Source organism: Rhizobium leguminosarum (assembly GCF_004123835.1).
Classification (GTDB): Bacteria; Pseudomonadota; Alphaproteobacteria; order Rhizobiales; family Rhizobiaceae; genus Rhizobium; species Rhizobium leguminosarum_M.
This window is the reverse complement of sequence record NZ_MZMU01000003.1, coordinates 504,948-562,618: the sequence shown is the minus strand read 5'-3', so window position 1 is coordinate 562,618 and position 57,671 is coordinate 504,948. Positions and strand designations below refer to the sequence as shown.

General features: G+C 61.1%; 52 protein-coding genes (2 of these 52 cut by a window edge). 10 read left to right on the top strand and 42 right to left on the bottom strand.

What is annotated here, in order from left to right:
- The 5 genes from B5P46_RS06500 to B5P46_RS06480 form a co-directional block, all read right to left on the bottom strand.
- Positions 1-815 carry the 5' portion of an ABC transporter permease gene (locus B5P46_RS06500; protein ID WP_129417975.1) on the bottom strand. The gene continues 4 nt to the left of window position 1, outside the view, so 815 of the gene's 819 nt are visible here — the first part of the coding sequence; it begins with the start codon at positions 813-815; the stop codon falls past the left edge of the window.
- A 3-nt stretch (positions 816-818) separates the two neighbouring features.
- The gene (locus B5P46_RS06495; RefSeq protein ID WP_129417974.1) at positions 819-1,730 is read right to left on the bottom strand and encodes an ABC transporter permease subunit; all 912 of its coding nucleotides are present in this window, start codon (positions 1,728-1,730) and stop codon (positions 819-821) included.
- A 4-nt stretch (positions 1,731-1,734) separates the two neighbouring features.
- Positions 1,735-2,877 (bottom strand): ABC transporter ATP-binding protein, encoded by a 1,143-nt coding sequence (locus tag B5P46_RS06490; RefSeq protein ID WP_129417973.1) that lies wholly within the window; start codon positions 2,875-2,877, stop codon positions 1,735-1,737.
- A gap of 89 nt (positions 2,878-2,966) precedes the next feature.
- Positions 2,967-4,064: a polyamine ABC transporter substrate-binding protein gene (locus tag B5P46_RS06485; protein WP_129417972.1), complete on the bottom strand. Its 1,098-nt coding sequence runs from the start codon at positions 4,062-4,064 to the stop codon at positions 2,967-2,969.
- Positions 4,065-4,190: 126 nt separating this feature from the next.
- On the bottom strand, positions 4,191-5,600 hold the full coding sequence (locus B5P46_RS06480) for a helix-turn-helix domain-containing protein (RefSeq protein ID WP_129417971.1): 1,410 nt from the start codon (positions 5,598-5,600) through the stop codon (positions 4,191-4,193).
- A gap of 190 nt (positions 5,601-5,790) precedes the next feature.
- On the opposite strand from B5P46_RS06480, the gene aceA reads away from it, so the two are divergent.
- Together aceA and B5P46_RS06470 are read left to right on the top strand one after the other, a co-directional pair.
- The gene (gene aceA / locus B5P46_RS06475; RefSeq protein WP_129417970.1) at positions 5,791-7,080 is read left to right on the top strand and encodes an isocitrate lyase; all 1,290 of its coding nucleotides are present in this window, start codon (positions 5,791-5,793) and stop codon (positions 7,078-7,080) included.
- Between the two features lie 21 nt (positions 7,081-7,101).
- Complete coding sequence (locus B5P46_RS06470; protein ID WP_129417969.1) at positions 7,102-7,338, top strand: SMc00767 family acetate metabolism repressor; 237 nt, start codon at positions 7,102-7,104, stop codon at positions 7,336-7,338.
- Positions 7,339-7,476: 138 nt separating this feature from the next.
- On the opposite strand, the gene B5P46_RS06465 is transcribed toward B5P46_RS06470, so the two are convergent.
- Complete coding sequence (locus B5P46_RS06465; RefSeq protein WP_129417968.1) at positions 7,477-8,346, bottom strand: LysR family transcriptional regulator; 870 nt, start codon at positions 8,344-8,346, stop codon at positions 7,477-7,479.
- Between the two features lie 90 nt (positions 8,347-8,436).
- On the opposite strand from B5P46_RS06465, the gene B5P46_RS06460 reads away from it, so the two are divergent.
- Positions 8,437-8,673, top strand: a complete 237-nt coding sequence (locus tag B5P46_RS06460; RefSeq protein WP_129417967.1) for a hypothetical protein — start codon at positions 8,437-8,439, stop codon at positions 8,671-8,673.
- On the opposite strand, the gene B5P46_RS06455 is transcribed toward B5P46_RS06460, so the two are convergent.
- The 4 genes from B5P46_RS06455 to B5P46_RS06445 all read right to left on the bottom strand — a co-directional run bounded on the left by B5P46_RS06455 (position 8,646) and on the right by B5P46_RS06445 (position 15,161).
- On the bottom strand, positions 8,646-10,493 hold the full coding sequence (locus B5P46_RS06455) for a methyl-accepting chemotaxis protein (RefSeq protein ID WP_129417966.1): 1,848 nt from the start codon (positions 10,491-10,493) through the stop codon (positions 8,646-8,648). The two genes, B5P46_RS06460 and B5P46_RS06455, sit on opposite strands and share 28 nt — an antisense overlap.
- Positions 10,494-10,739: 246 nt before the next feature.
- The gene (locus B5P46_RS06450) at positions 10,740-13,271 is read right to left on the bottom strand and encodes a methyl-accepting chemotaxis protein (RefSeq protein WP_129417965.1); all 2,532 of its coding nucleotides are present in this window, start codon (positions 13,269-13,271) and stop codon (positions 10,740-10,742) included.
- A gap of 312 nt (positions 13,272-13,583) precedes the next feature.
- Positions 13,584-13,727 carry a hypothetical protein gene (locus tag B5P46_RS34295; protein ID WP_164986456.1) on the bottom strand — a complete coding sequence of 48 codons (144 nt, stop codon included), beginning with the start codon at positions 13,725-13,727 and terminating at the stop codon, positions 13,584-13,586.
- 213 nt (positions 13,728-13,940) lie between these two features.
- Positions 13,941-15,161, bottom strand: coding sequence for an NAD(P)/FAD-dependent oxidoreductase (locus B5P46_RS06445; RefSeq protein ID WP_129417964.1), 1,221 nt, complete (start codon positions 15,159-15,161; stop codon positions 13,941-13,943).
- Between the two features lie 88 nt (positions 15,162-15,249).
- On the opposite strand from B5P46_RS06445, the gene B5P46_RS06440 reads away from it, so the two are divergent.
- The 5 genes from B5P46_RS06440 to edd all read left to right on the top strand — a co-directional run bounded on the left by B5P46_RS06440 (position 15,250) and on the right by edd (position 22,215).
- The gene (locus B5P46_RS06440; protein WP_129417963.1) at positions 15,250-16,686 is read left to right on the top strand and encodes a glutamine synthetase family protein; all 1,437 of its coding nucleotides are present in this window, start codon (positions 15,250-15,252) and stop codon (positions 16,684-16,686) included.
- A 10-nt stretch (positions 16,687-16,696) separates the two neighbouring features.
- Positions 16,697-17,995 (top strand): NAD(P)/FAD-dependent oxidoreductase, encoded by a 1,299-nt coding sequence (locus B5P46_RS06435; protein WP_129417962.1) that lies wholly within the window; start codon positions 16,697-16,699, stop codon positions 17,993-17,995.
- A gap of 135 nt (positions 17,996-18,130) precedes the next feature.
- The gene (gene zwf, locus B5P46_RS06430) at positions 18,131-19,606 is read left to right on the top strand and encodes a glucose-6-phosphate dehydrogenase (protein WP_129417961.1); all 1,476 of its coding nucleotides are present in this window, start codon (positions 18,131-18,133) and stop codon (positions 19,604-19,606) included.
- A gap of 10 nt (positions 19,607-19,616) precedes the next feature.
- Positions 19,617-20,315, top strand: a complete 699-nt coding sequence (gene pgl / locus B5P46_RS06425; protein ID WP_129417960.1) for a 6-phosphogluconolactonase — start codon at positions 19,617-19,619, stop codon at positions 20,313-20,315.
- Between the two features lie 76 nt (positions 20,316-20,391).
- Positions 20,392-22,215, top strand: a complete 1,824-nt coding sequence (gene edd / locus B5P46_RS06420; protein ID WP_129417959.1) for a phosphogluconate dehydratase — start codon at positions 20,392-20,394, stop codon at positions 22,213-22,215.
- A gap of 77 nt (positions 22,216-22,292) precedes the next feature.
- Here edd and B5P46_RS06415 read toward each other — a convergent pair whose 3' ends face one another.
- From B5P46_RS06415 to B5P46_RS06390, 6 genes are all read right to left on the bottom strand, one after another.
- Complete coding sequence (locus B5P46_RS06415) at positions 22,293-22,646, bottom strand: hypothetical protein (protein ID WP_129417958.1); 354 nt, start codon at positions 22,644-22,646, stop codon at positions 22,293-22,295.
- 175 nt (positions 22,647-22,821) lie between these two features.
- Positions 22,822-23,910 carry an ABC transporter ATP-binding protein gene (locus B5P46_RS06410; RefSeq protein ID WP_129417957.1) on the bottom strand — a complete coding sequence of 363 codons (1,089 nt, stop codon included), beginning with the start codon at positions 23,908-23,910 and terminating at the stop codon, positions 22,822-22,824.
- A 50-nt stretch (positions 23,911-23,960) separates the two neighbouring features.
- Entirely contained in the window at positions 23,961-25,613 is a 1,653-nt protein-coding gene (locus tag B5P46_RS06405) for an alpha-glucosidase (protein WP_129417956.1), read from the bottom strand.
- Positions 25,614-25,647: 34 nt separating this feature from the next.
- Complete coding sequence (locus B5P46_RS06400; RefSeq protein ID WP_129417955.1) at positions 25,648-26,811, bottom strand: carbohydrate ABC transporter permease; 1,164 nt, start codon at positions 26,809-26,811, stop codon at positions 25,648-25,650.
- 1 nt (position 26,812) lies between these two features.
- On the bottom strand, positions 26,813-27,826 hold the full coding sequence (locus tag B5P46_RS06395; RefSeq protein WP_129417954.1) for a carbohydrate ABC transporter permease: 1,014 nt from the start codon (positions 27,824-27,826) through the stop codon (positions 26,813-26,815).
- A gap of 187 nt (positions 27,827-28,013) precedes the next feature.
- Positions 28,014-29,375, bottom strand: a complete 1,362-nt coding sequence (locus B5P46_RS06390) for an ABC transporter substrate-binding protein (protein ID WP_012756090.1) — start codon at positions 29,373-29,375, stop codon at positions 28,014-28,016.
- 309 nt (positions 29,376-29,684) lie between these two features.
- Here B5P46_RS06390 and B5P46_RS06385 point away from each other — a divergent pair, with 309 nt between their 5' ends.
- Entirely contained in the window at positions 29,685-30,710 is a 1,026-nt protein-coding gene (locus tag B5P46_RS06385) for a LacI family DNA-binding transcriptional regulator (protein ID WP_129417953.1), read from the top strand.
- Here B5P46_RS06385 and folD read toward each other — a convergent pair whose 3' ends face one another.
- The 26 genes from folD to B5P46_RS06255 form a co-directional block, all read right to left on the bottom strand.
- Positions 30,711-31,610: a bifunctional methylenetetrahydrofolate dehydrogenase/methenyltetrahydrofolate cyclohydrolase FolD gene (gene folD / locus B5P46_RS06380; RefSeq protein WP_129417952.1), complete on the bottom strand. Its 900-nt coding sequence runs from the start codon at positions 31,608-31,610 to the stop codon at positions 30,711-30,713.
- Between the two features lie 120 nt (positions 31,611-31,730).
- On the bottom strand, positions 31,731-33,503 hold the full coding sequence (locus B5P46_RS06375; RefSeq protein ID WP_129417951.1) for a succinoglycan biosynthesis protein exop: 1,773 nt from the start codon (positions 33,501-33,503) through the stop codon (positions 31,731-31,733).
- 156 nt (positions 33,504-33,659) lie between these two features.
- Positions 33,660-34,499 carry a WecB/TagA/CpsF family glycosyltransferase gene (locus B5P46_RS06370; RefSeq protein WP_129417950.1) on the bottom strand — a complete coding sequence of 280 codons (840 nt, stop codon included), beginning with the start codon at positions 34,497-34,499 and terminating at the stop codon, positions 33,660-33,662.
- 288 nt (positions 34,500-34,787) lie between these two features.
- Positions 34,788-35,327, bottom strand: coding sequence for a hypothetical protein (locus tag B5P46_RS06365; RefSeq protein ID WP_027666408.1), 540 nt, complete (start codon positions 35,325-35,327; stop codon positions 34,788-34,790).
- Entirely contained in the window at positions 35,327-35,692 is a 366-nt protein-coding gene (locus B5P46_RS06360; protein WP_003545575.1) for a hypothetical protein, read from the bottom strand. Before B5P46_RS06360 ends, B5P46_RS06365 begins: the two co-directional genes overlap by 1 nt.
- A 124-nt stretch (positions 35,693-35,816) precedes the next feature.
- Entirely contained in the window at positions 35,817-36,380 is a 564-nt protein-coding gene (locus B5P46_RS06355; RefSeq protein ID WP_129417949.1) for a rod-binding protein, read from the bottom strand.
- Between the two features lie 32 nt (positions 36,381-36,412).
- Complete coding sequence (locus B5P46_RS06350) at positions 36,413-36,826, bottom strand: hypothetical protein (protein WP_129417948.1); 414 nt, start codon at positions 36,824-36,826, stop codon at positions 36,413-36,415.
- A 7-nt stretch (positions 36,827-36,833) separates the two neighbouring features.
- Positions 36,834-37,586: a flagellar biosynthetic protein FliR gene (locus B5P46_RS06345; RefSeq protein ID WP_129417947.1), complete on the bottom strand. Its 753-nt coding sequence runs from the start codon at positions 37,584-37,586 to the stop codon at positions 36,834-36,836.
- Positions 37,583-39,670: a flagellar biosynthesis protein FlhA gene (flhA, locus tag B5P46_RS06340; RefSeq protein WP_064652575.1), complete on the bottom strand. Its 2,088-nt coding sequence runs from the start codon at positions 39,668-39,670 to the stop codon at positions 37,583-37,585. The genes B5P46_RS06345 and flhA overlap by 4 nt, the downstream gene beginning before the upstream one ends.
- Positions 39,671-39,861: 191 nt before the next feature.
- Complete coding sequence (fliQ, locus tag B5P46_RS06335) at positions 39,862-40,128, bottom strand: flagellar biosynthesis protein FliQ (protein WP_009992823.1); 267 nt, start codon at positions 40,126-40,128, stop codon at positions 39,862-39,864.
- A 99-nt stretch (positions 40,129-40,227) separates the two neighbouring features.
- A complete protein-coding gene (flgD, locus tag B5P46_RS06330; RefSeq protein WP_129417946.1) occupies positions 40,228-40,671 on the bottom strand; it encodes a flagellar hook assembly protein FlgD in 444 nt (147 codons plus the stop codon).
- Positions 40,662-41,111, bottom strand: coding sequence for a flagellar biosynthesis repressor FlbT (flbT, locus tag B5P46_RS06325; RefSeq protein ID WP_003556571.1), 450 nt, complete (start codon positions 41,109-41,111; stop codon positions 40,662-40,664). Before flbT ends, flgD begins: the two co-directional genes overlap by 10 nt.
- On the bottom strand, positions 41,108-41,455 hold the full coding sequence (flaF, locus tag B5P46_RS06320) for a flagellar biosynthesis regulator FlaF (RefSeq protein WP_027666404.1): 348 nt from the start codon (positions 41,453-41,455) through the stop codon (positions 41,108-41,110). Before flaF ends, flbT begins: the two co-directional genes overlap by 4 nt.
- Before the next feature lie 34 nt (positions 41,456-41,489).
- A complete protein-coding gene (locus B5P46_RS06315) occupies positions 41,490-42,542 on the bottom strand; it encodes a flagellar hook-associated family protein (protein ID WP_129417945.1) in 1,053 nt (350 codons plus the stop codon).
- A 3-nt stretch (positions 42,543-42,545) separates the two neighbouring features.
- A complete protein-coding gene (flgK, locus tag B5P46_RS06310) occupies positions 42,546-44,033 on the bottom strand; it encodes a flagellar hook-associated protein FlgK (RefSeq protein WP_129417944.1) in 1,488 nt (495 codons plus the stop codon).
- Between the two features lie 19 nt (positions 44,034-44,052).
- Positions 44,053-45,360, bottom strand: a complete 1,308-nt coding sequence (locus tag B5P46_RS06305) for a flagellar hook protein FlgE (RefSeq protein WP_129417943.1) — start codon at positions 45,358-45,360, stop codon at positions 44,053-44,055.
- Positions 45,361-45,486: 126 nt separating this feature from the next.
- Positions 45,487-46,158, bottom strand: coding sequence for a transcriptional activator Rem (gene rem, locus B5P46_RS06300; protein ID WP_003545558.1), 672 nt, complete (start codon positions 46,156-46,158; stop codon positions 45,487-45,489).
- A gap of 280 nt (positions 46,159-46,438) precedes the next feature.
- Complete coding sequence (locus B5P46_RS06295; protein WP_129417942.1) at positions 46,439-46,996, bottom strand: transglycosylase SLT domain-containing protein; 558 nt, start codon at positions 46,994-46,996, stop codon at positions 46,439-46,441.
- Entirely contained in the window at positions 46,944-48,380 is a 1,437-nt protein-coding gene (locus B5P46_RS06290) for a flagellar hook-length control protein FliK (RefSeq protein ID WP_129417941.1), read from the bottom strand. Before B5P46_RS06290 ends, B5P46_RS06295 begins: the two co-directional genes overlap by 53 nt.
- Positions 48,377-49,672, bottom strand: coding sequence for a chemotaxis protein MotC (gene motC / locus B5P46_RS06285; RefSeq protein ID WP_129417940.1), 1,296 nt, complete (start codon positions 49,670-49,672; stop codon positions 48,377-48,379). Before motC ends, B5P46_RS06290 begins: the two co-directional genes overlap by 4 nt.
- Before the next feature lie 4 nt (positions 49,673-49,676).
- The gene (locus B5P46_RS06280; protein ID WP_129417939.1) at positions 49,677-51,008 is read right to left on the bottom strand and encodes a MotB family protein; all 1,332 of its coding nucleotides are present in this window, start codon (positions 51,006-51,008) and stop codon (positions 49,677-49,679) included.
- The gene (locus B5P46_RS06275; RefSeq protein ID WP_129417938.1) at positions 51,005-51,634 is read right to left on the bottom strand and encodes a hypothetical protein; all 630 of its coding nucleotides are present in this window, start codon (positions 51,632-51,634) and stop codon (positions 51,005-51,007) included. The genes B5P46_RS06280 and B5P46_RS06275 overlap by 4 nt, the downstream gene beginning before the upstream one ends.
- Before the next feature lie 203 nt (positions 51,635-51,837).
- Complete coding sequence (locus B5P46_RS06270; RefSeq protein WP_129417937.1) at positions 51,838-52,800, bottom strand: flagellin; 963 nt, start codon at positions 52,798-52,800, stop codon at positions 51,838-51,840.
- Between the two features lie 300 nt (positions 52,801-53,100).
- Positions 53,101-54,012 carry a flagellin gene (locus B5P46_RS06265; RefSeq protein ID WP_129417936.1) on the bottom strand — a complete coding sequence of 304 codons (912 nt, stop codon included), beginning with the start codon at positions 54,010-54,012 and terminating at the stop codon, positions 53,101-53,103.
- 248 nt (positions 54,013-54,260) lie between these two features.
- Positions 54,261-55,169: a flagellin gene (locus B5P46_RS06260; protein WP_129417935.1), complete on the bottom strand. Its 909-nt coding sequence runs from the start codon at positions 55,167-55,169 to the stop codon at positions 54,261-54,263.
- Positions 55,170-55,451: 282 nt separating this feature from the next.
- A complete protein-coding gene (locus tag B5P46_RS06255; protein WP_129417934.1) occupies positions 55,452-56,360 on the bottom strand; it encodes a flagellin in 909 nt (302 codons plus the stop codon).
- A gap of 446 nt (positions 56,361-56,806) precedes the next feature.
- Between B5P46_RS06255 and B5P46_RS06245 the strand changes: the two genes are divergently transcribed.
- Positions 56,807-57,671, top strand: partial view of a glycosyl transferase gene (locus B5P46_RS06245; RefSeq protein WP_129417933.1) — the 5' end (the start) only. 1,052 nt of this gene lie beyond the right edge of the window; 865 of the gene's 1,917 nt are visible here — the first part of the coding sequence; it begins with the start codon at positions 56,807-56,809; its stop codon lies beyond the right edge, outside the window.

Genomic DNA, 57,671 nt, shown 5'->3' with positions numbered 1-57,671 from the left:
GCGCCGGCGGCTGCCGCACGCTCGTCCCGCTGTCGCTGGATTTCACGGCGCTTGGTGACGACCGAGGCGCAGATGACGCCAACGGTCACGATCGCGATCAGGATCGTGCACACCGCATTGATTTCCGGCGTCACGCCGAGGCGCACCTGGCTGTAGATCCTCATCGGCAGCGTGGTGGCACCCGGCCCCGACGTGAAACTGGCGATCACCAGATCGTCAAGCGACAGGGTGAAGGCAAGGATCCAGCCGGAGAGCACAGCCGGCGCGATGATCGGCAGGGTGATCTCGAAGAAAGTCCGCACCGGCGGCGCGCCGAGATCCTGCGCCGCTTCCTCGATCGATTGATCGAAGCTCAACAGGCGCGACTGCACGACGACGGCGACGAAGCACATGGTCAGCGTCGTATGCGCGAGCGTGATCGTCCAGAAACCGCGGTCGAAGCCAATCGCGACGAAGAGCAACAGCAGTGACAGGCCGGTTATGACGTCAGGCATGACGAGCGGCGCGTAGATCATGCCCGAAAACAGCATGCGGCCGCGAAAGCGCGTGTAGCGCACCAGCGTCAGCGCAGCCATCGTGCCGAGGATGGTTGCGGCCGTTGCCGACAGCAGGCCGACACGGATCGTCACCCAGGCGGCGTCGAGCAGGCCCTGGTTCGAGAGCAGCGAGACATACCACTTGGTGGAGAAGCCGCCCCAGACGGTGACGAGCTTCGATTCGTTGAAGGAGAAGATCACCAGGAGCACGATCGGCAGGTAGAGAAAGGCAAAACCGAGCGTGACGGAGATGATATTGAAACGGGTCCATCTCAGCATGACTTATTTCCCCCGCTCTTCGGCCTTGGCCTGGGCGTTCTGGAAGAAGACGATCGGGATCACCAGGATCATCAGCAGGATCGTTGCTACCGCCGAGGAGACCGGCCAATCGCGGTTGGCATTGAATTCGTTCCAGAGCGTCTTGCCAATCATCAGCGTCTGCGAACCGCCGAGCAGGTCGGGAATGACGAATTCACCGACGGCGGGAATGAAGACCAGCATGCAGCCGGCCACCACGCCAGGGATCGACAGCGGAAAGGTGACGCGCCAGAAGGCCTTGATCGGCGTGCAACCAAGATCCTGCGCCGCTTCGATCAGCGTACCGTCCATCTTTTCCAGAGCCGAATAGAGCGGCAGCACCATGAAGGGCAGATAGGAATAGACGATGCCGATATAGACGGCGGTATTGGTGTTGAGGATGATCAGCGGGCTGTCGATGATGTGCAGCGACAGGAGAAGCTGGTTGAAGAGCCCTTCCGGCTTCAGGATCGCGATCCAGGAATAAACGCGGATCAGGAAGCTTGTCCAGAACGGCAGGATGACCAGCATCACCAGCGTCGGGCGGATGGTGCGCGGCGCCTGTGCCATGCCATAGGCAATCGGATAGGCGATCAGCAGTGTGAGGAAGGTGGAGATTCCGGCAATCACCACGCTCGAGACATAGGCATTGAAATAGAGCGAGTCCTCGGTGAGGTAGCTGTAGTTGTCGAAGGAGAGCTCGCCGATCTTGCTCCAGAGCCCGGCCCAACCGTCGGCAAGCGAGAAGACGGGCTCGTAAGGCGGCATGGCGATTGCCGTCGTCGAGAGCGAAATGCGGAAAACGATGAAGAAGGGAGCCAGGAAGAAGAGCAGCAGCCAAGTATAGGGGATGGCGATAACGAGGCGATTGTAGAGGCCGGACGTGAGCTTGCCCATGATGTCAATCCTTCAGCAGAATGCCGGCATTCTCATCGAAGGAGACCCAGACTTCCTGATCGTAGGTGAAGGGGTCGTCGACGGAACGCTGCGCATTGAGGGACGAGGCCTTGACGACAGTGCCGCTCTGCAATTTTACATGGAAGACGGTCATGTCGCCGAGATAGGCGATGTCCCAGAGTTCGCCCCTGGCGGCGTTGATCGAAGCGTTGGCGGGAGGCGTGCGCCCGACCCGCATCTTTTCCGGCCGGATGGCGAAGCCGACGGCGCTGCCGGCCGAGGGTGTCTCGGAAGAGGCGACGCGCACGCTGAAGCCGCTGTTGATGGCGATCTCGATGGTACCGTTGCCCGATGAGGCGACCTTGCCGTCGAAGATGTTCACGTCGCCGATGAAATCCGCGACGAAGCGGGAATTCGGCGCCTCGTAGATCTCCGCCGGCGTCGCTACCTGCACGACCTTGCCGTGGCTCATGACGGCGATGCGGTCGGCCATGGTCATCGCCTCTTCCTGGTCGTGGGTGACGACGACGAAGGTGAGGCCGAGGTTCTGCTGCAGGTCCATCAGCTCGAACTGGGTTTCCTCGCGCAGCTTCTTGTCGAGCGCGCCGAGCGGTTCGTCGAGCAGCAGCACCTTCGGGCGCTTGGCAAGCGAGCGGGCCAGCGCCACGCGCTGGCGCTGGCCGCCGGAAAGCTGGTTCGGCTTGCGGGAGGCGAACTGCTCAAGCTTAACCAGCTTCAGCATCTGCGAGACACGCTCGGCCATCTCGTCCTTCGACATGCCGTCCTGCCTCAGGCCGAAAGCGATATTCTTCTCGACCGTCATGTGCGGGAAAAGCGCATAGGATTGGAACATCATGTTGACCGGCCGCTTGTAGGGCGGCGTGCCGGCCATGTCGGTGCCGTCGAGCACGATTTCGCCCGAAGTCGGCTGCTCGAAACCGGCCAGCATGCGCAGCAGCGTCGACTTGCCGCAACCCGAGGCGCCGAGCAGCGCGAAGAACTCGCGGTGATAGATTTTCAGCGACAGATCGTCGACGGCGGTAAAATCGCCAAAGCGCTTGGTGACATTCTTGAAAGCAATGAAGGGTTTTGCGGACGGATCGGTCCAAGGCGCAAAAGCGCGGCGGATATTGCCGAGAGACTTCATATTATTCCCCGAAATACAAGGTTCTGCCGGCCTCCACCCCGGCCGGTAATTGAAAGGCCCGGACGTTTCCGTCCGGGCCTAAGGCTGAATTACTGGCCGGTGACGACCTTCGTCCAGAGGCGCGTCCCCAGACGCTGCGTTTTCGGATCCCACGGCTTGACCGTGAAGAGGTTCTTCATCACCTCTTCGGTCGGATAGATCGCCGGGTCTTCCAGAATGTCCTTGCTGACGAACTGCTGCGAAGCCTTGTTGCCGTTGGCATAGAAAGTATGGTCGCTCGCCTTGGCGATGACCTCAGGCTTCATCATGTAGTTCAGGAACTCGTGGGCTTCCGCGACATGGGGCGCATCGGCGGGGATCGCCATCATGTCGAACCACATCTGGGCGCCCTGCGAGGGGATCGAATAATTGACTTCGACGCCGTTCTTGGCTTCGGCCGCACGGTCGCGAGCCTGCAGCATGTCGCCGGAATAGCCGAAGGCGATGCAGATGTCGCCGTTGGCAAGCGCATTGATGTATTCGGACGAGTGGAACTTGCGGATATTGGGGCGCACAGCCGTCAGCAGCTCTTCGGCCTTCTTGAAATCCTCAGCCTTTGTGGAGTTCGGGTCGAGGCCGAGATAACGGAACGCCGTGGAGATGACGTCCTTCGGCGTGTCGAGAACGTAAATGCCGCAATCCTTGAACTTTTCGGCGACCTTCGGATCGAAGATCACTTCGAGGCCGGGCTTGACATCGGGACCGAGGATTTCAGCGACCTTCTTGACGTTGTAGCCGATGCCGTCCGTACCCCACATGTAATCGACCGCGTGTTCGTTACCGGCGTCATATTCGGCGGTGCGCTGCTGGATCACATCCCACATATTGGAAAGATTCGGCAGTTTCGACTTGTCGAGCTTCTGGAAAACGCCGGCCTGGATCTGGCGCTGCAGGAAGTCGGCTGTGGGAACGACGACGTCATAACCCGTACCGCCGGCAAGCAGCTTGGTTTCCACGGTCTCGTTGGAATCAAAGGTGTCGTAGACGACCTTGATGCCGGTTTCCTTGGTGAAGTCGGTCAGAATGGAGTCGTCGATATAATCCGACCAATTGTAGACGTTGACCACGCGCTCCTGCGCATAGGCCGGCGCGGCAGCAAGGAGTGCGGTAACGGCGGCGGCCGTGACGCATAGAATGGATGACCTCATGACTTCTCCTGTTTGTTCAAAGATTCCGCACTCCCGGACATCTTTTCCCTCTGGTTTTCGATGCAGACTAAGAAGGAATTTCACAGCCCACAAGCGTAAAATCCTGCGCCCTCAATGATTTCACAATCACTGGAAATCGAAGGCGCTGAGGCCTGCCACCATCTCGTCGAGCCCGAGCGGTCTCGTCACCGGCGGCTCGGCGCGGGAAAGGCAGCCGCGCCGCTCGCAGAGGCGGCAGGCCGGACCGATCGCGACCGGCTCGAGCGCCGTCGCCTGCCCATAGACCACACCCTCGCCAAGGGCAGCGTCGCAACCGACCAGGATCGCGGTGCGCCTGACCCTTTCGCCGAATTCGACGCTCGGTCCCTCCAGGGTGCGGGCGACCGTCAGGAAGGATGCGCCGTCAGGCATGACGACCGTTTCGGCGAGGATCTGGCCCGGCTGCAGGAAGGCGGCATGGATATTGAGCTTCGGACAGCCGCCGCCGAAACGGGCCTGCGGAAAGCCCTGCGCGCCCGCCCTGCGCAGCCGGTGGCCGGCGGCATCGATCTCGATCAGGAAGAAGGGAATGGCGGCCGCCCCAGGCCGCTGCAGCATGGCAAGCCTCGCGGCGGCTTGGCCGAAGGACACGCCGAAGCGCGCGCGCAGAATATCGATATCGTAGCGCGTCGCCTTCGCCGCCGAAAGAAAGGCCTCGTAGGGCATTGCAAGCGCCAGCGCGGCGATGCGGGCAAGCTCGAAGCGGGCGATACGGCGCGCCTCGGCGGAGGAGAGCGAGAGATCGTCGAGTTCGGCATCGATTGCCGGCAGCAGGACCAGAGTCGCGGCCTCGACGGCGATCTCGTGCGCCCGGTCGGCCTGTGACAGGCGCTCCGAGATGAAGAGCCGCATCGAATGGCGATCGAAACGGCGGCGCAGATCCGGCATGACGTGGACGGGCAGGACACGCACCGCGATGCCGCGCTCGGAACGCAACCAGTCCTTCAGCCCGGCGGCAAGATCGAGGCCGCCGGGGAGCGTTGCGGCAAAGGCTTCCGCCGCCGTCTCGATCCGTCCGAAATATCCGGACCGGCGCTCCAGCGTCTCGCGCACCTCGTCCAGCGGCAAGCGGCCGGCGGCGACCGGCGCATGCCCTTCGGCGGCCATCAGCGCCGTCAGATCGGACAGCCTTGCCGCCTGCTCGCGATAGGCGCGGTAGAGCTTGATCATGCCGCTCGCGGCATTGGGTGCCGCCTCGGCCACCTCCACCAATTCCTGATCACCCGGCAACTCGCCCGACAGCAGCGGATCGGCAAAGACCTCCTTGAGCTGGCCGAGACTGCCGCCGGTCTGCCCCCGCAACTCTTCCAGATCGACCCGGTAGACGCTTGCAAGCTTGAGAAGGAGCTGCACCGTCAACGGCCGCTGGTTGCGCTCGATCAGGTTCAGATAGGACGGCGATATTTCAAGCGCCTCGGCCATGGCGGTCTGCGTCAGCGCCAGCGCATTGCGGATGCGCCTGACTTTCGGGCCTGCGAATATCTTTCGTTCCGCCATGTCACACCCTTTGACAGGAAGGAGCGCTCATATTTACAAAATTTTACAAATTCACAGCGCCGCTCTGTCAATCCTCCTCATCTTAACCTCTTTCCGAGCAAGAAATCAAAGGTTTTTCTGGTCATATCGACTCATATTGTCAATCTTGTCATGCAGCACCTTTGTCGGGTTTTTTAGTGAGGAGAGCAGCATGACGGATTTTTACAAGCTTGTTCCAAACGCATCAGCAGGCCGTTTCGACGGTATCGAAAGACCTTACTCGGCCGATGACGTGCAGCGGCTCAGGGGCTCGGTGGCGCTCAGCCATACGCTGGCCGAAATGGGGGCGGACCGGTTGTGGCGGCTTCTGCATCAGGATGATTTCGTCAATGCGCTCGGCGCACTTTCCGGCAACCAGGCCATGCAGATGGTGCGCGCCGGGCTGAAGGCGATCTATCTCTCCGGCTGGCAGGTGGCGGCCGACGCCAATACGGCATCGGCGATGTATCCCGACCAGTCCCTCTATCCGGCCAATGCCGGTCCGGAACTTGCCAAACGCATCAACCGCACGCTGCAGCGCGCCGATCAGATCGAGACCTCGGAAGCCCAGGGACTTTCCGTCGAGACCTGGTTCGCGCCGATCGTTGCCGATGCGGAAGCAGGCTTCGGCGGACCGCTCAACGCCTTCGAAATCATGAAGGCCTATATCGAGGCGGGTGCCGCGGGCGTTCACTTCGAGGACCAGCTCGCCTCGGAGAAGAAATGCGGCCATCTCGGCGGCAAAGTGCTGATCCCGACGGCCGCCCATATCCGCAATCTCGACGCCGCACGGCTTGCCGCCGATGTCATGGGCGTTGCGACACTGGTCATCGCCCGCACCGACGCGGAGGCGGCAAAGCTCTTGACGTCAGACATCGACGAGCGCGACCAGCCCTTCGTCGACTATGATGCCGGCCGTACGGTCGAAGGTTTCTATCAGGTGCGAAACGGCATCGAGCCGTGCATCGCGCGCGCCGTCGCCTATGCGCCGCACTGCGATCTGATCTGGTGCGAGACCTCGAAGCCGGACCTCGATCAGGCGCGGCGTTTTGCCGAAGGCGTGCACAAGGTCTATCCCGGCAAGCTGCTCGCCTATAATTGCTCGCCTTCGTTCAACTGGAAGAAGAACCTCGACGAGGCGACGATCGCGAAGTTCCAGCGCGAGCTCGGGGCGATGGGCTACAAGTTCCAGTTCATCACGCTCGCCGGCTTCCACCAGCTGAATTACGGCATGTACGAACTGGCGCGCGGCTACAAGCAGCGGCAGATGTCGGCCTATTCCGAGCTGCAGCAGGCGGAATTCGACGCCGAGGTCAACGGCTATACCGCCACCAAACATCAGCGCGAGGTCGGCACCGGCTATTTCGACGCCGTGTCGCTCGCCATCACCGGCGGCCGGTCTTCGACCACGGCGATGCACGATTCAACTGAACATGCGCAGTTCAAGCCGGCTGCGGAATAGCCCGAAGAGGAGGAGAAGATCATGGCATCCACTACACGCGTCCGGGAACGAGCCGAGGAGCAGACGACCAGCATGAGCGAGGATCAGCAGACGACGATCCGCATGCTCGCCAACGACCTGCATCGGCTGAACCAATCGGTCATGAAAGCCGTCGAGGCCGGCGTCTCGGTCGAACTGGTGCGCTCGGCCCGTCATCACGGCGGCGACGGCAACTGGGGCGACCTGCTGATTCCGGTCGTCGTCACCAACCGGCATTGACCAAAGCCGGCCGGCGGGCCGATGACGTCGGCCCGCTTCTTCAATCGCCGTGCGACCTATCGGGCGCGCGGCGCTCGACGTCTCTATTGGATGCATGGCGTAGTGCCAAAACCGCTGCGCAGTTTTGGGCGACATGCTTCAGCCGCGGCTCGGTCGTTTTCCGGCGAAGAGATCGGCATAACTTTTGATGAGCTTGGTCATGCGGTCGGCGACCGTGCGGATCTCCGGGCGGTGGCGGTCCTCGGCATTCATGACGATCCATTGCCGGTGGCGCAATTCCGGCAACTCGCTGCCTTGCCGCTGCAATTCGGGATGGAGATCGCCGACGAAACAGGGAAGCACCGTCTTGCCGGCGCCAGCGCGCACCAGATCCGGCAGCGAACGCGGCCGATTGACCGTGGCGACGATCCCCGTCCCGGCATGGGTATGCGGCCAGCGCAGATAGGCCGATATCGCCTCTTCCTCGGCGACTGCAATCCAGCGCTCGTCGGTCTCGGCGGCGTTGCGCCTGACATAGACGGCATAGGCCACCTCGCCGAGCAGACGTGCGGCAAGATTGGCCTCTTCAGGCTCGAAGGCGCGAATACCGATATCGCTTTCACGATAGGCAAGGCTCGCCCGCGCCTCGCCGATGGTGAGCGAAATGGCGAAGGCATCGCCCGGCATGCGGATTGCGGCGAAATTCTCGGTCAGCAGCCAGGCGAGCCAGGTGCCGGCGGCGACCCTGACGGTGGTGGCGCCCTCGCCGGACTGCCGCCACGCCGCCACCTTGCGGGCGGCGGCCTCCATTTCCTGCAGGTGGTCGAGCAGCGCCTGGCCATCCTGGGTCAGACGGTATCCGGTCTGGCTGCGCGAAAACAATGCACGGCCGATTTCCTGCTCGAGATCAAGCATGCGCCGGCCGACAGTCGCAGGACTGAGCCCGCTTGCGGTGCTTGCCCCCGTCAGCCCGCCAAGCCGGGCCACCTGCAGGAATAGCTGATAGGAATCCCAACTCGCGTTTTTCATCGATGAAAAACATAGCGAGATTTTTCCCGTTTATAAAGAGAAATTCGACGCCTAGATCAGGTGATGTCTTACACAGGAAAGGACATTGTCATGATCGACATGCTCACCATCGCAGGCACCATCGGCTATCGGCACTATCCCCAGCGAAGCGGTGGCAAGGCGGAAGAGGACAGATTCTATGCCGAGTTCGGAAACAATAGCCTTATTGGCTTTACCGCTTGGCTGACGTCGCTCGACCTCCACCTCGGAAGGCGACGCAAAGCCGTAGCGCAATCCCGTAGTGGCTGCGGCTGCGCGGTTCAGGCTACTCTTCTTGCTCCGAGATGAGCCGGTGCCGATTCTGCGACGATGCGGAACCGCTCGATCAGCGCCATCAGCGTATCGGCCTCGCCGGCAAGCAGGCGGCTTGCCTGCGTCGTCTCGGCAACCATCGCCGCGTTCTTCTGGGTCATCTGGTCCATGGCGTTGACCGAACCGTTGACCTCCTGCAGCGCGGCCGACTGATCGCGGCTGGCGGTGGCGATGGTTTCGACATGGCCGCTGATCGCGATGATCTCCTGGCTGATCGAGGCAAGGACGCTGCCGGTCTTCTGGACCAGTTCGGACCCTGCCGTCACTTCGCGACTCGATGTCTCGATGAGCGACTTGATCTCGCGCGCCGCATCGGCCGAGCGCTGGGCGAGTTCGCGCACTTCCTGGGCGACGACGGCAAAACCCTTGCCCGCCTCGCCGGCCCGCGCCGCCTCGATGCCGGCATTCAGCGCCAGAAGATTGGTCTGGAAGGCGATGTCGTCGATCACCTCGATGATCTGCTCGATACGCTGAGAAGCCTGCTCAATGCGATCCATGGCGGCGACGGCATCGCCGACGACGGCGCCGGAATTGTCGGCCGTCTTCTTGGTCGCAGCCACGACATTGTTGGCTTCACGGGCACGCTCGGCGGACGAACGAACCGTCACGGTGATCTCTTCCACCGCGGCCGCAGTCTCCTCAAGGTTGGCCGCCTGCGCCTCGGTGCGTTTCGAAAGCTCGCCGGCAGAGGCGGAGACAGCGCCGCTGTTGCGCTGGATCGTCGCGGCGCTGTCACGGATACCGGACAGCGTATCCTGGAGCCGCAAGAGGGAAGCGTTGAAATCGACGCGCAGCTGCTCCAGCCGGCCAACGAAGGGCGTGCCGATCGTCTGCGAGACATCGCCCTGCGACAGGCGCCCGAGGCCGGCGGCAAGCTGGTTGACGGCAAAGTCGATCTGGCCGTCGAGCGAGCGCTTGTCGGCATCGTTCCTGGCGCGTTCGGCATCGCTCAAGGCGCGCTGTTCGGCAGCCTGGGTTTCCAGGTCGCGCCTTGCGCGGGCGCTATCGCGGAAAAGCGCCAAGGCCCGGCCGATGTCGCCGAACTCGTTCTTCTTGTCGACACAAGGGATCGCCCCTTCGAGATCGCCCGCGGAAATCGAGTGGACGCTCGCGGTCAGCGCCTGCAAAGGCTTCACCGACAGGCGGATCGCATAAAAGGCGACAACACCGACGATCAGCATGACGATGGCGCCGACGCCGAGAACCAGGATCTGCAGCTCATACATGCGCTGATAATAGACCTCCATCGGAATGCCGATGAAGAGAATGCCGACATTGGCGTTCGACGCGTTCTTGATGGGGAAGTAACCAGTGATGAACTGGCGGCCGAAAAGCACCGCCGGGCCGTAATAGGCCTCGCCCCTGGCGAGAACCGGCTGGGCGGGGTGTTCGGCGACGAGCTTGGTACCGACGGCGCGGTCACCGTTTTCCTTCTTGACGTTGGTGGATATGCGGACGTAGTCGCTGCCCTGCTTTTGGAAGATGGTCGCAACACCGGCGATCGACTGCGCCGTGCGGTCGACCAGCGAATGATCGGCAAGGGCCGGAATGGCGTCTTCGGTAACAGCGGAGAGCTGGTTGTCCTTCAGCTCGATTTTTGCCGCCTGATCGGCCGCGCCGTAGAGGACGGCCATGGCGCGGGTGGCTTCCTTCGCGTCGGCGACAGCCCCGTCCATGACATGGTGGCTCAGATTGTAATAGGTCACGCCGACAATGGCGGCCGTGCTGATCGCCAGCAGAAACAGCGTGATCGCAACGATCTGGCGTACGATCGACGTAGAGAAAAGGCGCAGCATCGAGACCCCCGGGAGATAGACCAAGGTTAAATTAGACTAAAAGCGTTAAGGAAGATTCTCCGTAAATCATGACCGCCGGAGATATTCATCGCCTCATTCCCGGGCGTTTTACGATTATCCCGGCCTGATAGACTGCCCGGCATTCGACCTCTCAGATCTTCTCAGTCGCGGCGCTATTTTTGCAGAAATAGGAACGGCCCCGGAAAGTTTCGGGGCCGTTCGCACGAAGACGGGGTGGGTCGATGATCAGGCGGCGCGATAGACCGGCGCACCGGTGGCTTCGCCGTCGATCTTGAACTGCTGGATGAGCCTGCGCAGCGAATCGGCCTCGTCGGCCAGTTCGCGGCTGGCGGCAGTCGTCTCCTCCACCATGGCGGCGTTCTGCTGCGTCATCTGGTCCATCTGGTTGACCGTCGCGTTGACGCTCTGCAGCGCATTGGACTGATCATGGCTGGCGCGGGCGATCATCTCGACATGCTGGCTGATCGTGACGATCTGGGCGCTGATCTTGGCAAGCACCGTGCCGGTCTCCTGCACGAATTGCGAGCCGGAGTTGACCTCGTTGGTCGACTTGTTGATCAGCCCCTTGATCTCCTGCGCCGCAGCGGCGGAGCGCTGGGCCAGTTCGCGGACCTCCATCGCGACCACCGCAAAGCCCTTGCCGGCCTCACCGGCGCGCGCCGCCTCGATGCCGGCGTTGAGCGCCAGGAGGTTGGTCTGGAAGGCGATCTCGTCGATGACGCCGATGATCTGTTCGATCTGGCGCGAGGCACCTTCGATGCGGCTCATCGCGTCGATCGCATTGCTGACGACGACGGCGGAATCGTCGGCGCTGCGCTTGGCCTGACGGACGATCTGGTCAGCATCCTTGGCGCGTTCGGCCGACGAGCGGACCGTGACGGTGATCTGGTCGACAGCGGCCGCTGTCTCTTCGAGCGAGGCAGCCTGCTGTTCGGTGCGCTTGGAGAGGTCCTCGGCCGACTGGGCCATCTGGTTGCCATTGCCCTGGATCAGTTCGACATTGTCGCGGATCTGGCTCATCGTCGCCTGCAGGCGCATCATCGAACCGTTGAAATCCTGGCGCAGCTGTTCGAGACGACCGATGAAGGGCGTTTCGATCGTCGTCGAGATATCGCCCTGCGACATGCGTTCGAGGCCGGCGGCGAGCGCGTTGACCGCGAATTCGATCTGACGATCCATCTCACGCTTTTCGGCGTCATTGCGCTGGCGCTCGTGTTCGGCGGCGGCGCGTTCCTCGTCGCTCTGCTCTTCGATGCGGATCTTCGAGATGGCGTTTTCCTTGAAGATGCCGAGCGCGCGGGCCATGTCGCCGATTTCATCGTGGCGCTGCTCGCCGGAGATACTGGTATCCAGCGCTCCTTCGGCGATGCGGCGCATGGCGGCGGTGATATGGCTGATCGGGCGCTGCAGCGTCAGCACCAGGGCGATGCCACCGAGGATCGACAGGAGGATGCCGAGACCGGTGGTCATGACGGAGATGCTGTTTGCCTGGGTGCGCTCGGTGCCGGCCGTCTGCTTCTGCAGCTCGGCGAAATCGGTCAGCTTTTTCCAGATCTGGTCGAGTTCCTGGCGGGCCGCGGCATAGGCCGCGACGCGCTGGCCGATCGTGTCGACGATCTTCGAGCCGCCGCCGGAGATGATGTCGAGCGCCGGCTGGATCGCGCCGGATATGCCTTCGGCAAAGCCCATGCCCTTAGCGCTGGTGACCAGCACCTGCATGTCCTTGCCGAGCGTGCCGGCCTGCTGCTGCAGGCGGACGAGATTTTCCTTGCTGGAGTCGGCGAGAAAGTCGGAAAGAACGATCTGCAGCGAATAGACGGAATTTTCGAGACGCCTCGTATCCTGCAGGACCGAGTTGGCCTGGGCAATCCGGCCGTCGAGCGCGGCGAATTCCTGGGTCGCGTCACGCATCTTCTGCGTTGCGGTCAGCTGCGTATAGGTCGACGTCTGGCGGAAGCGCGAAATCAGACGGCCGAGTTCGGTGGCGGTCTCGTCGGTCGGATTGGGCGTCTGGACGATCGCCTTGATGCCGTCGATGGTCGCAGCCAGCGCGTCGATGACATTCTTCTGATTGCTTGGCACCGAGATGGCGATCAGACGCTGCGATTTGATGATCTCCGGCATCTGTTCGTTGATGAAGGCGATCTTGTCCTGCGGTGTCTGCGGCTTGCTGAAGCCGCTGGCGACGGTGCCGAGGAAATCCCCGCCCTTCAGCAGGCGGTCGGCCGTGCGAAGGGTGCTGGTGGCGGCGCTCTCGTCGCTCTGGACGGTGCTCTGCAACTGCTCGGCCTGGTAGGACACGGTGAAACGGGTGCTGATCACGCTCTTCTGCGCTGCGTCGATCTGCTCATGCAATGCCTGTTCCTGCTCATGCAGAGCCCAGAGCTTGTCGACGACGCCCGAAATTTCCTTGGTGCGGCGCGATGCTTCCGCAAGGCTGTCGCGACCGGCGGCCTCGTCACCGACCTGGCTCAGCGTCTGGTCGAGCACGCCTTGCTGGGTCTTCAGATCCGCAATCAGCTTGTCGCGCGCCTCAGGGCTGGTGACGCGCAGGAAATCGTCCATCGAGCCATAGAGATCCTTGAAGCCGCTCAGCGACTGCAGCACGCTGTTGGATATTTCCATCCGGCCCTGCAGAAGTCCCGAAGCGTAGAGGCCGGTCAGGCCCACCGCCGAAATGGTGACGACGAAAGGCAGAACGAAGATCAGAACCTTGGTCTTGATCCTGAAGCGGGAAAGAATCTTGTCAATCAACATGGCGTTCCGGGCCTTTCATACACCACTCCTCCCGCAGGCGGCCACATGGCGCCAGCCGGGTGCACATCGAGCTGTTCTTATTTTACATTGGGGAACCCGGAGGCCAGGCGGCAGTCATTGCCAGTTCACGTCCAAACAACTTGGAGATGCCCAAATATTCGCGAGCAATTGTGTCAGATTAGATATTAATTTTCGGATAAGCGATTATGGCGGGTTAAGCCAAGGCAGTGAAATAGTTGCAAATTATGGGCCGCGACGCCGCGGTGCGACAATGAGCATGTCGCAACGTTCGTTCCAGGTCTGCGGACAGGATCAGATGAAGTGTGAGAGCAGCAGCGCGAGGCTGGCGGCGGTGGCGCCGGCTGCAAGCATCAGATAGCGCAGGGTGACCATCCGGGCGTTCGGCTTTGCCTCGGCAATTGCGATGGCGCGGCCGCGTCGTGCGTTTCTGTTCATGGCGAAACCTCACTTCTCTCTGACACAACAACAATCCAACAAATCGGCTTGCCGGTAAAGCTTAATTTAGGAACGACCTTACAAACCGCCAATTGAGACAGGATGGCGCACCTCTATTAAGAAGTCTTGAATCGGTATCTCCGGATATTTCCAAGGCATGTCAAAAAGTGTGCAGCGGATTTGGGGCCACGACATGCATCAAAACAAAGGGCTTTAGACGCATTCGCCGGCGGCAAAACCGGAAGCCCAGGCCCACTGAAAATTATAGCCGCCGAGCCAGCCGGTGACGTCGACGCATTCGCCGATGAAATAGAGGCCGGGCACGGCTTTTGCTTCCATGCTGCGGGAATCGAGCGCTGCCGTGTCGATGCCGCCGAGCGTCACTTCGGCGGTGCGGTAGCCTTCCGAGCCGGACGGTTTGACCGCCCAGTTCTGGACGCCGGCGGCAAGACGCAGCAGCGTCTTGTCGGGCAGGTCGGCCATGTTGCCGGAGATTTTCTCTCGCTCCACGAGAAACTGTGCCAGCCGCTTCGGCAGGATATCGCCGAGGGCCGTCTGCGGCGACTGACGGCCATTGAGCTGCTTTGCCGTCTTCAGATGCGCCGCAATGTCGATATCCGGTTCGATCGAGACCACGACCTCGTCGCCCTCGCGCCAATAGGAAGAGATCTGCAGGATGGCGGGGCCGCTCAGCCCGCGATGGGTAAAAAGCAGCGCTTCGCGGAAGCCGGTCCTGCCGTGGCGAATTTCGGCCGGGGCGGCAATGCCGGCGAGCGGCGCGATGCTTTCCAGCAGGCCGGGATCGAGCGTCAGCGGCACGAGGCCGGGTCGGGTTTCGAGCACGGGCAAGCCGAATTGTTCGGCGAGGCGATAGGCAAAGCCGGTGGCACCCATCTTCGGGATCGATTTGCCGCCGGTGGCGACGATCAGCGACGATGCTTCACAGTGACCTTCGCTCGTCGATACCCGGAAGCCGGCTTCGGTCTTTTCGACGCCTGATATTTCGGTGCCAAGATGCAGCGCCGCACCGGCCATGCGCATCTCCGCCAGCAGCATGCGGATGATATCTTTGGCGCTATCGTCGCAGAAGAGTTGGCCCAGCGTCTTCTCGTGCCAGGCGATACCGTGGCGGTCGACCATGGCGATGAAATCGGCGGGCGTGAAACGGGCAAGCGCCGACTTGCAGAAATGCGGGTTGGCGGAGAGAAAATTCTTCGGCCCGGTATGGATATTGGTGAAATTGCAGCGGCCGCCGCCTGATATGCGGATCTTATCGCCAGGCGCCCTGGCATGGTCGAGGATGACGACCGAACGGCCGCGTTTTCCGGCACGGATGGCCGCCATCATGCCCGCCGCTCCGGCGCCGATGACGATGACGTCGCTTTTGCGCTGCAAACCTGTTTCCCCGCTCAAACCCGCGTCTTCTTTTTCCATCAAAGGGCGAAAGTCAACGTTTGCCACCCCTCGCCAATTGGCAAAGTCTGGTTATGATGGCGCCACGATCAACGCAAACCGGTGTGTCATGTCCCCAAAAAAGACGACGCTGAAGCCTGCCAGAAACGTACCCGCCTCGAAGAAAACTCCCCCGGAGCCCGGATCCCTGCGCGGCGTTGCGAACTGGAAGGAAGCAGCGCGGTGGCTGCGGGACAGGGGCATCGAAGACATCGAATGCATCACGCCCGACCTTGCCGGCGTTGCGCGCGGCAAAATGATGCCGAGCTCGAAGTTCACCTCGAACACCTCGCTGGCGCTGCCTTCGGCAATCTACCGGCACACGATTTCGGGCGAATATCCCGACGAGACGGAGAGCTTCCGCTACGAACCGCGCGACAGCGATCTGAAGCTGATGCCCGACCTTTCGACGCTTTCCGTCGTGCCCTGGGAGACCGACCCGACGGCGCAGGTGATCTGCGACATCGTCGATTCGGACGGCGGCGAAGTGCCCTATACGCCGCGCAACGTGCTGAAGCGGATCATGAGCCTCTATCATGAGCGCGGCTGGAAACCGATCGTGGCGCCGGAGATCGAATTCTATCTCGTCGCCAAGAACGACGATCCCGACTATCCGCTGCACCCGCCGAAAGGTCGGTCCGGTCGCTCGATCCTCGGCGGCCAGGGCTATTCGATCGCCGGCATCAACGAGTTCGACGAGCTGATCGACGACGTCTATCATTTCTCGGAGAAGCAGGGGCTGGAGATCGATACGCTGATCCATGAAGAGGGACCGGCGCAGCTCGAAATCAACCTGCGCCACGGCAATCCGATCGAGCTTGCCGACCAGGTGTTCCTGTTCAAGCGGACGATCCGCGAGGCGGCGCTGAAACACGACATCTACGCGACCTTCATGGCCAAGCCGATGCAGGGCCAGCCGGGTTCGGCGATGCATATCCACCAGTCGGTAGTGAATATCGAGACCGGCAAGAACATCTTCTCCAACCCCGATGGCTCGGCTTCGAAGGAATTCTTCCATTTCATCGGCGGCATGCAGAAATTCGTGCCGAGCGCGATGGCGATGCTGGCGCCCTATGTGAATTCCTACCGCCGCCTGCAGCCCGATATGTCCTGCCCAGTCAACAATGCCTGGGGTTACGACAACCGGACGACCGCCTTCCGTGTCCCGGTCTCCGATCCGCAGGCGCGGCGCGTGGAAAACCGGCTGCCGAGCTCGGACGCCAATCCCTATCTGGCGCTCGCCGCTTCGCTTGCCTCCGGCCTGCTCGGCATCATGAAGGAGATCGAGCCGACGGCGCCGACCGAGGATTCGGCCAATGAGGGTTCGATCGACCTGCCGCGCGGCCTCTTGGAAGCCGTGGCGCTGCTCGAGGACGAACCCGCCTTCGAGGAGATATTCGGCAAGCAGTTCATCGGCCTTTATGCCGGCGTCAAGCGCGGCGAGTTCGAAACCTTCATGCAGGTGATCAGCCCCTGGGAGCGGGAATTCCTTCTGCTCAACGTGTGAGGGAAGCATCATGGCATCGCAGGAGACTTGGCAGAGCCCGATCGCGCCCGGGCTGTCCTGGTATCAGGCAACCGTCGGGGAGCGGCCGACCTATGCCGCTCTCGACGGATCGAGAACAGCAGACGTCGCCATCATCGGCGGCGGCTATACCGGCCTGCAGGCCGCCTATCATCTTGCCAAAGCAGGCGTCTCGGTCGTGCTGATCGAGGCCTGCCGCTTCGGCGACGGGGCATCCGGGCGCAATGGCGGCCAGCTCGGCACCGGCCAGCGCTGGTGGCCGGAAGAACTCGAGGAGAAGATCGGCTACGAACGCTCGAAGGCGCTGTTCGATCTTGCCGAAGCGGCCAAGCGCCATCTCATCGATTTCGCCCGCGAGCATCAGATCGAGATCGACTATGTGCCCGGCCAGCTCAACGTCGCACACAAGGCGAGCTACAAACGCGACTATTATGAAAATGCCGAGATCGCCGCAGAGCGCTACGGCTACCCGCATATCAGCTTCATGGACGAGAAGGAGACGCAAGAGCGGCTCGGCTCGAAGCGTTTCCATTGCGGCGTGCGCGATGTCGGCACCGGCCACATTCATCCGCTGAAGCTGCTGGTGGGGCTGGCGCGGGTCGCCGCCAACGCGGGCGCTGAAGTCTTCGAGATGACCAAGGCAACGGCGATCCGCCAGAGCGGCGGCAAGGTGACGATCGAAACCGAAAGGGGTGTGATCACCGCTGAGCGCGCTCTGATCGCCTGCGACGGCCATATCGACGGGCTCGAACCGGTGACGGCAAGCCATGTCATGCCGATCCGCTCCTTCATCGGCGCCACGGCGCCGCTCGACGGGCATCCCAATGTGCTGCCCGGGGGCGAGGCCGTGGCCGATTCGCGCTTCGTCGTGCGCTACTTCCGCAAATTCGGCGACGGCCGCCTGCTGTTCGGCGGGCGCGAGGCCTATACGTCGGACAATCCGCGGGACATTTCGCAGCACATCCGCCGGCAGATCGCCGAGATCTACCCCGCCCTGAAGGATATCGAGATCACCCATGCCTGGGGCGGCAGCGTCGGCATCACCCTGCCGCGCCAGCCCTTCGTGCGCGAGGTCATGCCCGGCGTCATCTCGATCGGCGGTTATTCCGGCCATGGCGTCATGTTGTCAAACTACTGTGGCAAGCTCTACGCGGAAACGGTGCTTGGAAAATCGCGCGATCTCGACCTCTTCACATCGCTTGATATTCCAGCCTTTCCCGGCGGAGCTCGCATGCGGGCGCCGTTGCTTTTCCTCGCCTTGTCGTGGTTTGCGCTTCGCGACAAGTTTTAGTCCGATTGCGGATTTCCTCTTCCGGAAATTCGCTCTAAAACCGGTGCCTGACAGATTCATTGCACTGCACACTGGCTTTTTTAAATCGATTAGATTAAAAGGGCCGCCAACCAAGCCTGATTGAGAGACAAGCTCATGAGCAGCCAGATCATTCCCGTTGAGCCTTTTGATTACGTCGTTTTCGGCGGCAGCGGCGACCTTGCCGAACGCAAGTTGCTGCCCGCCCTTTATCATCGCCAGATCGAAGGCCAGTTCAGCGAACCGACCCGCGTGATCGGCGCCTCGCGCAGCCCGTTGACCCACGAGGAATACCGCAATTTTGCCCGCGATGCGCTGAAGGAACACCTGAAGAAGGGCGAATATGACGAGGCTGAGGTGGAGAAGTTCTGTGCCCGCCTCTACTACGTCTCGGTCGACGCCCGCACCGACAGCGGCTGGGATCAGCTGAAGAAACTGCTCGATGAGGGCAAGGAGCGTGTGCGCGCCTTCTATCTGGCGGTCGCTCCCGGCATCTTTGGCGACATTTCGCAGAAGATCCACGACCACAAGCTGATCACCAAGTCGACCCGCATTGTCGTCGAGAAGCCGATCGGCCGCGACCTCGCCTCGGCGCTGCAGCTCAACGACACGATCGGCCGCGCCTTCAAGGAAGAGCAGATCTTCCGCATCGACCACTATCTCGGCAAGGAGACGGTGCAGAACCTGATGGCGCTGCGCTTTGCCAACGCGCTCTACGAGCCGCTGTGGAACGCCAACTACATCGACCACGTGCAGATCACCGTGGCTGAATCGGTCGGCCTCGAAGGCCGCGCCGGCTATTACGACACGGCGGGCGCACTGCGCGATATGGTGCAGAACCACATCCTGCAGCTGCTCTGCCTGACGGCGATGGAAGTGCCCTCGTCGATGGATTCGGAAGCCGTGCGTGACGAGAAGCTGAAGGTGCTGCGCGCGCTGAAGCCGCTCAATGCCTCCAACGTCGAGCAGGCGACGGTCCGCGGCCAGTATCGCGCCGGCGCATCGGGCACCGGCCCGGTCAAGGGCTACCTCGAAGAGCTCGAAGGCGGCGTCTCGAACACCGAGACCTTCGTTGCCATCAAGGCCGAGATCAACAACTGGCGCTGGGCCGGCGTTCCCTTCTACATCCGCACCGGCAAGCGCCTGACCGGGCGCATGTCCGAGATCGTCATCACCTTCAAGCCGATCCCGCACGCGATCTTCGACCAGGCGGCCGGACGCATCGTCGCCAACCAGCTGATCATCCGCTTGCAGCCGGACGAGGGCGTCAAGCAGTCGCTGATGATCAAGGATCCGGGTCCAGGCGGCATGCGCCTGCGCAACGTCTCGCTCGACATGAGCTTCGCCCAGGCCTTCAACGTCCGCAATCCCGACGCCTACGAGCGCCTGCTGATGGACGTGATCCGCTCCAACCAGACATTGTTCATGCGCCGCGACGAAGTCGAAGCCGCGTGGAAATGGGTGGATCCGATCCTCAAAGGTTGGGAAACGACCGGCCAGCAGGTGCAGGGCTATACGGCCGGCACCTGGGGGCCGAGCCAGGCCATCGCGCTGATCGAGCGTGACGGCCGCACCTGGCATGACGAAATCTAGGACGACATCGATGGCATCGACCCTGCATTCCTTCGCCAGCGCCGCAGACCTCGCCAGCAGTCTCGCCGACAAGGTCGCGGATACGCTTTCGGCGGCGATTGCCGCCCGCGGAACGGCGTCCATCGCCGTTTCCGGCGGCTCCACGCCGAAGGTCTTCTTCCAGGCGCTTTCGACGCGCGACATCGCTTGGGACAAGGTGACGATCACGCTTGTCGACGAACGTTTCGTGCCGGCCGACAATCCGCGCTCGAACCATCTGCTGGTCGATGCCAATCTGCTGCAGAACAAGGCAAAGGCGGCACGCTTCCTGCCGCTCTATCAGGACGCGGCCTCCGCGGAGGAGGCGGCAAGGCTCGCAACCGAGAAGACCAGGGCGATCAGTTCACCCTTCGACATCGTCATCCTCGGCATGGGTGGCGACGGACACACGGCCTCGTTCTTTCCCGGCGGCAGCAATCTTGCCAAGGCGATCGATGCATCGACGCCGCGCGGCATCATTACCATGGAAGCGGAAGGAGCCGGCGAGCCGCGCCTGACCTTCACCTTCTCCGGTCTTGAGGATGCCGCACTCCTGGTTCTCCATATTGAGGGCGAAGGCAAAAAAGACGTTCTCGCCAAGGCGGAAGGCAGCGGTGACGAGGCAGAAATGCCGATCCGCGCCGTTCTGCGCCGGGCCACTTCCCCGGTCGAGATCTACTGGGCTCCCTGATCGGCCTTAGATCCATTGAGATTTAGGCCAGAGCCGCCGAAACAGATAGAGACAACGAACAAGGCAGGGATATTCCATGTCCGCTCACGCACGCATTTCTGCGATCACCCATCGCATCGTCGAACGCTCGAAACCCACCCGCGAGCGCTATCTGGAACGCCTGCGCGCCGCCGCCTCGCAGGGTGTCGCGCGCTCGGTGCTTGGCTGCGCCAATCTTGCCCACGGCTTCGCGGTCTGTTCCCCCGCCGACAAGGATGCGCTCGCCGGCGACCGCATCCCCAATCTCGGCATCATCACCGCCTATAACGACATGCTCTCGGCCCACCAGCCGTTCGAGACCTATCCGGCGATCATCCGCGAGGCGGCGGCCGAAGCAGGCGGCGTGGCGCAGGTGGCAGGCGGCGTGCCGGCGATGTGCGACGGCGTCACCCAGGGACAGCCGGGCATGGAGCTCTCGCTCTTCTCGCGCGACCTGATCGCCATGTCGGCGGGCGTTGGCCTGTCGCACAACATGTTCGATGCCGCCCTCTTCCTCGGCGTCTGCGACAAGATCGTGCCGGGCCTGGTGATCGCAGCCCTGTCCTTCGGGCACCTGCCGTCGATCTTCGTTCCGGCCGGTCCGATGACCACAGGCCTGCCGAACGACGAGAAGTCGCGCGTGCGCCAGCTCTTCGCCGAAGGCAAGGTTGGACGCGCCGAGCTGCTGGAGGCGGAATCGAAATCCTATCACGGCCCCGGCACCTGCACCTTCTACGGCACCGCCAATTCCAACCAGATGCTGATGGAGATCATGGGCTTCCACATGCCCGGCTCGTCCTTCATCAATCCCGGCACGCCACTGCGCGAAGCGCTGACGCGCGAAGCCGCCAAGCGGGCGCTGGCGATCACCGCGCTCGGCAACGAATTCACGCCGGCCGGCGAGATGATCGACGAGCGCTCGGTCGTCAACGGCGTCGTCGGCCTGCATGCGACCGGCGGCTCGACCAATCATACGCTGCACCTCGTCGCCATGGCGCGGGCAGCCGGCATCCAGCTCACCTGGCAGGACATTGCCGAGCTTTCGGAAATCGTCCCGCTGCTTGCCCGCGTCTATCCGAACGGGTTGGCCGACGTGAACCATTTCCAGGCGGCAGGCGGCATGGGTTTCCTCATCAAGGAACTGTTGAAGCACGGTCTGGTGCACGACGACGTGCGCACCGTCTTCGGCCAGGGTCTCCAAGCCTATACGGTCGATGCCCGTCTCGGCGAAAACGGCGCCGTCGTGCGCGAGGCATCGCCGGAAAAAAGCGTCGATCCCAAAGTGCTCTCCAGCATCGAGACGCCGTTCCAGGCGAATGGCGGGTTGAAGATGCTGCGCGGGAATCTCGGCAAGGCGGTCATCAAAATATCCGCCGTCAAGCCGGAGCGCCACATCATCGAGGCCCCGGCGATCATCTTCCACAGCCAGCAGGCGCTGCAGGATGCGTTCAAGGAAGGCAAGCTCAACCGCGATTTCATCGCCGTCGTGCGCTTCCAGGGTCCGAAGGCGAACGGGATGCCGGAACTGCACAAGCTGACGCCACCGCTCGGTGTGCTGCAGGACCGCGGCTTCCGCGTGGCGCTGCTCACCGACGGGCGCATGTCCGGCGCATCCGGCAAGGTGCCGGCCGCGATCCACGTCACGCCGGAAGCGGTCGACGGCGGCCCGATCGCCCGCATCCGCGAGGGCGACATCATTCGCCTCGACGCGATCAAGGGCACGCTGGAGGTGCTCGTCGATGCGGCCGACATGGCCGAGCGCGAGCCGGTGACCGTCGATCTCTCCGACAATGAATTCGGGATGGGCCGCGAGCTCTTCGCACCGTTCCGCCGCGCCGTCGGACCTTCGGATCAGGGCGCGAGCGTACTCTTCCACCACTGAGCATCGTCGCTCGGACAAACAAAAACCGCGGGGCGCATGCAGCACCCTGCGGGTTTTCGATACCAGTCCGATATCAGTTAGGCGCGGATATCGAGGACGTAATCGCGGTGCGCCGGATGGGTGCTGTAGACGAAGATCTTGTTCAGCTCCTTCTGCGTCAGCAGGCGCAAGAAGCGAACTTCCACCGTGTTGTTGGCGTTGACCTTCATCAGCAGGCATCCGACCTTGGTGATGCGGGCATCCGGAATATCCAGATAGAACTGCTTCGGCAGGCTGAACTGGGTCAGGATCGCGAGCGTCGCGCTGCTCATCGAAATCCGGACAATATCGCAGCGGCGCGAAGCCGCGTGCATGACGCCCTTTTCCGTATATTCGATGCGCGCGGCATTCATGGTGTCCTCCATCTTGAACCGCACCTCGCGGTCATACATGAAGGATTCTTCCTTGCTCAGGAAATGAGATTTTGGCTGTGACGGATTGGAAGCGGCCACGTGCTTATCCCCTCATAAATTGACAGGGAAAAGGTAGCAGCCGATCTTTAACAGAAAGTGAGAATTCGGCCCACCCCGCACAATTCCTGGGGTGATCACCCCAAAAATGGCCGCTTTATTTTCGGTAGGTATGACCGGTTGCGTCAAAGAGATGCAACTTCTGCCTGTCGGCGGCAAACCGCATCCTCTGGCCCTTCTTCACATCGTAGATGCCGGGCAGCTTGACGACGATCGGCTCGCCCGGAACCAGGCCCTCGATATAGAGCAGCGTCACTTCGCCGAGCGCTTCGACGATCGACACTTCACCTTCAAACAGGTAGTCGGCGCCATCGGCAACCCCGAGATCCTCCGGACGAACGCCGAAGCTTGCCTGCTTGCCCATTTCGGACGCATCGGTCGGCACATCGAGCGTCACCGACATGCCGCCGGTGAGCGTCACCGTCGTCTGGCTTCCGGTCCCAGCGATCGTCGCGGGGATGATGTTCATCGCCGGCGAGCCGATGAATTTCGCAACGAAGAGGTTTGCCGGGCGCTCGTAGAGGTCCAGCGGCGCACCGACCTGCTCGATATTGCCGGCGGAGAGAACGACGATGCGATCAGCAAGCGTCATCGCCTCGACCTGGTCGTGGGTGACGTAGATCATCGTCGTATCGGCCATCTGTTCGTTCAGGCGGGCGATCTCGATGCGGGTCGCGACGCGCAGCGCGGCATCGAGGTTGGACAACGGCTCGTCGAACAAAAAGACCTTCGGATCGCGGCAGATGGCGCGGCCGATCGCCACGCGCTGGCGCTGCCCGCCGGAAAGCGCCTTCGGCAGGCGACCGAGATATTGGGTCAGCTGCAGGCTCTCGGCCGCCGCCCGGACGCGGCGATCGATTTCCTGCTTGCTTTCGCCGGCGATCTTCATGCCGAAAGCCATGTTATCGAACACGGTCATATGCGGGTAGAGCGCATAAGACTGGAAGACCATGGCGATGCCGCGCTTGGAGGGCGGCACGTCATTGACGAGATGGCCGTCGATATACATCTCACCGCCGGTGATCGCCTCGAGACCGGCGATCATGCGCAGAAGCGTGGACTTGCCACAGCCGGACGGACCGACGAAGACGATGAATTCGCCCTGCTTGATATCAAGGTCGATACCATGGAGAACATCCACGGAACCGTAGGATTTGCGGATATCCTTCAGCGTCAGTCCAGTCATTTCTCTCTCCCTGTGTTCCCTGGGCCTGTGTTTCCTTAGGCCTATGTTCCTTAGGCAAGGCGGGCGAAATACGCCCCCCAGGCCGGAATATCGATCTTGTCGCCATAGTTGTTGCTGGTAAAGCCATGGCCCGTCAATGCCTGCCATTCTCCCGCAGGCAGAATGACGGCGGCCTCGGCCGGGCTCATGTTGAAGATGCAGAGCAGTTTCTCATTGCCGTATTCACGGGTGAAGACCAGGGTATCGCCCTGTGTTTCCTCGAATTCGATCTCGCCCTTGGCAAAAGCCGGGTGCAGCTTACGGAAGGCGATGAAGCGGCGATAGTGCTCCAGCACGGAAGTCTCGTCGCCCAGCTGAACGCTGACGGCACGCAGGATGTGCTCGACCGGCACCGGCAACCAAGGCTTGACCGTCGAGAAGCCGCCCTGGGCGACCCGGCTGTCCCAGACCATCGGCGTGCGGCAGCCGTCGCGGCCCTTGAATTCCGGCCAGAACTGGATGCCGTAGGGGTCCTGCAGATCCTGATAGGCGAGATCGGCCTCGGTCAGCGCCAGTTCCTCGCCCTGATAGAGGCAGACGGAGCCGCGCATGGTCATCAGCAACGAGGCATAAAGCTTAGCGAAGGCGTCGTGATCGGCGACCAGCCCGCCCCAACGGCTGACATGGCGCATGACGTCGTGATTGGAGAAGGCCCAGCAGGCCCAGCCATCGGGTGCGGCGGCTTCGAAATCCTGCATCACCTCCTCGACGCGCTCCGGCGTCAGCGGATCGGGCGCCAGGAATTCGAAGGCGTAGCACATGTGCATCTTGTCATTGCCGGAGGTGTATTCGCCGACGATTTCGAGGCCGCGCTGGCTGTCGCCGACTTCGCCGACGGCGGCGATCGCCGGGAATTCCTCGAGAACGGCGCGGAAGCGCTTCAGGAAGGCAAGGTTCTCAGGCCGGTTCTTGTCGTAGAGATGTTCCTGAAAATTATAGGGATTGACCGCCGGCGCCGTCGAGGCGTTGCGGCGCTCGGGCGCAAGCGCCGGATTGTCGCGCAGCTGCGTGTCATGGAAATAGAAATTGATGGTGTCGAGGCGGAAGCCGTCGACGCCGCGATTGAGCCAGAAGCGCACGACATCGAGCAGACGGTCCTGCACTTCTGGGTTATGCAGGTTCATGTCCGGCTGCGAGGTCAGGAAGTTGTGCATGTAATATTGCATGCGCGTCGGATCCCACGCCCATGCCGAGCCGCCGAAGATCGACAGCCAGTTGTTCGGCGGCGTGCCATCCGGCTTGGCATCGGCCCAGACATACCAGTCAGCCTTGGCGTTGGTCTTGCTGGAGCGGCTTTGCACAAACCAGGGATGCTGATCCGAGCTGTGGGAGATGACGAGGTCGATCATCACCCGGATGCCGAGGCGATGGGCCTCGGCGATCATCGTGTCGAAATCCACCAGCGTGCCGAAGATCGAATCGACATTCTCGTAGTCGGAAACGTCATAACCGAAATCGCGCATCGGCGAGGTGAAGAAAGGCGAGATCCAGATCGCATCGACGCCAAGGTTTGCCACATGCGGCAGGCGGGCGGTGATGCCCTTCAGGTCGCCGATGCCGTCGCCGTTCGAATCCTGGTAGGAGCGCGGGTAGATCTGATAGATCACCGCGCCGCGCCACCAGTCCTTGTCAGGGGTCGAGATCGATTGGGAAGCCACGTTCATGGAATATCCTGTTTGAAGTCACGTTCGGGAATGGTCATCCTCCCTTGACCGAACCCGCCAGCAGACCGCGCACCAGGTAACGCTGAAGCCCGAAGAAGACGAGCAGCGGCACGATGATGGTGACGAAGGCTGACGCCGTCAAAATCTCCCAATTGCCGCCGCGCGAGCCGAGCAGCGCGTTCAGGCTGCCGGTCAGCACGATGTGGTCCTTGTCGGTGCCGAGGAAGACCATGGCGACGAGCAGGTCGTTCCACACCCACAGGAACTGGAAGATGGCGAAGGAGGCGAGTGCCGGGAAGGACAGAGGTAAAACGATGCGGACGAAGATCTCGAAATCACTCGCGCCGTCGACGCGGGCGGATTCGATGATCTCCTTCGGCAGGCCGGCGATATAGGCCCGCAAGAGATAGATGGCGAGCGGCATGCCGAAAGCGGTATGAGCCAGCCAGATGCCGGGATAGGTCTTCGACGGCTGGCCGAGCATGTTGCCTATCTCGTTGTAGAGACGCAGCAGCGGGATCAGCGACATCTGCAGCGGCACGACGATGAGGCCGACAACGAGCGCGATCAGCAGCGCGCGGCCGGGAAACTCCATCCAACTCAGGGCATAGGCGGCGAAAGCGGCAATCAGGATCGGGATGATCGTCGCCGGGATCGTCACGGTCAGCGAGTTGATGAAGGACTGGCCGATACCCTCGCCGGTCAGAACCGTATTATAGTTCTGCAGCGTGAATTCCGGCGGCGCCGAGACGGATGCATAGATGCGTTTCGGGCGTTGGTCGGGCGAAAAAGCGGCATTCTTCACATAGCGATAACTGCCGTCGCTGTTGATCTGCAGGGTTTCACCGTCGCCGAGATCGGCGGTCTCACCGGCCTTGAAGGCAGCCGGCTGCTGTATGCGGTTGCCGAAGGCCTTCACCGCGCGGCCGGTCTGTCCTTCCAGCACATTGCCCGAGATGACGTAGGTGGCACCCTCCTGTTTTTGCTGGTCGGGTGTACCGAGGCGGACCGCGGCCGTCTGGGTCGAGCCGACGAAGGCCGTCCACCAGCCGGAGACGACGATCTGGTCCTTGTCGCGCAGGGCGCTGACGAAGATGCCGAGTGTCGGGATCAGCCAGATGATGACAATCAGCAGAACGGCTGCGTGAACGAAGAGACGGGCGGGGCCGATCTTGAAGTAGCTTCCGACGGCGGTCATCTCAGTGGCCCTTCAGTTCGCGATTGGCGCGGCGCACGTTCCAGACCATGATCGGCGTGACGGCGAGCATGATGATGATGGCAATGACCGCACTTCGGCCGGAATCACCGCCACCGCGGAACATCCAGTCGAACATCAGGTTCGCCAGCACCATCGTCTGCCACTGGCCATTGGTCATGGTTAGCACGATGTCGAAGACCTTGAGGACGAGGATGGTGATCGTCGTCCAGACGACGGCGATCGAGCCCCAGATCTGGGGCACCATGATACGCCAGAAGATCTGCCAGCCATTGGCGCCGTCGATGACGGCGGCTTCGATCGTCTCTTCCGGAATGCCGCGAAGAGCGGCCGACAGGATGACCATGGCGAAACCGGTCTGGATCCAGATCAGAATGATCATCAAGAAGAAGTTGTTCCAGAAGGGAATGGAGATCCACACCTCCGGCGTGCCGCCGAAGGTCTGGACGATGGCGTTCAGCAGGCCGATCTGGACGTCGTTGCCGCCGCGATATTCATAGATGAATTTCCAAATGACCGAGGCGCCGACGAAGGAGATCGCCATCGGCATGAAGACGATGCTCTTGGCGATATTGCCCCACCAGATGCGATCGGTCATCACGGCGATGACGAGGCCGAAGAAGGTGCAGGCAGCCGGTACGACGGCGAGCCAGAGGATGTTGTTGAAGATCGACTGGCGGAATTCGCGGTCGCCGAGCGCCCATTTGTAGTTGGCGAGGCCGACGAACTGCAGACCGGCACGGTCGTAGAAGGAGAGGATGAAGGTCGCAACGACGGGATAGACGAGATAGACGATGAGCAGGAAGAGCGCCGGGCCGATGAACAACCAAGGCCGGACAAGTGCACGCCGGTTCAGATTGCGCGATGCGGCGCGAATGTCGCCATCCTTCACCGGCAGAGCGAGATCCAGGATCTTGTTCGAAAAATAGAAATAGGCCGAGCACGCGAAAACGGCGACGACCACGACGCCCAAAGCGGACACTATCTGCGACAGCATTTCGTCCCTCCCCTGCTTCCCCTGATCTTATTCCGACCGGTTTTTATGCTGACGGGTCAACGCCGGTCATCATCAATCTATTTGTATTGCCCAATCACAATATATCCTGCGATGGCCGGGCTCTTTGCGAACCCGGCCAGTCATGCAAGCCATGCCGCCGGCAAGCCGGCGGCATAATTTTAAAAGATTACTTGATGCCGTCCCAGGCACTCTGGATTTCGCCTGCAGCCTCTTCAGCGGACTTGCCGCCGACGAAATCGACCATGCCCGTCCAGAAGGCGCCGGCGCCGATCTTGCCCGGCATCAGGTCGGAACCGTCGAAGCGGAAGGTGGTGGCGGAGGTCAGGATATCGCCTTCCTTCTTCATCTGCGGGTTGGCATAGGCCTCGGTGCTGACGCCCTTATACGGCGTCAGGAAGCTCGACTGCGCCATCCAGACCTCATGGGCGATCGGGGTCTTCAGGAAGTCGATGAAGGCGCGGGCCGTCTTCGAGTCCTTGGCGATCGAGACGAGCGTGCCGGCGCCCAGAACCGGCTTGCCGAGTTCGGGATGCGAAGCAAAGGTCGGCATGTAGAAGAAGTCGGCATCCTGGCCGAGCTTCGTGCCTTCAGGGAAGAAGGACGGGATGAACGAGGCCTGATGGTGCATGTAGCACTTCGGCGGAACCGCAAAGAGGCCCTTCGGACTGTCGCGAAAATCGGTCGAGGCCACGGCTGCGACGCCGCCATCGACGTATTTCGCGTTCTTGGCGAACTTGCCGAACTCGTCGATCGCAGCAACGACGGCCGGATCGGTGAACTTCAGCTCGTTGGTCGTCCACTTGTCGTAGGCTTCCGGCGGCTGCATGCGCAGCATGATGTCCTCGACCCAGTCGGTCGCCGGCCAGCCGGTGGCGCCGCCGGAACCGAGACCGATGCACCAGGGAACGCCGCCATCCTTGACGATCTGGTCGGTCAGGGCATGCAGCTCTTCCATGGTCGTCGGGATCTTGTAACCGGCTTCCTCGAAGTTCTCCGGAACATACCAGACGAGCGACTTGACGTCGGCCTTATAAGGGAAGGCGTAGAAGGCTTCCTTGCCGTCCTTGCCCTTGTAGGTGCCGTAACCGACCCAGCTATCGCCGGCGCCGTAATTGTCCTTGATCCACTTGGAGTTGTCGTCGCCCAGCGGCGTCAGGAAGCCCTTGCTGGCGAGATCGGCCAAGAGGCCCGGCTGCGGCAGAACGGCAATGTTCGGCGGCGAGCCCGCCTGCGTGTCGATGACGATCTGCTGTTCGTAATTTTCGGAAGAGGAGTATTTGGCATCGATGCCGGTGGCTTCGGTGAAATAGGCAAGCACGCTCATGAAGAACGCCTCGTCCTCGCCGCGCCACGGCCCGAAGATCGTCAGGGGCTGGCCCTTCAGATCGGCATGAGCAGCCTTGAATTCGTCATAGCTCTTCCAGTTGAACTTGGAATCCTGTCCCGGCGCAAATTTCAGATCGGCCGCAGACGCAGCACCGGCAAAAAGCGCTGCCACGGCAACGCCCATCAAAAATGACTTTTTCATGTGATCAACCTCCCATCACAATCCCAACCGCGCCGAATTCCTTTTAAAAGGAAATTTCAAAGCGCTTTGACACCCAACTCATTCCACTTTCGGTGGAATGGAGTCAAGTCAATTCGCGAAAACCTGCTGTGAACATGCCAGATATTGCAGCATATCGCGGTGCAACAGCGCCTACCGGGGAGATATGGAGCGATTTTTCTTGAGTCAAGCGCGCCAGATGATACATAATTGAAAGCGCTTTGGATGACCGCTGGGAGGATGCGGCCTTTTCAAGACGGCTGACGGGCGGGCTGGGAGGAAGCATAGCAGGTGAATCTCAAACAGCTATCGGAATTGCTGGGGCTGTCTCAGACGACGGTGAGCCGGGCGCTCAACGGCTATCCCGAGGTCAATGAGGCGACCCGGGAGCGCGTGCTTCAGGCTGTCAAGGAAACCGGATACAGGCCGAACAAGGCGGCGCAGCGGCTTGCGACCGGCAAGGCAGGATCGATCGGCCTCGTCATGCCGACGGCTCCCGGCCACCAGTCCGACGTGCATTTCGGTGAGTTCCTGGCCGGGCTCGGCGAAGAGGCCGTGCGCCACGATTTCCACTTCGTCATCATGCCGGCAGACCCGGATGACGAGGTGGCGGCGCTGCGCCGCCTTGCGATCAGCGGCAATGTCGATGCCGTGTTCGTCGCCTATATGCGCGGCCACGACCCGCGGCTCGCCATGCTGAAATCGCTCTCCATGCCCTACGTCGTGCACGGCCGATCCTTCGGTTCGGAGCCGGACTATCCCTATCTCGATATCGACAATGAAGGCGCCTTCTACGACGCGACGCGGCTCCTGCTGCAACTCGGCCATACGCGCTTTGCGCTGATGAACGGACCGATGCATCTCGATTTCGCCATCCGCAGGAGGAACGGCGTCATATCAGCGCTTGCCGAGCGCGGGCTCACACTCGAGGAGGGTTGCATGAGCCACGCGCTGATGACGGACGAACAAGGCCTGCTGGCGATGGAACACTTCCTGCAATTGCCGGAGCGGCCGACGGCGATCCTCTGCTCCAGCACGGTGCTGGCGCTCGGCGCGATCCGCGCGGTCAACCAGGCCGGATTGCGGCTCGGCGAGGATATCTCACTGATCGCCCATGACGACGTGCTGCCGCTGCTGAAGCCGGAAAATTTCTCGGTGCCGCTGACGACCACGCGCTCTTCATTGCGGGCGGCCGGCGTGCGTATCGCGCAGCGGCTGATCGGCACGGTGAAGCATGCCGGCCCTTTCCCCGACCAAGAGCTCTGGAAGACCGAGCTGATCGTCAGGGCCTCGACCGGCCCTGCCCCGCGGCCGTAGTCAAAACTGGGGCGGCGTCTGCCCCGCAGCGCGATGAGCGGCGATCACGGTGTTCGCCATCAGCATGGCGATGGTCATCGGCCCGACGCCGCCGGGAACCGGAGTGATGGTGCCGGCGACCGCCGAGACCTCCTCGAAGGCGACGTCGCCGACGAGCCGGGTCTTGCCCTCGCCCCTCTCGGGAGCCGCCACGCGGTTGATGCCGACGTCGATGACCGTCGCGCCTGGCTTCACCCAATCGGCCCTGACCATCTCCGGCCGGCCGACGGCGGCCACCAGGATATCGGCGTTGCGGCAAACTTCAGCAAGGTTCTTCGTCCTGGAATGAGCGATCGTCACCGTCGCATTGGCATTGAGCAGCAATTGCGCCATCGGCTTGCCGAACAGGTTCGAGCGGCCGATGACGACGGCGTTGAGGCCGGAGAGATCCTCGCCATGGGTGCGGCGAACGAAGACCATGGCGCCGGCCGGTGTGCAGGAGACCAGTCCGGTCTTCAGGTCGCCGATGGCGAGCTTGCCGGCATTGACGGTGCTCAGGCCGTCGACATCCTTTTCCGGCAGGATCGATTGGATAATCGCCTCGCTGTCGAGCGGCTTCGGCAGGGGTAGCTGCACCAGAATACCGTGGATCGACGGATCGGCGTTGAGAGTGGCGACGAGAGCTGCCAGATCCTCCTGCTTCGTTTCGGCCGGCAGCGTGTGCTGAACGGACTTGAAGCCGCACTCCTTGGCCATGCGGCCCTTGGAGCCGACATAGGCGTGGCTTGCCGGATCGTCGCCGACGATGACGACCGCAAGGCCGGTGGTGACGCCGCTGCTCTTTTCCAGCGCCGCCGTCGCACTCTTGACCGTCTGAATGACCGATGCAGCTACGTTCTTGCCGTCGATTACTGTCGTCACGCGTCTCTCCGCCCTGTTTCGCGTCAATCTATGGATAGTTGACGAGCTTGAAATGCTCGCTAACGCCCTATCCTGTCGGAAAGCGGCAATGCAATATCAAAAATGCAAGGAAATGTTCGTTCAACGCAGCGGCTGGCGCGCTTCGAGCGCATGAACACGAAGCCGGTCACGCAGGCCGGAGATCTCGGAGCGCAGCAGTTCCATTTCGTCGACCGGCGCGGGGGCCGGCACAGGCATCGAGGGCAGTGGGGCCTGCGGCCGGGATACCGGCATTTTCTCGCTTGCGGAATCGGCGACGGGCCTACGCAGCCGGAGCAGGAAAGCCGCAGCAAGGCCTATCGCAAGGCCCGCCGCGGCACCGGTCAGCGCGCGGCCGATCAGACCATCGCTTCCCGATACTGCGGTTGCCAACGCCGGCTTCAGGAGAACGATACGACCGTCGGCGGCCGTTTCCACCGCTGCGGACGTCGCCTCTTCGAGGCGCGAGCGCGCGGCATTCGCCTTTTCGCTGAGTTCGGTCAGGCGTGACAAATCGACGCCGGTGTCCCGGCTCTGGGCGATCAGCGTGTTGCGTCGATCGTTCAGGCCCTTGCGCGCATCGACGGCGGCCTTAGCAGTGAGGTTGGCAGTCTGGGCAAGACGGGTAAGCTCCTTGCCCATATTCTCCTTCAGACCGTCCGTTTCGGCCTGCTGCTGCAAGAGGCGCGGATGGCGCGGGCCAAGCTCGGCCGAAAGCTGCGCAAGCGTCGTTTTGGCGACGGCATATTTGTCGCGCCAGTCCTGCAGCGCCGGCGAAAGCATATCGGAGGGGAGCGAACCGTCGAGCACTTCGGCAAGTTTTGCGGCCTTGAGCCGGTCGGCCTGCGACTTGGCGGCAAGGATGTTCTGGTCGGCCTCTTTCAGATCGGCATCGAGCCGGTCGATCTGGCGGCGAAGATCGATCGCCACCTTGACGTTGCCCTCGCCGCTCTTCGCCGTGAAGGCGGCAAGCTCCGCCTTGACCTCGTCATAGGTTTTACGCAAGGCGGTATCGGTCTCGACGTTGCCGCCGGCTCCGTCTGCTGCGGAAACCGCTTCGGCAAGCCTTGCGGCGATGCGCATGGATTTGCCGCTGTCGCCGGTCGTTACCCTGACGAGGATGGTGCCGGCGGCGGTATCGGGCAGTATCTCGACCGCATGTTTCAGCGTCGCCTCGGCGCGGGAGGCCGGATCGGCAGCAGCACCGGTCGCCGAGAGGAGATCGAGAGCGACGCCGAGCGCATTGGCGCTGGCGCCGGCAAATTCGGGATCATGATCGAGTTTCAGGGCTGCGACCGTCGAAGCAACCACCCTCGCCGACAGCAGTCCTTTCACTGCTGCCTGGGTGAAGGCAGCGCGGCTTGCGGCATCGCTCTTCACCGCAAGCGTCGCCTCGGCACGGTAGAGGACCGGCGAAGCTGGCATCAGCGCCGGCAAGCCCGCGCCGATGATCGTCGCGGCGGCCACCATCATCGCAAGGCCGATCCCGCTTGTTCGACGCCGCGGCGCTGCCGGCCGGGGCTCGGCGGGGTCTTCATGGACCGCGGCCAATGGTTCGGGTGAGATCATCGGCTCGTCGGCCGGAACGCTCAGCTCTTCATCGCCCGTCGGCTCCTGAGGAAGCGGATGGCCGACGTCGTTGGCGGCCCGGAGACGATTGCCGAGGATGGTTTCGATGCGGTCGACCAGCGGTGCGGTGCGCGCCGCCCTTGTGCGCTGTTCTTCCAGAGCGCGGCCGATGGCGCGCAGCAATTCGGCCTCGGGCGGCGCGATATCAGGCCGACTCGACCGGGGCGCCCCATAGGAATCGTCATGGGGGCGCGGCCCTGCGGCTGCGCGATCCTGGAAGCTGTTTCTGGCCCTGATATCGTACATTTGCGCCACATCTCATGCACATGATGGCCGAGTTCGCTCATCCGCACGAATGCAGATGATTAAGCGACTCTAAATAATCATGGCAAAGAAATGGTTAACCGCAGCGGGCAAGAATTGCTAAGCCGCGCGTCCTGTTAGACACGCGGCGCTATAAGGTCAGCTCGCCTTCTTATGGTCCGACCGCAGCTGCAGCGCGCTGCCGTGCTCTTCCGGATGGCTGAGAATCCTTTCGCGCCGGCGGAAGCGGTAACGCAGGACATGGAAGAGGAAGACCGGAATGCCGATGATGTAACGGCGCCAGAGGCGCGCCGGCTCCTGCAGCAGGCGATAGGCCCATTCCAGGCGCATCATCCGCACCGTCTTCGGCGCACGCGGGACGGCGCCGGAGACGAAGTCGAAGAGAGCGCCCACGGTCAGCACCAGGCGCGCATGATCGGCGCGGATATTGTTGTGAACCCATTTCTCCTGCAGCGGCGTTCCCATGCCGACGATCAGGATATCGAGCTTCTGGTGCTCGAGCTCCTCTATGACCTCAGTGGAATCGACCTTGTCGAAGTAACCGTCGGAAACGACGACGAATTCGTGCCAGGGCGTGTGTCTGCGGAAATTTTCCGCCGCCGCCTCGACGACCGAACGCTCGCCGCCGATGAGGCCGATGCGGCGCGGGGCCTCCATGAAGGTCAGGAAGGCCGGCACGAAATCGGTTCCGTTCAGATTAGCCGGAAACGGTGCGCCATGGGCGATCTGCGATGCGATGTTGAGGCCGATGCCATCCGGCAGCACCAGATTGTGCGACATGATCCGGTAATATTCGTCGTCGCGTAGCGCCGTCAGCATGTTGTGCGCGTTGACGAAGCAAACCACGGTCTGGCCGACGGGAATGGAGGCCAGCTCGTTGATGAAAACGAGGGCGTCGTCCCAGCCGAGATCGCAGACCGGCAGATCGAAGATCGTCCGCCGCGATGCGAGCACCGCGAAGTTTGCAATCAGATTCATTCCTACCTCCTGCCGAGGGTGCTGCATGCGCCCGACATCCCGGAAAACAAGCCCATATTTCCGCACCGGAGGTCTCGAAAGGACCGGTCGCGTCCTGCCGGTAGGCGTCGCTCCGATCCCGGATAAGCGGCGCATGCCAAGCTGTGACAGCTGATATAACAGGACGGTTTCAAACAACCCTTAGGAAAATTCCTTGAATTTCCATGCTCGTATAAGTGGTTTATTAACCACGCGCGGCAACGACAAACGGCGCCCTCGGGCGCCGTTTGTCGATGATCGAATGGGTGTTTAGTGGGCCGCTGGCGCCGGTGCTTCGGCGGCCGGTGCGGTCTCGACGATCTTGACGGGTGCGCCCACCTTCTTCGGCTGACCGGCGGAGCTTTCCTTGACCTCTTCCTTGGAGAGATAGTCGAGCTGCTCCAGCATCACATCGGCGACGTATTCGCCGCCGAGGCGCTCGTTCATGCCCTTCTTGATCTCTTCGCGGAAAGCCTTCGGATCGAAGGATTTGATGTGAGCGATATCGACCATCTTGTTGCCGACAAGCAGGCTGAAAAGCTCGTCCGTCGTCATCTCGCTCAGCGGCAGCGTCACGCCTTTCAGCATGTCCTTGTTCATCATGAACGAAACGCGGCCGAGGAAATAACCGGTGATCGCACCGTTGCCGATGATCGGCACCGTGATCGTTTCGCCCTTCACCAGTTCAAGCGCGCTCTGCTTGGAATCCGTCGCTGCGGGCGCCGGCGCGGTCGCCAGATACACCGAGAAATAGACCGATGCCAAGGTGATGGCGCAAACCCAGACACCGGTGAGGACGAGCTTGATCATCAGTTTCCACGCGCGGCGAATTGTTCCTGGGAATAGGTGCCGTCGGCATCGGCGTCCTGAACTGCGTTCTTCAGCAGGTCGGCGACAGCGCGAACCGCTTCGAGATGCGCCTCGACGCGACGAGCATTGAGAACCAGTTTCTTCTTCAGGCCGTGCAGCTGATCGAGATGGGCAGCGGCAAGCTCGGCCGGATCGGTATCGCGGAAAAGCATCGACAGCTCGTAGAGGCAGCGGCTCTTATGCGCATTTGAGACCTTGAGATCGAACTGCGGATCGTTGCCGATCCGGGTGTTCTCATTGTCGATGATCATTTCGAGGCGTCCGAGAACGGATTTGATCCTGTATTCGTTCGAAATTATTTCCATTGTACCCTCGATTATGCGTCGCTTAGAGCATGATGCCGAAAGTGTGCGCGGTTTTCGGACGACATCATGCTCTAACTATTTAATTTAGAACAGGATTCAGATTTTAGGCCGACCCGGCCTAAAATCATCCTGTTCTATCGGCCTTGGCTTCCGCCGTCGGCGTGCCAAAGGTCTTGCGCTGGAAGTCATCGATCATGCTGAGCGCGGTGTTGCGGTCATCGTCGTCGGTGGAGGCATTGACGATCTTGCCTTCCTGCCGGCGCAGTTGCTCGCTGTACATCTGCTTGGCGATGCCGATGCCGTCTCCCTTGGCCATGACGTTGCCGAGCTGTTCGGCCATCATGCCTTTCCAGATATCGCCGGTCGCACCCTTGCCGTAGACGTCTTCGCTTTCGCTCGGCAGCATGGACTTGACGAAATTCTGCAGGACCATGGCCTCGAACTTCCGGTAGCTTTCCGGAACTTCCTCGGTCTTGGTGCGGTTCTGGATGTTGGCGAGGCCGCTCTTCTGGCCGACATGATCGAGAACGTCGACCGTATTGGAGAAGCCTTTGCCATTCTCGGCGAGGCTCGTTGCGGCAAAGGCCGCACGATTTGCCTTCAACTTTTCCTGGGCCGCCTGAACCTCCATGGGGTCGGCAGCTTTGACAACGTCCAGGACCAGATCACTGGGGGGCGAAATAGCCACGTTACAATCCTCTGAATTTAAGATCGTAACGACTATGGTTTTTGAAGCTTGCTGGAGGCTGGCGTTGCGAATTGCTGATCGATGACATCGTAGACGGCATTGTCATCGGCCTCGCGGCGCTCGACTTCCAGGGCTTCCTTCATGCCGTCTTCGAGGCGGTCGCCCTTGGCGCGCTCGCGCGTCAGCCGCATCTCGTGGATCTGCTGCATGCCGGTCAGCTGCTGGTCCTTGATGGTGAGCCTGCCGAATCGGTCGGCGTAATTCTGCGAGAAGGCGTGGTGGACGGGGTCCATCGAGCCGAGCGCGAGGATGACGTCGTCCATCGCCACATTGACCTCGACACGCTGACGGCTGGTTTCAGCCAGGTCGTTCTCGGCCATTCTTTCGATATGCCGCTGCACCGAGAGCAGCCGCTTGAGCTTCTCAGAGCGCTTCTTTTCGATCATATCAGCCTCATCGCCCGATATAGATCGAGCCGAAGGACTGGCCGAACTGGCTGACCATCGCCGCAATCGAAAAATAGATCAGGAAGAGCCCGCCCATCAGCAGATAGGGCGTGGAGATGAAGTAGACCGGGATCTGCGGCGCCAGCTTGTTGATGAAACCGATCGAAACGTTGAAGATCAGGCCGTAGATCAGGAAGGGGCTCGCCAGCCGCAGCATGATGTAGGTGGTCTGCTCCAGCGTGTCGGTAAAGGAGATCAGCGTCGCGCGCATCTGCATCATGCCGCCGAATGGCATGGTCGTGTAGGAATCGATCAGCGCGCGGAAGACGATGTGATGAAAATCCATGATGAAGAGGATCATCATGCCGGCAAAGGTGATAAAGGCCGACAGGCTGGTCTCCGGCGTATCTTCGATGACGTCGGCGGAGCCCGGCTGAGTGTAGCCGACCATCATGGCGGTGATCGAGGCGGCGAACTGCATGCCGAGCGTGTAGATTCTCGCCAGCATGCCATACATCACGCCGATCAGCGATTCGCTGAAGATCAGGCCGATATAGGTTCCGGCACCGGTGTGAACGGCCGGATAGACGGTATCCCAGAGCAACGGCATGACGGCGATCGAGAGCGCGCCGGCGATGAAGACGCGCAGCTGTTGGGGCACGCGCGCCGAGGAAAAGCCCGGAAGAGCCAGCACACAGCCACCGATCCGGCAGAAAACCAGAAACAGCGCGAGAACGGTCCCTTGCGGGTCTGTTATCATGAAATAGAGCCCAAAATCTTTATCTCGATGCCTTTGGCCAGTTCGACATGCGACAGGACCGGGAGCGTGGCGAAGAGCCTCTCGATGATCATGCGCACATAGGAGCGTGTTTCCGGCGACGTGACAAGTGCGAATGGCAGGCCGCGATCCATGAACTCACGGATAACTTTGGTGGCCTGCTCGCTGAACTCCTCCAGGCTGCGCGGATCGATGTCGAATTCGATCACCTCGCCCTTGGCGTCGCGCTTCAGCGCCTGGTGGAAAGCGAGATCCCATTTGCTGCCCAGCCGCAGCACGCGCAGAACGCCATTGTCGGCGAGATCGCCGCAAAGCTGCTGGGCCATGCGGATGCGGACATGCTCGACGATCTGCTCGGTCTTCCTGACATGCGGGGCGAGCTCGGCCACCGCCTCGAGAATGAGGTGCAGGTTGCGGATCGAGACACGTTCGGCAAGCAGCAGCTTGAGCACTGCCTGCAGGCCCGAATAGGACATGTGCGACGAGCAGATTTCGTCTGCAAGCTTCTTGTATTCGGGATCGAGCCGATCGATCAGCACCTTGACGTCCTTGTAGGACAGCAGCTGCGGCAGGTTGTTGCGGATGACCTCGCTCATATGGGTGAGCACGACGGAGACGTTGTCGATCGGCTGGAAGCCCTCGCGTTTCAGATCGTCGGCGAAGTTTTCGAGGATCGAGACGGCAGGCATGCCGAAAGCGGGCTCGCGGATTTCGTCGCCGGGAATGCTCGGCCGGCGGCCGGCGCCGGTCACGACGAGGACTTCGCCGACGCGCAGCAGGTTGGAAGCGACCGTCGTGCCGTGGATGCGGATCTGGTAGGACTTCTCGGCGATGGCGATATCGTCCGTCACCTTGATCTCGGGCACGACGAAGCCGTATTGCGTGGCGAATTTCTTGCGCATCTTGCCGACGCGGAAGGCGAGTTCCTGGTGGGCGCCGAGCAGGCGCGTCGAGACCATCTTGCCGAGCGCGAGCTCGATTTCGGAGGTGCGCAGCACTGCCTTGACCGAATCCTTTTCCAGTTCCTTGTTCTGGACGACCTTCTTTTCTTCCTGCTCGCGGCGAAGCATGTTCTCTGCCTCGACCTGACGCGGGATGAACCAGGCGCCGAAGGCGAGAAGACCGCCGAGGACCACGAAGGGCACAAACGGCAGGCCCGGCATCAAGGCCAGGATGAACATCAGCACCGCCGAGACGGAAAGCGCACGGGGATAACCGCTCAACTGGTTGACGACCGCCTGGTCGGTGGAGCCGGTGGTGCCGCCGCGAGAGACGAGAAGGCCGGCGGCGAGCGAAACGATGAGAGCCGGCATCTGTGCGACGAGGCCGTCGCCGACCGAGAGCTTGACGAAGACGTCAGCGGCTTCGCCGATCGGCATGCCGTGGCGGAAGTAGCCGATGATGATGCCGCCGAAGATGTTGATGCAGGTGATGATCAGGCCGGCGACGGCATCGCCGCGCACGAATTTCGACGCGCCGTCCATCGCACCGAAGAAGGAGCTTTCCTCCTCGAGTTCCCTGCGCCGGCGCTGGGCTTCCCTCTCGTCGATGATGCCGGCCGAGAGATCGGCGTCGATCGACATCTGTTTGCCGGGGATGGCATCCAGGGTGAAACGCGCGCCGACTTCGGCGATACGTGTGGCGCCCTTGGTGATGACGATGAAGTTGATGGTGATGAGAATCAGGAAGACGATCAGACCGATGACGAAGTCGCCGGACATCACCAGGCTTGCAAAGCCGGCGATGACGCCGCCTGCCGCATCGTGGCCCTCATGGCCATGCGAAAGGATCACGCGTGTCGTCGCGATGTTCAGCGCCAGCCGGGTCATCGTTGCGATCAGCAGAATGGTCGGGAAAGACGAGAAATCGAGCGGTTTCTGGATCCACAGCGCGACCATCAGGATCAGCACCGAGAAGGCGATCGAGAAGGCCAGTCCCATATCGATCAGGAATGGCGGGATCGGCAGAAAGAGAATGCAGATGATGCCGATGATGCCGAGGGCAAAACCGACATCGCGCAGGCTCGGGGCGACTTTTGGAAGGGGGAGTGCAGGTGGTTGCGCCATGACGATTCCGTCTCTTCATGAGAGGAGGCGGACATGCAGCCCGCCCAATTCGGATCGAGAGTTAAATGGCGAAGCTTGCGCGAAGGTGGCTCAGAGCGGTTCAGCTTCTCATGGAAGAGTAGAACCGCTCTAACTTTTTGTTTCTACGCAATCCCGGACGCAAAACCGCTGCGCACTTTTGCTGGAATTGCTTAGAAACCGGACTGGATGCGCGAGAAGACCAGATTGGTGAAAATCGAGATCTGCGAGCCGACGAAGGGTGCTGTGACCCCGACGGTGATCAGCACCGCGACGATCTTCGGCACGAAGGTCAGTGTCGCTTCCTGCACCTGGGTCAGCGCCTGGATCAAGGCAATGACGAGACCCACCACCATCGCCGCGATGACGGCGGGACCGGCGGCAATCAGGACGGTCCAGATCGCCGCCTGAAACAGATCCAATGCATCAGCTTCATTCATCCGAAGGCAACCTCATATCGCCTTGAAGCGGCCCCGCCGTGGCCGGACCGCCATTGATTGGTATCACCCGAGTTATGCGGCGTACCGGCGCCGTGGGTATCAGGTATCGCTGGTGTCGGTCGACGTGGTCGGCGCCTTGTCGGCAATAGTGATTCCCGCCTGCACGAGTATATTCCCGCCAGCCGTGGTTGTCGCAATGATTCCGTCGGAATAAACCTTGACGGATTCGATGGTGCCCTTGACCTTACCGTCGGCGCTTTCCATGTATTTGCCGACGTAGCTGCTGGCCTGAGTAAGGCTCGAGCTTGCCAGTAGCGTGTCCAGCTTGGTGTTGGTCTGGATCGTCTGTTCGACCTGCGAGAAGCTTGCCAGCTGCGACATCTGCTCGCTGGCATCCATCGGATCGGTCGGATCCTGGTTCTTCATCTGCGCGATGAGCAGCTGAAGGAAATTGTCGTAGTTCAGCGTCGCCTTCGTCTGGGCCGTGCTCGTCGTGCTTGTCGTGCTCGACGTGCTCACGCTCGATGTTGCATCTACCGCCATGGTGCGATCTCCCTGCGAATCTGCTCGACCATCGTCGGCGGCATTTCGTGGTTGTTGAGTATATTGTCTTCGATCGCGTAGAGGCCGCGGATCGCCTTGAGCGCGTCGAAGGCGCGGCCCGTCGAGACGAGCGCATCGATGCGCTTCAGTTCGGCGAGAATCTCCTCGTTCTTGAAGCAGGAGAGCAGCATGGTGATCGACTTGCGGAACAACGCCGTCGAGTGGTCCTTGCCCTCAGGGTTGATGAGGATCATCTGCGCGATGAAATAGAGCTGACGCAGCGGCGTCGTGGCGCCCTCCGGCTGGAGGACGTGGTTTTCGAGAAGGAACGTCACATCATTCAGGAATTCCAGCGCGACCTTGCGGTCGACGCGCAGGACGGCGCCGTTGATGAAGATTCTTTCTCCGGCTTTCAGAGAAATGCGAAGTGTACTTTTCATTTAAGTCCATCCCTGATGATGGTGGTAACGTCGATGATGCCCTGGTAGTTATTAGACTGACGTTTTCTGATCCTGTCGCATTCCTTCAATATCCAGATCGCGATCGAGATGAGGTTGGCCCTGAGCCCGATCTCCAGCTGGTTGTCGGGATGTTTGAGATCCTCGATGAAGCTGATCCAGACCCGGCGTGTATAAAACAGGGCTTCAATGGCTTCCCGGCCGTATTTTTCCTTTTCGCGCGCCAACGACAGCAGATCTATGGACCGGTCAAGAACCTGCCATTCCCGCTCTTTCGCGTCGGCCACCGAGTCCTGCATGACTTCGGCATATGAGAACTGATACATTCATGCATCCTTCTTTATTGCGCGCCTTTGCTCATCAAAGGTAGTTTACAAGACTCAACTGCTGGATCTTCGAGACGATCGTGTAAGCGGTTTCAAGCTGCGTTTCCAAAGTCTTGACGAGGGTCGAGGCTTCGTAAGGATCGACGCCCTGGAGATCGACAAGCTTGTTCTTGATGATGTTCGATTGAGCGTCGAGAGCGTCGTTCGACTTCTTGACGCGCTCTTGGGAAAGACCGAGCTGGCTTGCCTGGGTGACCAGACCGCTGGTTGCCTTCGCCGTATAGCTGATCGCCTGCTTGGACACCGTGCTCATCGCATCGCTGCTCAGGTTCTGACCCAATAGTGCCGAGGCCATCACCGAGGCAAGCGCGAAGTAACGCATGCCCTCGGAATTGGCATTGGTCGAGGATTCGATCACTTCGGAGTTGCTGATGCGGCTCGTCATATTCTGGTTCGATGCCTGCGACCAACCGGTCGTCGGATCGGTCCAGGCAGCCTGGTTGAACATCGGCTCTACCGTCGTGGTGATGAAGGTGCTCATTTCGGCGCCGGTCAGATCCTTGACTGCCTTCGGGGGGACAAGAGCGGCAGCGTAGGCATTCAACTGCGTGACGATGGCAGCACTCGTCGCGGCCGTCTTGTCTGTCAGCGGCTGCACATCGGTGTTGATGCCCGAGAACAGATATTCGCCGTTTACCATGGTATTGGCCGTGTCCATCATCGTGGACAGGGCGCTGGTCGCCGACTGGATGGCGACGGTGATGCTGCCGGGATCGTGGCTGCCCTGGAGCGCCGTCAGCTTCGAAACGAGGCCGTCGCCGACATCCTTCATCTTGGAAAGGCCAAGCTGCGAGGATTCCATGCGCGCGGTGACAAGCGAATTGCTTGATTTGATCGAGGCTATCCGGTCGACCTCGCGGCTGAAGTCGACGCTCCTGGCGGCGTTGCCACCGAGCGAGACGCCGATATCGGCATAGACTCCGGTCGTCGCTTCCATCGTCGCCTTCGTCATCTGGTTCTGCGCCTGACGGATCGTCAACCGCATCGCATTCTGAATGGCCGAACTTGAAATAAATGAGCTCTTCATGGCTTAACTCGCAATATCCAGCAATGACTTCAACATTTCGTCAACGGCGTTCAGGATCTTGGTCGCCGCCTTGTAGGACTGCTCTATGTCGAGGAGCAACGTCAGCTCCTCGTCGAGGTTGACGCCCGTCTCGTTGGAATAGGCTTCGTCGGAGCGTGACAGCGCCGCCGAGGTGTTCTCCGCCGCCGTCGTGGCATTGCTGCGGTACTGTTCGAGCCAGCCAAGCGAATTCGTGGCGAATTCCATGATGCTGACGTTTGAATCGATGCCGGTCGTGGCGTCGAACCCGACCGGCGTCCCCGCCGCTGGATCGAAATCGATGTCGGAGCCCAATGCGGTATAGAGACGATCGAGTTCAGTCGTATAACCGCTGGCGCCTGACGTGTTCAGGACGAGGCCGGTGGCGTTGACGCCACCATCGCGCAGGCGCATCGGATCGCCGCCTTGCGAGGTGATGACGCGGCTGCTGATCGTGATGGTCGCCGCCATGCCGGCAACCGCGGTGGCGCCGGTATCGACCGTACCGCCGCTCCAGGTGAAGAGGCCGGGCACATAGGCCGGACCGGCTACCGTATTCTGCTCCTTGAAGAGCGAGACCAGGCCGCGGGCGACTTCGTCGAGCTGCTTCTGGAAGTTCGGGGCGATTTCGTCGCGCACCTGGAGGAGAGACTGAAGGCTTCCCTGCCCCGTCGTCGTCGATCCACTGCCGCGCGGAAGTGCCACACCGTCAACATAGACCGAATTGCCGGTGATGGTCGCGGTATAGACATCCTGAGACTTGAACGTCACCTTGCGCGGGATCGTCTCGAAGAGGATCGTCCCGTCAGACGTGCTCAGCACCATGTCGTTATTGTCGCGCGTCGTTGCGTTGACGCCGACGATCTGCGAAATCTGCTTGAGAGCCTTCTCACGCTCGTCGAGGGCGCCGGATGCATCCGCACCCGAGGCCGTGGCGGTCTTCACCGCATTGTTGGCCTTCTCGAAGTCGCTGAGAAGCGTATTCAGCTTATCGACGTCGGTGGCGATCTGCTTGTCGGCGGTGGCGCGGACGTTCTGAACGGATTGCGAGGCATTGTTCAGCGAGTTGGCGACGTCCTGCGCGGCGGTGATGGCGCCCTGAGCGGCGACGGTGCTGCCCGGCGTCGTGCGGAAGGCCTGAAGCTTCTGCTGGAAAACACCGAGATAGGTGGATGGCGACGTTTCGTAGTCGTTGCCACCCACGATCGACTTGAGGTCCTCAAGACCGCCGAGCAATGCCTGCTGGGCACTGTCCTGAGAGGATGTCTTGAGATATTGGCGCAGCAGCGCCTCTTCCTGCGCGCGGTCGATCTTGACGACCTGCGCGCCATTCAAGGACGTGGTGAGCATCGCCTGCCGGCGCACGTAATCTTTGTTGCCCGCATTCGAAATATTGTTCGATACGACACTGCTCTGAGTGCCCGTATTGTTGAATATATTCTGCGCGGTATTAAGTGCGGATGTGAGCGACATGGCTTACCCGGTACCTTGCTTATCTCTTGAGGTTGACGAGAACGTCCATAATGTCGGATCCCGTCTGGAACACCTTGGAATTGGCGGTATAGCTGCGCTGCGATTCGATCATCTCGGTGAGTTCGCCGGCGAGGTCGACGTTCGAACCTTCGAGAGCGCCTGCTTTGATCGTGCCGAGGCCGTTGGTCTGCGGGAAGCCGGTGACGGTGACGCCCGACTGGCCGTTGGCGCTGTAGACGTTGCCGCTCATCAGCGTCAGCTTGTCGGGGCTTGCGACGTTGGCCAGCGGAATACGATAAAGCGGCTTAGTGCTGCCGTCTTCGTACTTGGCGTAGACGATGCCGTCGCCGTCGATCGTGACGTCCTTGACGGGGGTCGCTGCCTGGCCGTTCGGCGTACCGGTGCCGGAGAAGGCGGCGCCGAGTTGGGTGAAACCGGAGAAATCCATGGCGATCGTCTGGCCAGTCACCGTATCGGCGATGTTAACGGCGCCGCCCGTGAGCATCTTGCCATCGCGGTCGAAGGTCAGCGTTCCCGTGCCGACAGCGGCAGCGGCACCACCGGGGGCGTATGGGAAGGAGGTCGTGCCGCCCACCGCTGCGTCAGCGTTGCGGTAGATCGAAACCTGCCAGGTGGCGGCCGTACCTGTCGCCGGCGGCGGTGTCACGACCGATTGCTTCGTGAAGTAGAAGTCGTACATCACCTTGTTGCCGAGACGGTCATAGGCGACCATCGAGACCTTCTTGGTGTCGGTCGTCGTCGTGGCCAAGTTGTCGCTCGGCAGCGTCGCAGGAGCAACCGGAGCGACCTTGGCGTTGGAATCCAGGTTGCCCTTGAAGACACCGGATGTCGAGGCGATAGCGGTCAGGCCATCCTGGTTGACATTGACGGGAACGAGGCCGTCGAAGCCGTTGACCACGACGGCTGGAGCGCCGGAGTCGTAGGAATAGCCCATCAGCATGAAGCCGGCGGCGTTGACGAGATTGCCTTCGTCGTCCTTGGTGAAGTCGCCGGCGCGGGTCAGAACCGGCGTGCCGTCAGGACCCTGGACGATGAAGAAGCCGTCGCCCGAGATTGCAAGATCGGTGCTCGACGTGGTGTAGGAAATATCGCCCTGGTCGGAGACGGCCTGGCGGACGGAGGTCTGAACGCCGCCGGAATTGTAATTGCCGCCCGAGGAGGGCAGAACCAGCGACGAGAAGCTCGTCGACACAGCCTTGTAACCGGTGGTGTTAACGTTGGCGATGTTGTCGGCGACGGTGCTGAGGCGGTTGGCCTGAGCGTTCATCCCCGATACTGCCGTCTTCATGCTGCCGAAAATGCTCATCTGAAAACCTCGTTTTACCTGTTATGCACGAGAGTATTTGTCGGGCCTTGCGTGAAGCTGTCTGTCATGGCGAGTTGCGAGGCCAACTTTGAGGTTCAGCCGGGCGCCGTCGCCCGGCCGAGAAAATCAGGCCCAATCAATGCAGTAACCAAGGAAGCGCTTGGAATCGACCGGATCGACGCCAAGCTTCTTGCGCAGCTTCTTGCGCAGCTTCGAGATGTGGCTTTCGACGACGTTCTCCTCGACCTCTTCATCGAAGATGCCGTAGATGGCGTTGAAGATCTGGGTCTTGGTGACCCGGCGACCGCGATTGGCGATCAAATATTCGAGGATGCGGCGCTCGCGGCGAGGAAGTGCGAAGACTTCGCCGTTGATCTCGGGGTCACGACCATCCGAGAAGACGCGGATCCCGCCGATCTCGGTGTAATTGGTGATCGCCTTCAGCCGGCGCCGGATCGCTGCCGCCCTTGCGAGGATCTCGCGGGGATGCACCGGTTTGCGCACCACGTCGTCGACGCCGCAATCGAAAAGCGCAAGAGTGTTTTCGAGCGAGTGCTGGTCGCTGACCGCAATCACCGGCGCCATCGACCGGTCCCGGATCGCCCGGGGCAGTTCGAAGTTGCGCTGGCCCTGACCGATCAGAAAGGCCTCGACTGCAGCTATATCGGAATCGGCGGCGGTCTGCACCCACTCGCCAAATTCCGCTGGATCAAAGCCGGTGGAGGGAATGCCCTCACGACCGAACAGAGATGTGTATCCATCTTTCACGAGCTCACGCTCATCAACCACTACGATCATTCGTCCGCCTCCGAATCAGTGTGGCACTTCGATGATCTATGGGTACGAATCGCACGAATCGGCGACAACTCGTTAAAGTTAATGGCAGAAACTAATAATTGATTAAGATCTGGGTAGCGATTTGATCTATATCTAGTGGGTACGCCTGATTATGCACACCAAAATTTCGTGGAAAAGTTAACGGTCGGTTAAATATGACTTGCGCAGGGGATTCATGCCGGATTCCTGCCACATTGTGACACAGTTTCGTCACAATACGCCTCTTCCATCTTTGGTTGAATCAATTTCGGCAAAAGTTACTCGCATTGAGAGTCCACTTGCCATAGCCCGTGGCAACGAGATTGGAGATGACGCGGCAGACATATTGCTTCTGCGCCGGATTATTGTTCGGTCCGGCATGGTATCTGGCTACCGCCATCGTCCATGTCTCGTGACGGTCATGCAGATTGCGGAGGAATTTTGCCGCATACTCGACGTTGCGATGCGGGTCGAACATCTCCTCGGCGGAGCGGAAATTCTCGCTGTGAAAGTAATGGTTGATCTGCATACAGCCGATGTCGATGAGCTTCGCGCCGCTGCTGCGGGCGACATCGAACTGCCGCATCGCGTCCTGCTCCGAGGGCGGAAAGATCGCCTTGCCTTCGACATTCATGGCGTAGGGATAGAGCGAGCCCTTGCGGCCGGTCTCCGTCAGCCCAACCGAATAGAGGATGCCTTCCGGGATGCCGTATTTGGCCGCTGCCGACTGGATCTCGCGTTCGCAGGCGCCGGTGGAGGCGATCGCCTCAGAGGTAAACGCCGCCAGTGCTGCTGCTGCCGCCAGAACGAGCGTCTTCAATATTGGTATCGCCTGCGCCATTAAAGCCTCCGTCCGTCCGCTGTGCCGTCTGATTTTGGCGATCGCGCGCCTCGCCGCCCTGCCCCTGCTGAGGGAGCGACTGCTGCTGGGAGGCCTGGCCCTGATTGCCGGCGTCGGGACGCTCGACCGGCGCCATGCTGATGGTGACGTTTTCGACCGCGTAACCCTGGCTGCGCAGAGCTTCGAGAATCTTGCCGTGATCTTCCTTCATTTGACGATAGGCCGCCCCGGTTTCGACCTTGAGGTCGACGTTGAGGGCGTCGCCGGACAGGCGCATGGTCGCCGTCACCAGGCCGAGATCGAGCGGGTTCATCTGGATCTTCAACGTATTGACCACCTTGCCGGTGCTCGTCCATTCCGCCGCGTTGGAGAGCGCCGAGCTCGGCTCCATGGCGCGCGCCCATTCGGAATCGCCGGAGAGAGCGGCGGTGACGGCGGCGGAATTCGAATTCTGCATCAGGCCGATATAGCGGCGCGATTCGAGCACCGAAACGTTTTCGACATCGGCCTTCTTCGAACCATTTTTCGGCGCGGCCTGATCCGTGCCGATGTGGACATCCATCGACACGCCGCGGCCATCGGCACGGCTGATCCTGAATGTCTTGCCATCGGCCGCTTCGGCAGTCTCCGATCCGGGGACCTTGATGTCATCCGCCTCGCCGCTCTCGACGTTGCCGCTGACGGCGGCAAGAGCGTCGGACGCATGGCCGCCCGCCTTGGCTTCGATACCATCGAGTTTCTTGTCGGCCGCTCCAGTCTCGTCGACCTTGGCGGAGACGTGATGTGCGGTGGCCGCCGCCTGCAGAGTCACGGTCCCGTCGGCAGGCTCCTGCTTCAGCAGACCCAGAACATCGGAAATGCCGCCATCATCATCGCCGCTGACCTTGTCCGTATCGGTTTCCAGCGCGTCGGCCTTGCTGTGTTTGCCGCCCTTTGCTGCCGGAGCGACCCCGTCTGCGAGACTGTCCTTCGGATCGAGCTTGCCGAAGTCGAGATCGGCCGGCATTTTGACCTCGGCCTTTACGGGCTTTGTCGTGGCCTTTTCAACACTGGCAATCGTTTCCGGCTGCACCTCCGCCTGTGCCTTCAGCGCGGCGTCGCCGAGGTCGATCAACGGCTTTGCACTACTGCGGCCGCGGATCGTCCGCGCCACTTTCTCGGCGCCGCCATCGGCAGCCACGCCCTGATCCGGCTGCGCATCGTCGGGCTCGTCATTGACGGCATCGCTGCCTGCCTTGGCAAGCGCGTCGAAGAAGCCGTTCCTTTGGCCGTCAGCATCACCTTTTCCGGCCAGTCGCGCGGATTTCGCAACCGCAGCCGTCTCCGTACCGGAGGCTCCGCCCGAGACGCTTATATCCATCATTGTTCGTTGCCTTCTTGCGCCAGAAGACCGTCGATCTCGTCGAGCTTGGATCGATTGGTCGTCACAAATGCGTTGAATGAGGGGTCGGTATCCTGGCTTTGGCCAGTCGATGCCACACCTCCCGGAACAGGCTCGGGAAGCGCGCCTGGCGCTCCCGGTTGCGTGGCTATCGCCGCAGCCTTTTCAGAAGTGATTTCTTGATGATCAGTGTTAGGATTGGAGGCTTGCGTCAAGCTTGCCGGGTCGGGAGCGCGCAGGATCTGCTCGGCAACGGATCGCGCCGCCTCCTGCAGCGCCTGATCCCGCCGCGACAGCGCGTTGCCGTCGATGCCGCTGACATTCTTTGCTGCCTGATCGATATCCTCCGTGGGAAGGCCTGCCATGCCGCCATAGAAATCCGCGAGCGGACCGAAAGCATTGTCGGTGCCGCCGCCAAGCGACTGCACGCGTCCGACCGCCATGCGCGCCAGCTCCGGCTTGCCTGATATCGCGGCGGCGCGGGCGATGCGCAGATAAACCTCGCGTTGGCGCGGTGCGTCCATGAAGGACAGGATGTCGATGACATCCTGGGGTTTCACGTCGTGATCGTGGCCGACGACGAGGGTGACGAAAAGATCGGCGAACTGGCTGGCATAGGGCGAATGCAGGAAGCGTCTGACATAGCGCTGCGAATAGGCCATTCCCCTGTCGAGCATCCCCTTGTCGACGCAAATGGCGACGGAGCGCCGCAACGCCGCCTCCTCGACGATCGTGCCCGGGGCGGCAAGGCGCGCCTGATCGTAGAGATCCAGCGCGTCTGTCGGTTTCGTCGCGATCAGCACGTTGCCGCCGATGAGCGCAAGGTAGGGGCCGATCTTCTTGTCGCGATATTCCCTAGCCGTCTCCTGCAGCGTCTTGGCGACGAGGAGGCCCTTGCCGCTCAGATATTTGCGCAGCACATCGGTGACGCGGTTGTCGAAATAGCCGTTGACGTCGTGGGCGATCAGATATTCGAGCGTCTGGGGATTACCGCCGCTCATCGTGTAGATCAGCGCTGCGTCGACATTGCGGTCGTCGTCGAAGATCGACGGTTCGACGGTGCGCAGCCGCGTGTCGATCGTGCCCAGCATGAAGCGCTGCATCTCACCGGCCGAATGATCGCCGGTAACGACGGAATCCTGCACGAATTGCAGCGACCGCAGCATTTTGTAGGGCGCGAGATCGTCCGGATCCTGCGCATTGGCTGCGGCCGGCGAAAGCATCGCCAGGCCGAGAGCCACAAATCCGACGTAACGATGCTGCCGACGCGCCATTCGACTATCCTTGATCCGCCTGCACCAGAATTTCGATCCGGCGGTTGGTCGCGTTGAACGGGTCAGACGGCAGCTTCAGCCGACGGTCGGCAAAGCCGGAGACCTGGGAGATGCGTTTCTCGTCGAGCCCGCCGCGCATGAGCATGTAGTAGGCGCTCTGAGCGCGGTCCATCGAAAGCCGCCAGTTCTCGTTCTGCGTGCCCTTATACTGGCGACCGTCCGTGTGGCCTCGGATGGCAACCGCACCACCCCTCTCCTTCAGGATCGCGCCGATCTTTTCCATGGCGAGCACCATTTCCTGGCGCGGAACCGCAGAACCGATATTGAACATCGAATCGTCGGTCTGGTCGGAGATGCTGACCAGCAATCCGCCTTCGGACGCCGTCACGGTCAGGCCTTCGGCGAGCTTGCCGGCAACGCCGCCGATCTGCTGGGCGATCTGCGCCTGCAGCTGCTCGGCTTCCTTCTGCTGCTGCTGCTCGGTCTCGGCGGCACTCTTGTCCGCATCCTTCTGATGATCGGCGTCCTTCTGAGCTTCGGCCTTCTTGTCTTCGTGCGACTTGCTACCCGGCGTTTTGCCGTCCTTGGCCTCGGCCGCGCCCTTGGTTTCCTTGGTTTCTTTGGTTTCCTGGGCGGCCTTCTGATCGGTGGTCAGCGGTATCGGCTTGGCGTCCTCAAGCTTGGCGATCTCGGTCGTCTCGCTCTCGACCGCCTGCTCGTCGCTCTTGCCGGGCGGTAGCGGCTTGCCGGCCGTCGTGACCTCGACCTGCTTCGTCCAGAAGTCCGGATCGAAGGGATCACGATAGGCCTCGCCGCCATCGGCACCGGTGGCCGGGCCGGAATCGGCGGCACCGCCATCGCCCTTGGCGCTGACATTGGCCTGCTGGCCGACTTCCTGGGCGATCTCGGCGAGAACCGAATAAGGGTTTTCGAAGAAATCGGCCTCGGAATAATTGGTTTGGTCGCCGGAGGTCGATGTCTGGTCGTCACCATCCGCCGCGGCCTTGCCGTCGTTCGGATCTTCTTCCTTCTGTTTCGACTTCTCCTGCCTCTCCTCGCCCTCGGCGTTGTCGACGGGCTTCTTCAGGCCCTTCTCGGTCGGCTTTTCGTCGGAGAGTTTGATCGGATTGAAATAGGTCGCGACCGAGGCCTTGGTCTCCTCGTTGGCGGCATTGACCAGCCACATGACCAGGAAGAACGCCATCATCGCCGTCATGAAGTCGGCATAGGCAATTTTCCACGCACCGCCATGGGCGCCATCGTGATCACCGCCGCCATGTCTCTTGACGATGATGATCTCGTTCTTGCCGTGGTGGTGGTTTTCGCCTTCGCTCATTCCAGAACTTTCTTCAAGCTGGCCGCCCAGGCGGACATACGGGTGACGATGACGGAATCACCGATTTCGACGGCAAGATCGATATCGTCGGTCTCAAAGTGGCGAACCGCGCCTGCATGTTCGCCGAGCTCGACCTTCAATATGTCGAAAAGCCGGGTCGGGCCCCTGACGACGATCGCTCCGGCCGCGCCTTCGAGGATCGCATCACGCAGCAGGGCGGCGAGGCTTTCGGCAGCCTTGGCCGCGAGCGCGTCCGTCATCACAGGCGCGATGGCCTCAGCGGCGCCGGCGCTGACCAGCTGAGCGACCTCTTCGGCGATATCGCGGATGCGGGATGCAATGACCGCCGCCGCCTCGACCTCGTAGCGAAGCTTCAGTTCCTCGAGTTCTCGCGCATGGACCTCCGCCAGCGTCCGCGCCTCGCGTTCGTATTTTTCGGTCAATTCCACGGTCGCTGCGGCATGACCTTCCACATAGGCTTCGCGGCGCTCCGCCTCGACGTCGATCGCCGGTTCGCTCGGCATTTCGGGGAAATCGTCGCCGCCGAAATCGTTCATGTCGAGGATCGGCGCTGACGATTCCGGTTCACCGAAATCCTTCAAATACCGGGAAAGCGTAATGCTCATAAAAAACCATCCAGCATTCGGGAAGCATGCAGCATGCCCGCCCCCGCTCAAAGTGACCTTGCGCGCCGACATCCCCTTCGGAACGGACAAGGGCCTGACCTTGCGCCGGCACGGATTCGGACGATGCCTTCATGCCGGAAACTAGGCAGTCAAACTTGCGCGAGGATGAATGGCGCCGACGCCACCCGTGATCGCGCCCGCCCCTATTCCAGCAGGATCAGGATCTTGCTTGCGGCCGTGTTGAGGATCGAGATCGCTTCGACCGCCATCTGCTTCTGGGTCTCGATCGCCTTCTGCCGGATCGAAGCCTCGTCCATGTCGGTGTCGACGAGCGCGCCGACGCTCTTGTCGATCGAATCGGCCAGATCGGCGGTATAGTCGATCTGATCGTCGATGCGCGTCTTCATCACGCCGATGGACGCGGCCGTCGTCGTCAGCGAGGAGAGCAGCGCGTCGGTGACGTCAAGCATGTCGGTAAGTTGCTCACCGGTCGTGTTGTTGTCGATCGCAATTTCCGTACCCGTCGCCGGCGTGGTCGAGTTGGCGTTCAAAAGGTAGTAGTTGCGCGACGTCGCACCACTGTTGTTGATCGCGTTGGCATCGACCGACTTGGTCAACAGGCCGCCGCTCGCATTGTTCTTGTCGACGAGAATGGTCTGCGAGGATGGGAAATCGATGGTCTGGGCCTGATATTCGCCGGTCGGAGCGCGCACGAAGCCCGAAATGACCTGCCATGTCGGCGGCGCAGCGGTGTCGCCGTTCAACAGCCAGTTTTCACCCGCAAACGACGTCGATTCAACGATCGTCTGCAACTGCTCTTTGTATTCGCTGATCTCGGCGTTAATCTTGTCCTTGTCGGCGCCGGGCTCTCTTGCCGAAACCAGCTTGGCGCGAATATCGCCTATGAGATCGATCGCCGAGTTCATCGCCGTGTAGGTCGCATCCACCTTGGCAGCGCCGAGACCGAGCGCATCGCCGATCGTTCCGAGATTGGTGCTGTCCGAGCGCATGACGGTCGCGACCGACCAATAGGACGCGTCGTCGGCGGCCGTCTCGATGCGATATCCCGAGGACACTTGCTGTTGGGTCTGGCTGGCTTCTTTGTTGATGCTGCGCAGCACCGCAAGCGCATTCACCGCGGCCGCGCTGGTAATCTTAACGGTCATCGACAGGTCTCGGAATCGGGGTGAAAAGGCAGGCCGGATTGCCGGCGGCGACTGAGGTGGCATCATGCCTCCGGCAGGGTTTCTACCGGCGTGTCGCAAAAGCAAATCAATTCCAGGCGAAGGTAACTCGATATCAACCTGTTGGGCAAGAGCGCAGCACTGAGCGTGGCGCGCCGATCGCCATGTCGATCAAGCCGTTGATATAAAAGAAAGAACCGCGCCATTTCGGGCGCGGTCCGGGAGACTTTACGCTTGCTGCCAGATGACGGCGCAAGATTGGGTCCAGCTTCAGCCTCTGATTTAGCTGCGGAACAGCGTGAGGATGTTCTGAGCGCTGGAGTTGGCGATCGACAGCGACTGGATGGCCAGCTGCTGCTGCGTTTGCAGCGCCGTCAGCTTGCTCGATTCCTCTTCCATGTCGGCATCGACGAGGCGGCCGACGCCCGAGTCGATCGAGTCGCTGAGCGCGCTGACGAAGTTTTCCTGCAGATCGATGCGAGTGGAAATCGAGCCGAGCTGCGATGCAGCCTTGGTCATCGCCTCCAGGCCGGCCTCGATTGACGTCAGGGCCATCGAGATCTCAGCCGAGCCGAAAGTGCTGATGTCCATCGAGTAGATCGAGCCGATCGTGCCGCTTAATGTGCCGAGAATGCCGGAGCTGGTCTCAATCGTGCCAGTCGAGGTCATGCCGAAGAGGACGTTGCCCGTGGAGCTCGAGTCCAGGATGTAGTCTGTCGTCTTGACCGAGACATTGCCGTTGCCATCGCGCACGAAGGTGGAAACGACGCTCTTGGTGCCGTCAGCGCCGGCAACCCAGTTTTCACCGGAGAAGGAAGCCGATTGCGCGATGCTCAGGAGCTGCTGCTGCAGCTGGCCGATTTCTTCCTGAATCTTGGTCTTGTCGACGCCCTTTTCGGTCGCGGCGACGATCTTCGCCTTGATTTCGCTGATGATGTCGATGGCGCTGTCCATGGCAGAGTAAGCGGTGTCGACTTTGGCAGCGCCGAGGCCGAGAGCGTCGGAAACGGCGGAAAGTGCCTTGTTGTCGGAACGCATGGTCGTTGCGATCGACCAGTAGGCGGCGTTATCGGCTGCCTTTTCGACGCGGTAACCCGACGATACGTGGTTCTGCGTAGTCTCAAGGCTGTCGTTGATACCGCGGAGTGTCTGAAGAGCGGCCATCGCCGCGACGTTCGTCAAAATGCTGGTCATGAAATGATTGCCCCTTGTCGGCATGTGGAAAAAAGGGACATTCCGGAAAGCCACCGGGAACGGGAAGCAGCCTCATGCCTGTTAACCGGTTCTTAAATTTGGTTAACTCTCCGTCTCGTTGACCGCAGAAGACAGCATTATGGTTAATCAACAGTTAACGGGAATCAAAAAAAGCCGCGCTCCATTGAAGCGCGGCTCGATTCCGAGATGCCCGCCGGAGGCCGGCGGGCCGATGTTTCTGCGGGCTATTAGCCGCGGAACAGCGTGAGGATGGTCTGCGAAGAGGAGTTCGCGATCGACAGCGACTGGACTGCCAGCTGCTGCTGGGTCTGCAGGGCGCTGAGCTTGGAAGATTCTTCTTCCATGTTGGCATCGACGAGACGGCCGACACCGGAGTCGATCGAGTCGCTGAGGGCGGACACGAAGTTTTCCTGCAGCTCGATGCGCTTGGAGATCGAGCCGAGCTGAGCGCCGGCGCTGGTCATGGCCTTCAGAGCCGCTTCAACGTTGGTCAGAGCCGACTGGATTTCGCCGAGGGTGAAGTTGGTGATGTCCATTGCGTAGACAGAACCGGTCGCACCATTCGAAGTACCGAGGATACCCGTGGAGGTTTCGACCGAGCCGCCGCTCATGCCGAACAGAACGTTGCCCGTGGAGCTGTCGTCGAGAATATAGTCGGTCATCACGACCGAAACGGCGTTGGAGCCGTCGCGGACGAACGACGAAACGACATTCTTGGTGCCGTCAGCGCCGGCAACCCAGTTTTCACCGGAGAAGGAGGCCGACTGCGCGATGCTCATCAGCTGCTGCTGCAGCTGGCTGATTTCTTCCTGGACCTTGGCCTTGTCGACGCCGCTTTCAGTGGCGGCAACCAGCTTGGCCTTGATGTCGCCGACGACGTCGATGGCGCTATCCATGGCGGAGTAAGCGGTGTCGACCTTTGCTGCGCCGAGGCCGAGAGCATCGGAAACGGCCGAGAGAGCCTTGTTATCAGAACGCATGGTCGTTGCGATCGACCAGTAAGCAGCGTTGTCGGAAGCCTTGCCGACGCGAAAGCCGGACGAAACGTGAGCCTGGGTTTCCTGGAGACCCTGGTTGATGCCACGGAGAGTCTGGAGAGCTGCCATTGCAGCGTTATTGGTGTTGATGCTCGTCATAGTTTGCTTGCCCCTTGTTGGCAGATTTTAAGAAGGGACATTCCGGATTTTCGGCCGGCCCACAGCGATCAGCATCATGCCTGTTAACCATCTCTGTTAAGGTTAACTCGCCGTTTCGATGGGCCTAGAAAACACCAAGATAGTTAAGGAAAGCTAAAACGAGATTGGAAATTACCTAAAAATATCTGAGGCTTAGAAGATTTTTCATTAACCTTATGTTAAAACATTTCGCGGCCGGGGATGACCCGGCCGCGAAACTTGGAAGCCTTGTGCCGACCGGTCTTAGCGGAAGAGCGACAGGATGTTCTGCGAAGAGGAGTTCGCGATCGACAGCGACTGGATCGCCAGCTGCTGCTGGGTCTGCAGGGCGCTGAGCCTGGAAGATTCTTCTTCCATGTTGGCATCGACGAGACGGCCGACACCGGAGTCGATCGAGTCGCTGAGAGCGGACACGAAGTCGTCCTGAGCGTCGATGCGGCTGGAGAGCGAACCGAGAGCAGCGCCGGCGCTGGTCATGGCCTTCAGAGCCGCTTCAACATTGGTCAGAGCCGACTGGATCTGGCCGGACGTAAAGCTGGTGATGTCCATCGCGTAGATCGAACCGGTTGCACCACTCGAAGTACCGAGGATACCCGTGGAGGTTTCGACCGAGCCGCCGCTCATGCCGAACAGAACGTTGCCCGCAGAGCCGCTGTCGAGAACGTAGTCGGTCGTCTTGATCGACACGGCGTTGGAGCCGTCGCGGACGAAGGAGGAAACGACGCTCTTGGTGGTGCTGTCAGCGCCGGCAACCCAGTTTTCGCCGTTGAAGGAAGCCGACTGAGCGATGCTCAGGAGCTGCTCCTGCAGCTGGCTGATTTCTTCCTGGACCTTGGCCTTGTCGACGCCGTTTTCAGTGGCGGCAACGAGCTTGGCCTTGATGTCGCCGACGACGTCGATGGCGCTGTCCATGGCGGTGTAAGCGGTGTCGACCTTGGCAGCGCCCATGCCGAGAGCGTCGGAGACGGCCGAGAGAGCCTTGTTATCAGAACGCATGGTCGTTGCGATCGACCAGTAAGCGGCGTTGTCGGAAGCCTTTTCAACGCGATAGCCCGACGAAACGTGATTCTGCGTCTGGTTGAGGCCCTGGTTGACGCTACGCAGCGTCTGGAGAGCGGCCATTGCGGAAGAATTCGTGTTAATGCTTGTCATAAGTCTGTCCCCTGGAAAACAAGATACAAAAAGGAGGACATACCGGACTATAGTACCGGCGATGACGGACCAGCTTCATGCTACTCGGCGCCTGTTTTGTTTGGCCCAAACCCGTCATGTCCAGGGCAATCTCGCAGCCAATGCTTGCCAACTCCTTAAAAATACAGGCCCTGAGCCGGCTCCTCGCAGGGCATAGTTAATGCATGCTGAATATATTCCTTGGCATTCTAGTTCCCTTGAAAACCAAGCGTTTTCCCTAGGCAAAAGTCGGCATTTCCCCGGCGAAAACAGCGGTTCATCAAGCGCACCGGTTTCAAGCAAGCTTCGAATGCCAATGTGGCAGGCGCCGGGATAGCACCATCGGACCGATCCGCCCGTTTTGCGGAGGACGGCCTGTCCGTGCCTCGGCGATCGACGCCAGAACATTTCCTTCACGGAGTTGGGTTTTGAACAGCAAAGTTTCGTTCTCTGCGGCATCCAAGGATTACCAGATGGGCCGCTACACACAGTCCTTGGCGACGCTCAACCAGTTGATGGATATCCAGCAGGACGCCAAGACCTATGCGCTGCTGGCCAAGAACCTCGTGCAGCTCGGCTTCAAGGCCGATGCCGCGAAAGCCTATGGCCTGGCCGGCAATTGCGAAGGACCGAATTCCTACGAATACCAGAAACAGGCGGCCAAGCTGCACTACGAGACCGGCAGTGAGGACGACGCGCTGCTGATCGCCATGCGAAACCTTAGCAAGGCGCAGGAAGACGCGGAACTCGCCTTCATCATCACCGCGATCTATCTGAAGCGGCAGCAGCGCGATATCATCCGCCCCTTCAAGACGGTGCTGTCGCAGAGTGCCAATCCCGATCATATGCGCCTGGCAGCCCTGCTTCTGAGCGACGATCTGAACGACGCAACCAACCAGAGCCTCTCGCGCAACCTCTTCAAGCGGTTTCCAGGCAATCTCGCATTCCGCTTTCTGCATCTGGTTTTCGCCCGCGAATTCAATGAGTTCGAGGAGGCGAGCAAACATCAGGCTGTGATCGACGCCTCACTCACCAAGGGCGATATCGAGATCCTGCGCAAGGATAACCCGTTCTATCATCTGCACTGGTGCGGCAATGAGGATTTCAACCGCTATGCGACGATCGGCACCACTCCTCTCAACCCGGAACGGGTGGCCTTCCGCCGCAACCAGCCGCACAGCTGGTCGGACAAGATCCGGATCGGCTACATGTCATCGGACTTCTGGGATCGCCACGCGACGATGAAGCTCTTGCAGCGCATCCTCGAACTGCACGACAAGGACCGGTTCGAGG

Excerpts from the sequence above, each read along its gene's own strand:
- B5P46_RS06495 (WP_129417974.1), bottom strand. The coding sequence starts at position 1,730 with ATGGGCAAGCTCACGTCCGGCCTCTACAATCGCCTCGTTATCGCCATC.
- B5P46_RS06490 (WP_129417973.1), bottom strand. The coding sequence starts at position 2,877 with ATGAAGTCTCTCGGCAATATCCGCCGCGCTTTTGCGCCTTGGACCGAT.
- B5P46_RS06485 (WP_129417972.1), bottom strand. The coding sequence starts at position 4,064 with ATGAGGTCATCCATTCTATGCGTCACGGCCGCCGCCGTTACCGCACTC.
- B5P46_RS06480 (WP_129417971.1), bottom strand. The coding sequence starts at position 5,600 with ATGGCGGAACGAAAGATATTCGCAGGCCCGAAAGTCAGGCGCATCCGC.
- aceA (WP_129417970.1), top strand. The coding sequence starts at position 5,791 with ATGACGGATTTTTACAAGCTTGTTCCAAACGCATCAGCAGGCCGTTTC.
- B5P46_RS06470 (WP_129417969.1), top strand. The coding sequence starts at position 7,102 with ATGGCATCCACTACACGCGTCCGGGAACGAGCCGAGGAGCAGACGACC.
- B5P46_RS06465 (WP_129417968.1), bottom strand. The coding sequence starts at position 8,346 with ATGAAAAACGCGAGTTGGGATTCCTATCAGCTATTCCTGCAGGTGGCC.
- B5P46_RS06460 (WP_129417967.1), top strand. The coding sequence starts at position 8,437 with ATGATCGACATGCTCACCATCGCAGGCACCATCGGCTATCGGCACTAT.
- B5P46_RS06455 (WP_129417966.1), bottom strand. The coding sequence starts at position 10,493 with ATGCTGCGCCTTTTCTCTACGTCGATCGTACGCCAGATCGTTGCGATC.
- B5P46_RS06450 (WP_129417965.1), bottom strand. The coding sequence starts at position 13,271 with ATGTTGATTGACAAGATTCTTTCCCGCTTCAGGATCAAGACCAAGGTT.
- B5P46_RS34295 (WP_164986456.1), bottom strand. The coding sequence starts at position 13,727 with ATGAACAGAAACGCACGACGCGGCCGCGCCATCGCAATTGCCGAGGCA.
- B5P46_RS06445 (WP_129417964.1), bottom strand. The coding sequence starts at position 15,161 with ATGGAAAAAGAAGACGCGGGTTTGAGCGGGGAAACAGGTTTGCAGCGC.
- B5P46_RS06440 (WP_129417963.1), top strand. The coding sequence starts at position 15,250 with ATGTCCCCAAAAAAGACGACGCTGAAGCCTGCCAGAAACGTACCCGCC.
- B5P46_RS06435 (WP_129417962.1), top strand. The coding sequence starts at position 16,697 with ATGGCATCGCAGGAGACTTGGCAGAGCCCGATCGCGCCCGGGCTGTCC.
- zwf (WP_129417961.1), top strand. The coding sequence starts at position 18,131 with ATGAGCAGCCAGATCATTCCCGTTGAGCCTTTTGATTACGTCGTTTTC.
- pgl (WP_129417960.1), top strand. The coding sequence starts at position 19,617 with ATGGCATCGACCCTGCATTCCTTCGCCAGCGCCGCAGACCTCGCCAGC.
- edd (WP_129417959.1), top strand. The coding sequence starts at position 20,392 with ATGTCCGCTCACGCACGCATTTCTGCGATCACCCATCGCATCGTCGAA.
- B5P46_RS06415 (WP_129417958.1), bottom strand. The coding sequence starts at position 22,646 with ATGTATGACCGCGAGGTGCGGTTCAAGATGGAGGACACCATGAATGCC.
- B5P46_RS06410 (WP_129417957.1), bottom strand. The coding sequence starts at position 23,910 with ATGACTGGACTGACGCTGAAGGATATCCGCAAATCCTACGGTTCCGTG.
- B5P46_RS06405 (WP_129417956.1), bottom strand. The coding sequence starts at position 25,613 with ATGAACGTGGCTTCCCAATCGATCTCGACCCCTGACAAGGACTGGTGG.
- B5P46_RS06400 (WP_129417955.1), bottom strand. The coding sequence starts at position 26,811 with ATGACCGCCGTCGGAAGCTACTTCAAGATCGGCCCCGCCCGTCTCTTC.
- B5P46_RS06395 (WP_129417954.1), bottom strand. The coding sequence starts at position 27,826 with ATGCTGTCGCAGATAGTGTCCGCTTTGGGCGTCGTGGTCGTCGCCGTT.
- B5P46_RS06390 (WP_012756090.1), bottom strand. The coding sequence starts at position 29,375 with ATGAAAAAGTCATTTTTGATGGGCGTTGCCGTGGCAGCGCTTTTTGCC.
- B5P46_RS06375 (WP_129417951.1), bottom strand. The coding sequence starts at position 33,503 with ATGTACGATATCAGGGCCAGAAACAGCTTCCAGGATCGCGCAGCCGCA.
- B5P46_RS06370 (WP_129417950.1), bottom strand. The coding sequence starts at position 34,499 with ATGAATCTGATTGCAAACTTCGCGGTGCTCGCATCGCGGCGGACGATC.
- B5P46_RS06365 (WP_027666408.1), bottom strand. The coding sequence starts at position 35,327 with ATGATCAAGCTCGTCCTCACCGGTGTCTGGGTTTGCGCCATCACCTTG.
- B5P46_RS06360 (WP_003545575.1), bottom strand. The coding sequence starts at position 35,692 with ATGGAAATAATTTCGAACGAATACAGGATCAAATCCGTTCTCGGACGC.
- B5P46_RS06350 (WP_129417948.1), bottom strand. The coding sequence starts at position 36,826 with ATGATCGAAAAGAAGCGCTCTGAGAAGCTCAAGCGGCTGCTCTCGGTG.
- B5P46_RS06345 (WP_129417947.1), bottom strand. The coding sequence starts at position 37,586 with ATGATAACAGACCCGCAAGGGACCGTTCTCGCGCTGTTTCTGGTTTTC.
- flhA (WP_064652575.1), bottom strand. The coding sequence starts at position 39,670 with ATGGCGCAACCACCTGCACTCCCCCTTCCAAAAGTCGCCCCGAGCCTG.
- fliQ (WP_009992823.1), bottom strand. The coding sequence starts at position 40,128 with ATGAATGAAGCTGATGCATTGGATCTGTTTCAGGCGGCGATCTGGACC.
- flgD (WP_129417946.1), bottom strand. The coding sequence starts at position 40,671 with ATGGCGGTAGATGCAACATCGAGCGTGAGCACGTCGAGCACGACAAGC.
- flbT (WP_003556571.1), bottom strand. The coding sequence starts at position 41,111 with ATGAAAAGTACACTTCGCATTTCTCTGAAAGCCGGAGAAAGAATCTTC.
- flaF (WP_027666404.1), bottom strand. The coding sequence starts at position 41,455 with ATGTATCAGTTCTCATATGCCGAAGTCATGCAGGACTCGGTGGCCGAC.
- B5P46_RS06315 (WP_129417945.1), bottom strand. The coding sequence starts at position 42,542 with ATGAAGAGCTCATTTATTTCAAGTTCGGCCATTCAGAATGCGATGCGG.
- flgK (WP_129417944.1), bottom strand. The coding sequence starts at position 44,033 with ATGTCGCTCACATCCGCACTTAATACCGCGCAGAATATATTCAACAAT.
- B5P46_RS06305 (WP_129417943.1), bottom strand. The coding sequence starts at position 45,360 with ATGAGCATTTTCGGCAGCATGAAGACGGCAGTATCGGGGATGAACGCT.
- rem (WP_003545558.1), bottom strand. The coding sequence starts at position 46,158 with ATGATCGTAGTGGTTGATGAGCGTGAGCTCGTGAAAGATGGATACACA.
- B5P46_RS06290 (WP_129417941.1), bottom strand. The coding sequence starts at position 48,380 with ATGATGGATATAAGCGTCTCGGGCGGAGCCTCCGGTACGGAGACGGCT.
- motC (WP_129417940.1), bottom strand. The coding sequence starts at position 49,672 with ATGGCGCGTCGGCAGCATCGTTACGTCGGATTTGTGGCTCTCGGCCTG.
- B5P46_RS06280 (WP_129417939.1), bottom strand. The coding sequence starts at position 51,008 with ATGAGCGAAGGCGAAAACCACCACCACGGCAAGAACGAGATCATCATC.
- B5P46_RS06275 (WP_129417938.1), bottom strand. The coding sequence starts at position 51,634 with ATGAGCATTACGCTTTCCCGGTATTTGAAGGATTTCGGTGAACCGGAA.
- B5P46_RS06270 (WP_129417937.1), bottom strand. The coding sequence starts at position 52,800 with ATGACCGTTAAGATTACCAGCGCGGCCGCGGTGAATGCGCTTGCGGTG.
- B5P46_RS06265 (WP_129417936.1), bottom strand. The coding sequence starts at position 54,012 with ATGACCAGCATTTTGACGAACGTCGCGGCGATGGCCGCTCTTCAGACA.
- B5P46_RS06260 (WP_129417935.1), bottom strand. The coding sequence starts at position 55,169 with ATGACGAGCATCAACACCAATAACGCTGCAATGGCAGCTCTCCAGACT.
- B5P46_RS06255 (WP_129417934.1), bottom strand. The coding sequence starts at position 56,360 with ATGACAAGCATTAACACGAATTCTTCCGCAATGGCCGCTCTCCAGACG.